51 protein-coding genes and 1 pseudogene (1 of these 52 running past the window's edge) are annotated in these 57,671 nt (G+C 53.4%); 34 read left to right on the top strand and 18 right to left on the bottom strand.

Annotated features, from left to right (window positions below):
* The 29 genes from VGC33_RS15610 to VGC33_RS15470 all read left to right on the top strand — a co-directional run.
* Window positions 1-138: the end of a winged helix-turn-helix domain-containing protein gene (locus tag VGC33_RS15610; protein WP_331121689.1), read on the top strand. It extends 1,611 nt beyond the left edge of the window; only the last 138 of its 1,749 coding nucleotides appear in the window; the start codon falls outside the window, past its left edge; its stop codon occupies window positions 136-138.
* 5 nt (window positions 139-143) lie between these two features.
* Entirely contained in the window at window positions 144-620 is a 477-nt protein-coding gene (gene iagB / locus VGC33_RS15605; RefSeq protein WP_331121688.1) for a type III secretion system invasion protein IagB, read from the top strand.
* A 373-nt stretch (window positions 621-993) separates the two neighbouring features.
* Window positions 994-1,584 (top strand): helix-turn-helix domain-containing protein, encoded by a 591-nt coding sequence (locus VGC33_RS15600; RefSeq protein WP_331121687.1) that lies wholly within the window; start codon window positions 994-996, stop codon window positions 1,582-1,584.
* Window positions 1,581-3,281 (top strand): type III secretion system outer membrane ring subunit SctC, encoded by a 1,701-nt coding sequence (gene sctC / locus VGC33_RS15595; protein ID WP_331121686.1) that lies wholly within the window; start codon window positions 1,581-1,583, stop codon window positions 3,279-3,281. Before VGC33_RS15600 ends, sctC begins: the two co-directional genes overlap by 4 nt.
* Window positions 3,272-4,372, top strand: a complete 1,101-nt coding sequence (sctW, locus tag VGC33_RS15590; protein WP_331121685.1) for a type III secretion system gatekeeper subunit SctW — start codon at window positions 3,272-3,274, stop codon at window positions 4,370-4,372. Before sctC ends, sctW begins: the two co-directional genes overlap by 10 nt.
* A gap of 39 nt (window positions 4,373-4,411) precedes the next feature.
* On the top strand, window positions 4,412-6,469 hold the full coding sequence (locus VGC33_RS15585; protein ID WP_331121684.1) for an EscV/YscV/HrcV family type III secretion system export apparatus protein: 2,058 nt from the start codon (window positions 4,412-4,414) through the stop codon (window positions 6,467-6,469).
* 18 nt (window positions 6,470-6,487) lie between these two features.
* Window positions 6,488-6,889, top strand: coding sequence for an InvB/SpaK family type III secretion system chaperone (locus tag VGC33_RS15580; protein WP_331121683.1), 402 nt, complete (start codon window positions 6,488-6,490; stop codon window positions 6,887-6,889).
* On the top strand, window positions 6,889-8,184 hold the full coding sequence (gene sctN / locus VGC33_RS15575; protein ID WP_331121682.1) for a type III secretion system ATPase SctN: 1,296 nt from the start codon (window positions 6,889-6,891) through the stop codon (window positions 8,182-8,184). Before VGC33_RS15580 ends, sctN begins: the two co-directional genes overlap by 1 nt.
* Complete coding sequence (locus tag VGC33_RS15570; protein ID WP_331121681.1) at window positions 8,168-8,620, top strand: SpaM family type III secretion system protein; 453 nt, start codon at window positions 8,168-8,170, stop codon at window positions 8,618-8,620. Before sctN ends, VGC33_RS15570 begins: the two co-directional genes overlap by 17 nt.
* Entirely contained in the window at window positions 8,608-9,573 is a 966-nt protein-coding gene (locus VGC33_RS15565; protein ID WP_331121680.1) for a SpaN/EivJ family type III secretion system needle length determinant, read from the top strand. Before VGC33_RS15570 ends, VGC33_RS15565 begins: the two co-directional genes overlap by 13 nt.
* Complete coding sequence (gene sctQ / locus VGC33_RS15560; protein ID WP_331121679.1) at window positions 9,570-10,538, top strand: type III secretion system cytoplasmic ring protein SctQ; 969 nt, start codon at window positions 9,570-9,572, stop codon at window positions 10,536-10,538. The genes VGC33_RS15565 and sctQ overlap by 4 nt, the downstream gene beginning before the upstream one ends.
* Window positions 10,531-11,187, top strand: a complete 657-nt coding sequence (locus tag VGC33_RS15555) for an EscR/YscR/HrcR family type III secretion system export apparatus protein (RefSeq protein ID WP_331121678.1) — start codon at window positions 10,531-10,533, stop codon at window positions 11,185-11,187. Before sctQ ends, VGC33_RS15555 begins: the two co-directional genes overlap by 8 nt.
* Before the next feature lie 23 nt (window positions 11,188-11,210).
* On the top strand, window positions 11,211-11,468 hold the full coding sequence (locus VGC33_RS15550) for an EscS/YscS/HrcS family type III secretion system export apparatus protein (RefSeq protein ID WP_331121677.1): 258 nt from the start codon (window positions 11,211-11,213) through the stop codon (window positions 11,466-11,468).
* A 3-nt stretch (window positions 11,469-11,471) separates the two neighbouring features.
* On the top strand, window positions 11,472-12,242 hold the full coding sequence (gene sctT / locus VGC33_RS15545; RefSeq protein WP_331121676.1) for a type III secretion system export apparatus subunit SctT: 771 nt from the start codon (window positions 11,472-11,474) through the stop codon (window positions 12,240-12,242).
* Window positions 12,243-12,244: 2 nt separating this feature from the next.
* Complete coding sequence (locus VGC33_RS15540) at window positions 12,245-13,399, top strand: EscU/YscU/HrcU family type III secretion system export apparatus switch protein (protein WP_331121675.1); 1,155 nt, start codon at window positions 12,245-12,247, stop codon at window positions 13,397-13,399.
* Between the two features lie 179 nt (window positions 13,400-13,578).
* The gene (sicA, locus tag VGC33_RS15535; RefSeq protein ID WP_331121674.1) at window positions 13,579-14,085 is read left to right on the top strand and encodes a type III secretion system translocator chaperone SicA; all 507 of its coding nucleotides are present in this window, start codon (window positions 13,579-13,581) and stop codon (window positions 14,083-14,085) included.
* A complete protein-coding gene (sctE, locus tag VGC33_RS15530; protein WP_331121673.1) occupies window positions 14,082-15,845 on the top strand; it encodes a type III secretion system translocon subunit SseC family protein in 1,764 nt (587 codons plus the stop codon). The genes sicA and sctE overlap by 4 nt, the downstream gene beginning before the upstream one ends.
* A gap of 16 nt (window positions 15,846-15,861) precedes the next feature.
* Window positions 15,862-16,971, top strand: a complete 1,110-nt coding sequence (locus VGC33_RS15525) for an IpaC/SipC family type III secretion system effector (protein WP_331121672.1) — start codon at window positions 15,862-15,864, stop codon at window positions 16,969-16,971.
* A 46-nt stretch (window positions 16,972-17,017) separates the two neighbouring features.
* Window positions 17,018-18,091, top strand: coding sequence for an IpaD/SipD/SspD family type III secretion system needle tip protein (locus tag VGC33_RS15520; protein WP_331121671.1), 1,074 nt, complete (start codon window positions 17,018-17,020; stop codon window positions 18,089-18,091).
* A gap of 26 nt (window positions 18,092-18,117) precedes the next feature.
* On the top strand, window positions 18,118-20,277 hold the full coding sequence (locus VGC33_RS15515; RefSeq protein ID WP_331121670.1) for a hypothetical protein: 2,160 nt from the start codon (window positions 18,118-18,120) through the stop codon (window positions 20,275-20,277).
* 40 nt (window positions 20,278-20,317) lie between these two features.
* Window positions 20,318-20,617: a phosphopantetheine-binding protein gene (locus VGC33_RS15510; RefSeq protein ID WP_331121669.1), complete on the top strand. Its 300-nt coding sequence runs from the start codon at window positions 20,318-20,320 to the stop codon at window positions 20,615-20,617.
* A 263-nt stretch (window positions 20,618-20,880) separates the two neighbouring features.
* Entirely contained in the window at window positions 20,881-22,071 is a 1,191-nt protein-coding gene (locus VGC33_RS15505) for a PrgH/EprH family type III secretion apparatus protein (RefSeq protein ID WP_331121668.1), read from the top strand.
* A gap of 8 nt (window positions 22,072-22,079) precedes the next feature.
* The gene (locus VGC33_RS15500; RefSeq protein WP_331121667.1) at window positions 22,080-22,322 is read left to right on the top strand and encodes a hypothetical protein; all 243 of its coding nucleotides are present in this window, start codon (window positions 22,080-22,082) and stop codon (window positions 22,320-22,322) included.
* Between the two features lie 152 nt (window positions 22,323-22,474).
* On the top strand, window positions 22,475-22,750 hold the full coding sequence (locus VGC33_RS15495) for a hypothetical protein (protein WP_331121666.1): 276 nt from the start codon (window positions 22,475-22,477) through the stop codon (window positions 22,748-22,750).
* Window positions 22,750-23,502 (top strand): EscJ/YscJ/HrcJ family type III secretion inner membrane ring protein, encoded by a 753-nt coding sequence (locus VGC33_RS15490; protein WP_331121665.1) that lies wholly within the window; start codon window positions 22,750-22,752, stop codon window positions 23,500-23,502. The genes VGC33_RS15495 and VGC33_RS15490 overlap by 1 nt, the downstream gene beginning before the upstream one ends.
* The gene (locus VGC33_RS15485) at window positions 23,480-24,106 is read left to right on the top strand and encodes a type III secretion apparatus protein OrgA/MxiK (protein WP_331121664.1); all 627 of its coding nucleotides are present in this window, start codon (window positions 23,480-23,482) and stop codon (window positions 24,104-24,106) included. The genes VGC33_RS15490 and VGC33_RS15485 overlap by 23 nt, the downstream gene beginning before the upstream one ends.
* The gene (locus tag VGC33_RS15480) at window positions 24,012-24,710 is read left to right on the top strand and encodes a hypothetical protein (RefSeq protein WP_331121663.1); all 699 of its coding nucleotides are present in this window, start codon (window positions 24,012-24,014) and stop codon (window positions 24,708-24,710) included. Before VGC33_RS15485 ends, VGC33_RS15480 begins: the two co-directional genes overlap by 95 nt.
* Before the next feature lie 81 nt (window positions 24,711-24,791).
* Window positions 24,792-25,373, top strand: a complete 582-nt coding sequence (locus VGC33_RS15475; protein ID WP_331121662.1) for a hypothetical protein — start codon at window positions 24,792-24,794, stop codon at window positions 25,371-25,373.
* 92 nt (window positions 25,374-25,465) lie between these two features.
* Window positions 25,466-26,152: a GntR family transcriptional regulator gene (locus VGC33_RS15470; protein ID WP_331121661.1), complete on the top strand. Its 687-nt coding sequence runs from the start codon at window positions 25,466-25,468 to the stop codon at window positions 26,150-26,152.
* Between the two features lie 10 nt (window positions 26,153-26,162).
* Here VGC33_RS15470 and yajD read toward each other — a convergent pair whose 3' ends face one another.
* Window positions 26,163-26,504 (bottom strand): HNH nuclease YajD, encoded by a 342-nt coding sequence (gene yajD, locus VGC33_RS15465; protein WP_331121660.1) that lies wholly within the window; start codon window positions 26,502-26,504, stop codon window positions 26,163-26,165.
* A 214-nt stretch (window positions 26,505-26,718) separates the two neighbouring features.
* On the opposite strand from yajD, the gene VGC33_RS15460 reads away from it, so the two are divergent.
* The 3 genes from VGC33_RS15460 (at window position 26,719) to VGC33_RS15450 (ending at window position 34,613) form a co-directional block, all read left to right on the top strand.
* Window positions 26,719-27,294: a DedA family protein gene (locus tag VGC33_RS15460; RefSeq protein WP_331121659.1), complete on the top strand. Its 576-nt coding sequence runs from the start codon at window positions 26,719-26,721 to the stop codon at window positions 27,292-27,294.
* A gap of 172 nt (window positions 27,295-27,466) precedes the next feature.
* Window positions 27,467-28,561: a lactonase family protein gene (locus VGC33_RS15455; protein ID WP_331121658.1), complete on the top strand. Its 1,095-nt coding sequence runs from the start codon at window positions 27,467-27,469 to the stop codon at window positions 28,559-28,561.
* A gap of 223 nt (window positions 28,562-28,784) precedes the next feature.
* Window positions 28,785-34,613 (top strand): hypothetical protein, encoded by a 5,829-nt coding sequence (locus VGC33_RS15450; protein WP_331121657.1) that lies wholly within the window; start codon window positions 28,785-28,787, stop codon window positions 34,611-34,613.
* 66 nt (window positions 34,614-34,679) lie between these two features.
* Here the strand turns inward: VGC33_RS15450 and traF are convergent, their stop codons facing one another.
* Window positions 34,680-35,888, bottom strand: coding sequence for a conjugal transfer protein TraF (traF, locus tag VGC33_RS15445; protein WP_331121656.1), 1,209 nt, complete (start codon window positions 35,886-35,888; stop codon window positions 34,680-34,682).
* Window positions 35,889-36,150: 262 nt separating this feature from the next.
* Between traF and alkB the strand changes: the two genes are divergently transcribed.
* Window positions 36,151-36,798: a DNA oxidative demethylase AlkB gene (alkB, locus tag VGC33_RS15440; RefSeq protein WP_331121655.1), complete on the top strand. Its 648-nt coding sequence runs from the start codon at window positions 36,151-36,153 to the stop codon at window positions 36,796-36,798.
* A 158-nt stretch (window positions 36,799-36,956) separates the two neighbouring features.
* Here the strand turns inward: alkB and VGC33_RS15435 are convergent, their stop codons facing one another.
* A complete protein-coding gene (locus VGC33_RS15435; RefSeq protein WP_331121654.1) occupies window positions 36,957-37,703 on the bottom strand; it encodes an SDR family oxidoreductase in 747 nt (248 codons plus the stop codon).
* Window positions 37,704-38,302: 599 nt separating this feature from the next.
* Here VGC33_RS15435 and VGC33_RS15430 point away from each other — a divergent pair.
* A complete protein-coding gene (locus VGC33_RS15430) occupies window positions 38,303-39,325 on the top strand; it encodes a hypothetical protein (protein WP_331121653.1) in 1,023 nt (340 codons plus the stop codon).
* Between the two features lie 90 nt (window positions 39,326-39,415).
* On the opposite strand, the gene VGC33_RS15425 is transcribed toward VGC33_RS15430, so the two are convergent.
* The 15 genes and pseudogenes from VGC33_RS15425 to VGC33_RS15355 form a co-directional block, all read right to left on the bottom strand.
* Window positions 39,416-41,089, bottom strand: a complete 1,674-nt coding sequence (locus VGC33_RS15425; protein ID WP_331121652.1) for a glucosyltransferase domain-containing protein — start codon at window positions 41,087-41,089, stop codon at window positions 39,416-39,418.
* Window positions 41,090-41,179: 90 nt separating this feature from the next.
* Entirely contained in the window at window positions 41,180-41,626 is a 447-nt protein-coding gene (locus VGC33_RS15420) for a GtrA family protein (protein WP_331121651.1), read from the bottom strand.
* Window positions 41,602-42,561, bottom strand: coding sequence for a WxcM-like domain-containing protein (locus tag VGC33_RS15415; RefSeq protein ID WP_331121650.1), 960 nt, complete (start codon window positions 42,559-42,561; stop codon window positions 41,602-41,604). Before VGC33_RS15415 ends, VGC33_RS15420 begins: the two co-directional genes overlap by 25 nt.
* On the bottom strand, window positions 42,554-43,492 hold the full coding sequence (locus tag VGC33_RS15410) for a glycosyltransferase family 2 protein (RefSeq protein WP_331121649.1): 939 nt from the start codon (window positions 43,490-43,492) through the stop codon (window positions 42,554-42,556). Before VGC33_RS15410 ends, VGC33_RS15415 begins: the two co-directional genes overlap by 8 nt.
* A gap of 2 nt (window positions 43,493-43,494) precedes the next feature.
* The gene (locus VGC33_RS15405) at window positions 43,495-44,601 is read right to left on the bottom strand and encodes a DegT/DnrJ/EryC1/StrS family aminotransferase (RefSeq protein WP_331121648.1); all 1,107 of its coding nucleotides are present in this window, start codon (window positions 44,599-44,601) and stop codon (window positions 43,495-43,497) included.
* A 221-nt stretch (window positions 44,602-44,822) separates the two neighbouring features.
* Window positions 44,823-46,184, bottom strand: a complete 1,362-nt coding sequence (locus VGC33_RS15400) for a VasL domain-containing protein (RefSeq protein WP_331121647.1) — start codon at window positions 46,182-46,184, stop codon at window positions 44,823-44,825.
* Window positions 46,185-46,210: 26 nt separating this feature from the next.
* Window positions 46,211-46,645 (bottom strand): type VI secretion system baseplate subunit TssE, encoded by a 435-nt coding sequence (gene tssE, locus VGC33_RS15395; RefSeq protein ID WP_331121646.1) that lies wholly within the window; start codon window positions 46,643-46,645, stop codon window positions 46,211-46,213.
* Window positions 46,645-47,184 carry a type VI secretion system lipoprotein TssJ gene (gene tssJ / locus VGC33_RS15390; RefSeq protein WP_331121645.1) on the bottom strand — a complete coding sequence of 180 codons (540 nt, stop codon included), beginning with the start codon at window positions 47,182-47,184 and terminating at the stop codon, window positions 46,645-46,647. The genes tssE and tssJ overlap by 1 nt, the downstream gene beginning before the upstream one ends.
* Entirely contained in the window at window positions 47,156-48,244 is a 1,089-nt protein-coding gene (tssG, locus tag VGC33_RS15385; protein ID WP_331121644.1) for a type VI secretion system baseplate subunit TssG, read from the bottom strand. The genes tssJ and tssG overlap by 29 nt, the downstream gene beginning before the upstream one ends.
* The gene (gene tssF, locus VGC33_RS15380) at window positions 48,208-49,971 is read right to left on the bottom strand and encodes a type VI secretion system baseplate subunit TssF (RefSeq protein ID WP_331121643.1); all 1,764 of its coding nucleotides are present in this window, start codon (window positions 49,969-49,971) and stop codon (window positions 48,208-48,210) included. The genes tssG and tssF overlap by 37 nt, the downstream gene beginning before the upstream one ends.
* 591 nt (window positions 49,972-50,562) lie before the next feature.
* The gene (locus tag VGC33_RS23350; protein WP_331121642.1) at window positions 50,563-51,042 is read right to left on the bottom strand and encodes a hypothetical protein; all 480 of its coding nucleotides are present in this window, start codon (window positions 51,040-51,042) and stop codon (window positions 50,563-50,565) included.
* Between the two features lie 68 nt (window positions 51,043-51,110).
* A pseudogene (locus VGC33_RS23345) lies at window positions 51,111-51,383 on the bottom strand (PAAR domain-containing protein); the annotation flags it as partial.
* A 22-nt stretch (window positions 51,384-51,405) separates the two neighbouring features.
* Complete coding sequence (gene tssA / locus VGC33_RS15365) at window positions 51,406-52,998, bottom strand: type VI secretion system protein TssA (RefSeq protein WP_331121641.1); 1,593 nt, start codon at window positions 52,996-52,998, stop codon at window positions 51,406-51,408.
* A gap of 35 nt (window positions 52,999-53,033) precedes the next feature.
* Complete coding sequence (locus tag VGC33_RS15360; protein ID WP_331121640.1) at window positions 53,034-56,432, bottom strand: ImcF-related family protein; 3,399 nt, start codon at window positions 56,430-56,432, stop codon at window positions 53,034-53,036.
* A partial coding sequence (locus tag VGC33_RS15355; RefSeq protein WP_331121639.1) for a KPHS_23130 family T6SS system protein occupies window positions 56,429-57,671 on the bottom strand: 1,243 nt, incomplete at its 5' end. The genes VGC33_RS15355 and VGC33_RS15360, both read right to left, overlap by 4 nt.

The following is a 57,671-nucleotide window of genomic DNA, read 5'->3' as shown; positions in this document are numbered from 1 at the left end:
GTTATCCTGCAATGCCAGGGATACCGGGCGGCGAAAACATGGTATGACCAGCTTTCCCGCGCCTCTTCGCCCTGCCTGCTGCTATGGCGCAACGATCCACGGCTCAAACCCCTGCATGCCGATATTGCGGAGTCTTGATACCCATGCCCACAGGTAAATACCTCATCGCGTTCGGTTTAATGTGGTTCACCGCCCACGCGTCGGCGGACTGCTGGTCGCAGGCCGAACAGCATTTCGCCATTGAATCCAGGCTGCTGCAGGCCATCGCGTTGACGGAATCGAATATGAATCCGCGCGCCACGGGAAAGAACGCCAACGGCACCAGGGATATCGGCCTGATGCAAATCAACAGCGTTCATTTGCCGCGGTTAAAAACCCTGGGCGTCGATGAGCGCCGGCTGTATGAGGATAGCTGCGTTTCGGTGATGGTGGGCGCCTCGGTGCTCTCGGATATGATGAAACGCTACGGCTATTCCTGGGAGGCGGTGGGCGCCTACAACGCGGGAACGGGCGCGGGCCGCAAACACCTGCGCATGCGTTATGCCAAACGCGTTTGGGAACATTATAAAAAACTGGACGCGGGAAATGCGGCGGAGATGGCGCCGCCGGCGATTTCATAAGCAGGCTAATTAATATCTATATGCAATTGCATCTTATTCCATGATGTCGTGTTTTATTTGCCTGTTTTGCAACTTGTCGTTTTATTAATCATTAAATTTTAACTCGACGAATCAGATTCCCGTCATGATTTCTTGAAAACATAAAGGCATTATCATGAGTATAAAGGTCAATCAAAAACGCGGGGGGTTAATAATGAACAAAGAGAGTATCATATTGCCCCACCATCCGCTTGTGCAAAATTATAAACAGGATATAACCGAACCAACCTGCTGGCTGATGCAAACCCATGGCAATGCTTGCCGAATCCATTTTCAGTCGGGTGATGAATCATCCACCTTGAATTTATCGCAGGGGTGGGTCGGTATTTTAGTCATGAATAAAATTACCATGGAAATTATATCCGGTGCGCCAAGTCAGCAGGAGCTGCCCTTATTTGCGCTGGTGAAATTACAGGTGTTTATTGATGAATCGCGCCGGGTTTCATTAAAGTACGACCCGTTGCAGCATTGGGACAGCATCGAGCTTAACCGCGATCCGCTCATTGCCAACTGCGGCGACGTCGAGCGGTGGCTGTTGACTCAAAACCATGAGCTGCCCGCGGAAATGGGCATGCTGGCGTCTTTTTTACGCCGCACGGAATGGTATTGGCTGATCAGGTTTTTATTAAATGAATCGGTCAACAATGGAAAAATAACCGAGCTGGGCGCGCGCTATGGTTTGTCTTATTCGCATTTCCGTCGGCTGTGCCGTAACGCCCTGGGCAATTCAGCAAAAAACGAGCTGCGCGGCTGGCGCATCGCCAGAGCACTGCTCGATGTGGTCGAGGAGGGGCAAAGCCTGACGGAGGTGGCGATGCGGTACGGCTACGCGTCTTCCTCTCATTTATCCAATGATATCAGGGATGCCTTTGGCGTTTCCCCCCGGGGATTGTGGAACATCATCAACAAGAAACTGGAAAAATGAAATCGCAAAAATTTATGCAGCAAAGCCTGATTTTCTGGTGTCTGCTCGGCGGGATGGTCCCTCTGCTGGCGCAGGCCAATCCCCTCACCGGCGCTAATACCGCCGCCGAAGGTTACGTTGCCAACAAAGACGGCTTAAAGATGTTTTTCGACGCGCTGTCGTCGCGTCTGGGCAAACCGGTCATCGTCAGCAAGCTGGCGGCGCGCAAACAAATCAGCGGCGAATTCGACTTCAGCAATCCGCAGGATCTGCTGGAGAAAATCTCGCAACAGCTCGGCCTGATTTGGTATCACGACGGCCAGGCGATCTACGTCTACGACGCCGGCGAAATGCGCAACTCAATGATGTCGCTCAACAATACCTCTTTTACCGCGCTGGATAATTTCCTGCGCAAATCCAAGCTGCTCGATAGCCGCTATCCGCTGCGCGGCGATGACAACAGCGGCACGTTTTACATTTCCGGACCGCCTTTTTATGTCGATCTGGTGATGAATACCGCCAAAAACATGGATGAGCAGTCCGCTACCGGCATCGGGTCCGGCGATGAAAAAACGGCGGTCATCCACTTAAGCAACACCTTCGTCACCGACCGGGTCTATGAACAGCGGGGGGAAAAAATCACCATCCCCGGCGTGGCCACGGTCATAAACGCGCTGCTCAAGGGCGGCACCAAAACATCAAACCCAGCGGTACACTCCCTTATGCCGGACGCCATGCCGGCGCCGAAGATGCCCGAGTTCAATCTTGAGGCGCTCGGGGCGGGAGCCTCGGTGTACCAGCCCCGGGCGAGCCTGGCGCAAGCGCTGCGCGCCGAATCGGTATCAAGCCCGATTAACGTGATCGCCAACCCCAATACCAACAGCCTGCTGGTGAAGGGCACCGCCAAGCAGGTCCAGCTGATCACCAATCTGGTGTCGGCGCTGGATACGACAAAGCGGCATGTCGAACTTTCCCTCTGGATTGTCGATATCCATCGGGACGACCTGGATCAACTGGGGGTCAACTGGCAGGGGAGCGTCAATATCGGCAGCCAATTAGGCGTTTCGTTTAACGGCGGCTCCTATTCCACCCTGGACGGCGCGCGTTTTGTCGCGTCCATCCAGGCGTTATCGCAGAAAAACCGCGCCAATATCGTCTCGCGCCCGGTGGTGCTGACCCAGGAAAATATTCCGGCTATCTTTGACAATAACCGCACCTTTTACACCCAGCTTATCGGCGAGCGCAACGTCGAGCTGCAGCACGTCACCTACGGCACCATGGTCAACGTCCTGCCGCGCTTTACCGCCGACGGCCAAATTGAAATGGTGCTGAATATCGAGGACGGCAACGAACTCAATGAAAGCACGGTGTCCGGGGAAAATATCCTGCCCAAGGTCGGACGCACCAATATCAGCACCGTGGCCCGGGTTCCCCAGGGCAAAAGCCTGCTGATAGGCGGTTATACGCGCGACGAAGTCTCAGGCCGGGAGGGCAGGATACCGGTGTTGGGCAGCATCCCCCTTATCGGCGGCCTGTTCAGTTTCAAACAGAATACCCAGTCGAATCTGGTGCGTATATTCCTGATAGAGCCGCGGGAAATCACCGAGCCCCTGCAAACCGATGCCAGCAATGTGGCGGACAGCCTGATTGCGGGGCGCCGGTCCGAACCGTTGCCCGACTGGTCGCGCAACCTGCTGGACAGCCAAAAATGGCGATAAACGCCACCGGCGGCATCGGTAACGCCACCCTGTTCAGCCTGCCGGACGCCAAGGTGTCCGGCAGGCAGCCCGGGCAGGATGCGTCCGCCAAGGTCAAGATAAAACGCAGCGCCGCCAGCCTGGTCAAGCTTGCTGAGCAATCGGGCAAGAGCGCGTCGTCCGCGGCCGCCCAGTTTGCCAGCCGGCGTCAGTACGAAAAATACGAGCGGGATACGGAGATGAATTTTGCCCGCATCCTCGACGACGATGTGGTCCCCAAGGTGGATCAGCTGCTGCGCATGCTTAAAGACGGCAATCTGTTCCAGAAAAATCTGTTTTTGCAGTATGCGCGCTCCCTGTTCCCCGATGACAGTGATTTGGTGATGGTGCTGCGCGAGCTGTTGCGCCGCCGCAGGCTTGATGAAACGGTGGGAAAGGCGCTTTCCGAGCTGCTGGCCGACGTCGAGGCGCAGGCCGACTCGCGGCTGCTCAACGCCGGCATAAACTGCGCGCTTAAGGCCAGGCTGTTCGGGCAGGCCCATCTGGAATTGAATCCGGCGATGCTGCGCGGCAGCTACCGGCTGTTTTTACAGCAGGATCGCCGGGCGCTTGAGGATTATCAGGAGTGGATCGCCTGTTATGGCCATCGGTATCGCAGCGTGATAACGGCGTTTATCGAGGCCGCCCTGATGGCCGACGTCTATGCGGTTACCCCAAGCTCGCCATCGGTATATGGTGATTTCATCGGCAAATTGTGCCAGCTCAGGCTAATTCGCTCGGGGGACGATCTGTTTATGAAAAAACTATTATCAAATAAATTGATTGTTGGTTTAAATAAAAGCGAGCAGGATTGGCTGATATTTTTATTCTTGCTGCTGCAATTCCCTGAAGATATAGATGAACACCTTCACCATCTAATGGGATCGTCATTTTTATTGCTGGATCACCACGAGCGATCGGCTATTCTTCAACAGCTGTTTCGCCTATGCAAAGAGTTGCCTCTTGAATTATTTTTTTGTGCGGATTCGGCCCGGCGCATGTTTAGAGAATTGGAATGCCTCGCCGGCCTGGCTTATAAACGTGAAGTGATTGCAAGCCGAATGAATCGATAATGACGGTATAATTTAACCGTCTATGTATGGGATAACGACGTGTTTACAAAATTTCTGAATAATATACATTCCCGTCCGGAGCTGCTTATCCTGGCGCTGGTGATCATGATCATCAGTATGTTGATTATTCCTTTACCGACATATTTACTGGATTTTCTTATCGGCTTGAATATCGTTATCGCCGTGCTGGTGTTTATGGGCGCGTTCTACATCGACCGCATCCTGAGTTTTTCCACCTTCCCCTCGGTGCTGCTGATAACCACGCTATTCCGCCTGGCGCTGACCATCAGTACCGCCAGGCTTATCCTGACAGACGCCGACGCCGGCGAAATCATCGCCTCCTTCGGCCAGTTTGTCATCGGCGACAACCTGGTGGTGGGATTTGTTATCTTCGCCATCGTCACCGTGGTGCAGTTTATCGTCATCACCAAAGGGTCGGAACGCGTGGCGGAAGTGGCCGCCCGTTTCTCCCTTGACGGCATGCCCGGCAAGCAGATGAGCATCGACGGCGACCTGAAGGCCGGCATGATCGATGCCGACGGCGCGCGCCAGCGGCGCAGCGTCCTGGAACGGGAAAGCCAGCTGTACGGCTCGTTCGACGGCGCGATGAAGTTTATCAAGGGCGACGCCATCGCCAGTATCCTGGTGACGTTCGTCAACCTGATCGGCGGCATGGCGGTAGGCATGAGCCAGCATAAAATGGATATGTCCACGGCGCTGGATACCTACACCATGCTGACCATCGGCGACGGATTGGTCGGCCAAATCCCCGCCTTGCTTATCTCCATCAGCGCCGGGCTTATCGTCACGCGAGTCAATGGCGATGGCGACAATATGGGCCGCACCATTATAGAACAGATGATGGGCAACCCGTTTGCGCTGATGATTACCGCGTTTCTGGCGCTGTCAATCGGTCTGCTGCCCGGTTTCCCCTTGCCGGTGTTCGTACTGCTGGCCGGCGCGCTGGCCAGCGTGTTTTATTTCCGCCATCGCAAACAGCGCAGGGCGGAAACCGCGGCCGCCGGTTCCCGCGGCGCGGAGTTTAATCCTGAGGAATCCGCGCCGGAGAACGGGCTGGACAGCCGGTTAAGCATTATCGAGGACATCGATCGCGTGGCATCCGAAACCGTGGCGTTGATCCTGGTGATGTCGCGTTCCAATCACGATTTATTAGAAAAAGAACGGGTCGCCGAGCGCCTGCGCAGTCAGTTTTTTGTCGATTATGGCGTCAAGCTGCCGGAGCTGATACTCCGCGCCACGGAAAATGTCGACGAGCAAACCGTAATGGTATTGGTCAACGAGATCCGCGCCGAGGCTTTCACCCTTCACTTTGATTATCTACGGGTGGTCAATGCGAACGATGAAATCCATCAGCTCGATATCGACATGCGCGTGGAGAAGGACTGTCTCTGGGTGCATCGCGAGGCGCGGGAATCGATGCTGCAATTAGGCTATCAGCTGCGCTCCGCGGTGGATGAACTCTATCACTGTTTTTCGGTGCTGATGACCCACCATGTGAACGAATTCCTCGGCGTCCAGGAAACCAAGCATATGCTGGACCTGATGGAGAATAAATATCCCGACCTGCTGAAGGAAGTTTTGCGCCACGCCACGGTGCAGCGTATTGCCGAAGTATTGCAGCGCCTGCTAACGGAGCGTATCTCCACCCGCAACATGAAGCTCATCATGGAGTCGCTGGCGCTATGGGCGCCCAGGGAAAAAGACGTGATTACCCTGGTTGAGCATATCAGGGGATCGCTGGCGCGCTATATCTGCCATAAATTTTCTATTAATAATGAGCTAAGAGTAATCATTCTCTCCGCGGAGGTTGAGGAAACGATTCGCGGCGGTGTCAGGAATACCTCATCCGGTGCGTTTCTCCATCTGGAACCGGCAGTATCGGATGAATTAATGGATTTGTTTACCGTAGGTTTAGAAAGCATATTGATTGCCCAAAAAGATATGGTTTTATTAACCTCGGTGGATATAAGACGCTTCGTCAAAAAACTCATCGAATCGCGTTTTCGCGATTTAGAGGTCATGTCCTTTGGGGAATTGACTGAAGCTGTGAATGTAAATGTTATCAAAACTATCTAATTAACTGGAGTATGAAGCATGTATGTTGATATCGCCGCTTTAGTGCGTGAAGCCTTATTGGAAAGTGGCTGTGATCCAAATCTGTTGGATAATTTTGATAGCCATTCTACAATTGCGCTTGATTTTAATGATTTGCCAAGCATTTATATCAGCTGCCAGGAAGAGGATATCTGGTTATGGTCGCGCGTCGCCGAATACAATGAGACGGCCTTGCGGCAATGCGCGTTTTCACTGTTGAAAGAACACATGGACGGCGCCGCTTTTATCCGCGGCCAGCAATTTTCATTTAATGAAAACGAGGGCCATCTTGAGTTTAAAGCATTATTACATCCGGACTGCCTGCAAAGCGCGCAAAAATTCGCCGAGGCCCTGAGCGGCTATTTTGAGCGCCTGGAGCGAATCATCGAGGTTATGCATTAATGACCGTCCGGATGAGGCTGCTGCGGCGCCAGGCCCGGCCTCTGCGCTTGGCGGGGCCGATTATCGAGGCCGAGTTGCCGGGTGTGGCGGTGGGCGAGATGTGCGAAGTGCGCCGCGACTGGCGCACGGCCGAGGTGGTGGCCCGTGCCCAGGTACTGGGCTTCCAGGGGGATCGCACGGTGCTAAGCCTGATAGGCCACGGCCGCGGTTTGTGCCGGGATGTGGTGTTGCATCCCACCGGCGCCCAGTTGGGCATCACCGTCGGCATGCATCTTCTGGGCGCGGTCATCGATCCCATGGGGAATGTTGTCGAACGGCTGCATGCCCCGGCGCCCGGCCCCCAGCCGGAAAACCGGCCCATCGATATCGACGCGCCGCCTTATCTGGACCGCGCCGTTATCGACGCGCCCTTTGTTTCCGGCATCCGGGCCATCGACGGCCTGCTGACCTGCGGCACCGGGCAGCGGGTCGGCATATTCGCCTCGGCGGGGTGCGGCAAAACGGTGCTGATGCATATGCTGATCGACCGGTCGGAGGCGGATGTGTTTGTTATCGGGCTGATTGGGGAGCGCGGGCGTGAAGTCACGGAATTCACCGAGTCCCTGCGCCGCTCCGGCCGGCAGGATAAATGCGTGCTGGTATACGCCACCTCGGATTTCTCCTCGCTCGATCGCTGCAATGCGGCCCGGGCGGCCACCACGGTGGCGGAATATTTTCGCGATCGCGGCAAAAAAGTGGTGCTGTTTTTAGACTCCATCACCCGCTATGCGCGCGCCTTGCGGGATGTGGCCCTGGCCTCCGGGGAACCGCCGGCCAGGCGCGGCTACCCGGCCTCGGTATTCGACGCCATGCCGCGCATTCTTGAACGGCCGGGGAATACCCGTCATGGCAGCATAACCGCGTTTTATACCATATTGCTGGAAAGCGACGACGAGCCGGATCCGATTGCCGATGAAATCCGCTCCATCCTGGACGGCCATTTTTACCTGAGCCGCAAGCTGGCGGCGCAAAATCATTATCCCGCCATCGATATATTGCGCAGCATCAGCCGGGTCGCCGGCCAGGTTACCGATGAGCGGCACCAGACCCTTGCCGGCGAGGTGCGACGCCTGATGGCCCGGCTTGAGGAACTGCAGATATTTCTCGATATGGGCGAATACCGGCCCGGCGAGAACGCTGAAAACGACCGCGCCATGAGTAAACGCCAGGCGCTGATGGCATTGCTGCGCCAGTCCACGCGGGAAAGCACCGATTACGCCACCACCCTGCGGATGATGCATGACGTCGTTGCGTAATATCAAGACATTGATCGGCCGCTGCGACGCCAGCCTGCGGCGTTGTGATATGCGGCGCATCACCACCGAGCGCCAACTGGCGGAAAACGAGGCCCGGTCCAGCGCGCTGGACCGGCAAAAAACCGGCCTGCGGCAGATGATTGAACAGGAACGCCCCAGCGGCATGCTGGACAAAGCGCGGATTTATGTATGCCAGCACCGTATCGCGGTTTTCCGGCAGAAAATAAAAGAACTGGAAGTACAGCAGCATAAGCTGCTGCAGGAACGTGGGGAATTCTCGCGGCAGATAGCCGCCCTCAAGGCGGAAAAGCTGCATTGGCAGCGTAAACACGAAAAGTACCAGACATGGGCCGAAAAGCAGAAAAAAGCGCTCAGGCTTGCCGGTTTACGTCAGGATGAAAATGAAACGCAGGAGATAATAACATGGTCGCCATAACTAACCTGGGCAGTCGCCATCATTACCCGGCGGGCAGCCAAGTGGAAAGTATCCGGGACATTGCCCGCAAGCAGCAAATATCCCTGGATGAATCCGTGGATAAGAAACTGCGCCGTAAGCAACGGCCAATATCCGCCGAGCATCCGCCGGGCGCCGTCTTCCCGGGCACGATTGCGCACACTGAGCATGCCTTGGCCGACAAGGGTTTTTTGTCGGCGGCGAAAACCACGGCGCGCACGCCGATGGGGCGGGGAGCGGATGCACATAGCCTTAAACCCGCCGCGTTCAATACGCGCCAGGTGCTTGCCCCTATGCTGCTCTCACCAGCAACGCTGCTTGTGCCGCCATCACCCCTTCCCGCCGGCGAAAGCCAAATACTGTCGGATCTGGACCAGGATCCGTTTGCCGCGTTCGCTGGGGAAAATAAACACGGCGCCCAGCGCGGCGAGGGAATGCGCGCCATGGCCACACCGATGCCGGCGGCCCTGGAGGACGGGAATACATCACCCGCGTCCGACGGCGGATCCGCCGCCCACGGCACCGAAATCGAGGGAACATCGGGTACGGCCGCCGATGCGCGCATCTTGACCGAACTGGCTTCCGGCGTCGCCCCGGGCATGGCCGCCCAGGCGGATTATCAGGCCAATGAGGCGCGGGCCGGGCAGCAGGCATTCAATCGGCAGGCAAATCCCGGCCATGAGGCCCCCCCGGCGCAGCAGCAACCGGGCGCAAACACCGGCCGCACCTTGACCTACGCCTTTAATTCGGTGCCGGGCAATCATCGTGTCCAGGTTGCGGCCGGACAAAGCGTGACGTTGCTGCCCTCGAGCCAGGAAGTGCTCAGGCAAATGACCAACCATCACATGCCGGAAGGCTACCGGTTATTGCCCGCCGGCGATGAGCAACGCGGACAACAGCCAAATCAGGATCCCCCGCAGGAGGATGAAGAGTGAGCAAATTTGCGCTGCGCAGGCTGCCAAAGGCGCAAGCGGCCTGGCACCCGGTGCTGGCGGGGTGGCGCGCCCGCGGCGTCGCCGCCGGGCTGGGCTTCCCCCCGTCGCTGGGGCCGCTGATAAGGGTAAACGCCGATGACGGCGAGTGGCAGGCGCTGCTGGATCCGCGTGAATGGCTGGCGCAGACCGCGCCGGAGCTGGCCGCCATGGCGGCGTCGGCCTGCGATGACCGGCAAATCATGGCGTTGTTTAACGCCATGCCCCGGCCCCTGACCTTTGCCGACGGCGCGCTGGACTACAGGCGTTTACAGGCGCAGGAATCCGTGGCGCCGATCGAAGGCCGCGACGCGCCTATGCCAAGGGTCAGCGCCCGGGAGTGTGCGCTCTGGATCAAGGCAATCGCTCCCCGCCGGGCTATGCCGCCGATGCAAGGCGGTCATCGCCTGCGGGGCGTGCCGCTTACCCTGGCGTTTATCCTGGGCGTCAGCCGGCTGCCGGCGGCGATAGCGGGCGAGGTGGCCGTTGGCGATATCGTGCTGATTACCACACGCACGCGCCGTGTGACATGCCAGGGTAAACGGATGGGACATTTTTGCCAACAAGAGGAAATGATAATGATTGATGAAAACCATGAAGAAGTCCAGGACGAAGGCCATGAAGGAGGTTATGACGAATACCGTCAGCCCATGGACGACCATCAGCCCTCAATGGACAGCGCGCCCCTGCCGGAGGCCATGGCCGCGCTGCCGTTAAACGTTGAGTTTATTTTACAGCGCCGCTTCCTGTCGATCGGCGAGGTACAGGCATTCTTCGCCGGCAAGGTTCTGGGGCTGGACCCTGCCTGCGAGCAAAATATTGAGCTGAGAAGCAACGGCCATCTGCTGGCGCGCGGCGAATTAGTGCAATTGGAAGATCGCCTGGGGGTCGAAATAATGGAACTTTATCCGGATGATTCCCATGCCTAATGAAATTGGGATCATCGCCACACTATCGTTCCTGTCGTTATTGCCGTTTTTAATTGCCGCAGGCACCTGTTACGTTAAATTTTCCATAGTATTCGTCATCGTGCGTAATGCCTTGGGGCTGCAACAGGTGCCTTCGAATATGACCCTGAACGGGGTGGCCCTGATATTGGCCATGTTTGTTATGGCACCGGTGGCGCGGGACGCCCATAACGCCTTCACCGAGGATAACGTTCAGTTCACAAGCGTGGAAACCGTGGTTGATTTTGTTGAAAACGGCATGAGCGGCTATAAAGCGTATTTGCAAAAGTACGCCGATCCCGACCTGGCGGCGTTTTTCGAAAAAGCGCAGTCCCGGCAGAGCAACGATCATGCGTATGAGCAAGAACAGGCAACGCCATCCATGTTGGCCCTGCTGCCGGCCTACGCGTTAAGTGAAATCAAAAATGCCTTTAAAATCGGTTTTTATCTGTATTTGCCATTTGTGGTGGTGGACCTGCTGATTTCCAGTATTTTGCTCTCATTAGGTATGATGATGATGAGCCCCATAACCATATCCGTACCTATTAAGCTCATTCTTTTTGTGGTGCTTGATGGCTGGACATTACTTTCCAAGGGACTGATTTTGCAATATATCGATCTTGCCACCTGAAAAAGTATTAATAGGGCATAAAAATGAATGACGTAGTATTTGCGGGTAATAAAGCCTTGTACCTGGTACTCATTCTCTCCGCGGGGCCGGTACTGGTGGCAACGGTGGTAGGGTTAATGGTCGGGTTATTACAAACCGTTTTACAATTACAGGAACAGACATTGCCATTCGGCATCAAGCTGATGTCGGTTACATTATGTCTTTTTATTTTGTCAGGCTGGTATGGCGAAACACTGCTTGGTTTTGGCCAGGAAGTGATCAGAATGGCGTTGAGCCGGTAGCCTATGACGGATTTTTCCACATGGCTTGATTTCCAGCATTGGCTCCAGGTGATGATTTTAACCTCCGCCAGGATTATGCCGGTCTTTCTATTACTGCCTTTTTTGAGCAGCAATATCGTCAGCGCCAATATCCGCCTGCCGGTGGCGATTTTTATCGGCGCCTCACTATGGCCTTATTCCCTCGAACGGTTGCCGGTGGCGGACATCAATTTCTGGGGCGTGCTGGGCCAGGAACTGATGATTGGCTTGGTCTTGGGCATCCTGTTTGCCCTGCCGTTCTGGATTATGCACGGCATCGGCTGTGTTATCGACCATCAACGCGGGGCCACCGTTAGCAGCACCTTTGATCCCATGAGCGGGGTGGATACCTCGGAACTGGCCAATCTCTTTAACTTATTTGCCGGCGCCCTGTTTCTGGCCGGTGGCGGAATGCTGCTGATGATGGAGACATTCCAACAAAGCTACCAGCTTTGCGATCCGCTGCAAACCTGCTCGCCGGCGCTTAAGCCGTTGCTGGGCGTCGTGGGCCAAATGATGGCCCGGATCATGGTATTGGCAAGCCCGGTACTGGTCTGTCTGCTGTTATCGGAAGTGATTTTGGGTCTGCTGTCGCGCTTTGCGCCGCAAATGAACGCCTTTTCCATTTCATTGACGATAAAAAGCCTGATCGCGTTTGTGGTGCTGATTCTTTATTTCTCACCCTATTTACCCGACGCCTTCAAAGCGCTGGCGCCCCAGCCCGGCGCGCTGGATATAGGGTTGAAGCCTGATTAAACATGTCAAACAAAACGGAAAAACCAACGCCGAAAAAGCTAAAAGACGCGGCGAAAAAAGGCCAGACCTTCAAATGTCGCGAGTTGATTATCGCCTGCCTGCTGCTGTGCGGAATCATCATGCTCACCAAGTCCAGTACGCTGGCGCCGCTGCTTGAGGCCTACCGCAATATCATTGCCGGCAACTTCCAGATGGATATCAAGGCCTACAGCACCGCCATCCTGCTGCTGGGGCTGAAAATATCCTTGCCCATCGTGCTGGTTTGCCTGCTGGCGTCCGCGTTGCCCACCCTGCTGCAAACCGGGTTTATGCTGGCCACCGGGGCGCTGAAAATCAATTTCGGCGCGTTAAACCCCGCCAAAGGGTTTAAAAAAATCTTCAGCATCAGGACTATCAAGGACGGCATAAAAGCCGTGCTGCATCTCGGCTGTTTTATCGTGGCGGCCATTATCTTCTGGCAAAACAATAAGCTGCTGATCTTTGCCCAGTTGCACGGCAACGTGGGCAACATGATTAATATCTGGCGGGAACTGCTGCTGTCGCTGGTTATCACCTGCCTGCTGTGCATCATCCTGGTGTCGATACTGGATGCGCTTGCGGACTATTTCTTGCATATCAAAGAATTAAAAATGGAAAAGCACGAGGTCAAACGCGAGTACAAGGAGCAGGAGGGGAATCCGGAAATGAAGCATCGCCGCCGGCAATTGCACCGGGAAATCCTTTCGGAGCAAGCCAAAGCCAATATCAAGGACTCCCAGTTTATCCTGGTTAACCCGACGCATATCGCCATCGGCGTGTATTACGATCCGGATGTAGTGCCGGCGCCATTTATTTCGATCAAGGAGTCCAATCAGCGGGCATTGGCGGTGCGCGCCTATGCGGAGAAAATCGGCGTACCGGTGGTGACGGACATCAAGCTTGCAAGGAAGATTTATAAGAGTAATAAGTTGTATTCATATGTTCACCCCGAAGATTTCGAGAAATTTATCGATATTCTTATTTGGCTAAAAGAAGTTGAGAATGCTTGGCGAGATGAGGTGATCACCGCAAGTCAGGGACAGGAAAATGTTGCTTCCGAGCATCTTGACCCCGTTCCCGTGCGGGAAGAACCGGAAAAAGAAAACGGCATAACGACACTTTGGCGTGACCGTAAGTAAAAAAGGCATTGGAGACAGAGGGTTAACGCATTCTTGAGGTAGTGGATTAGAGGCCTTTAGCGCTAAATTCCCCTCTGTTCCCTGTCATAATTTATTAAGCGAAAAATGAAAGTTTTTCCATCCCCTTAATGTTTCAATCAAGTCACCATCATTGCCGGTGACATATTCAGGAGTAATATATGAGTATTGTTAATGACGTAAGTGAAGATAAAATCGCAGAACTTCTTTGGAATGCGGTAAATAGCGGCATGACCTTAAAAGATATACATGATATTCCGTCTGACCTTATGGAAGGGGTATATGCCCATGCGTATAATTTTTACAATAAGGGGCAGTTAGATGAAGCGGCTACATTTTTTAGGTTCCTCTGCATCTATGATTTTTATAACCCGGATTATTATTTGGGGCTAGGCGCAGTATATCAGTTAAAAAAAGAATATCAGAAGGCGGCGGATATCTATGCAGTGGCTTTCTCCTTGGCAAAAAATGATTACCGACCGGTTTTTTTTAGCGGACAATGTCAACTTTTGCTAAAGAAAGCCAATAAAGCCAGGCAATGTTTTGAATTGGTGGTAGAGCAGAGCAAAGATGAAAATTTAAAAAATCGTGCCGGAGTATATTTAGATACGTTAAAAACACCGGTGGATGAGCAAGCGACTGCTACAAAAAAAGAGGAAACGACATGACGCAATCTTTCGATAGCATTAGTATGACGAATCCTGGAAGTAATAATATTTATGAAAACCCTCAAAATCAACAGTCTGTCACACCAACTAATATGAGTGCCTCTTTTTCAAAAGATAGCAGTTTATTATTAAGCAAGCAGGCGGCGCAGGCAACCGCGGAACTGGTATCAATTATCAAGGCTGGCGCTGATGAATCGAATGCAGCCCCCGGACAATTACACCAGGCAAATAGTGTAATGCCCAACATTCTGGGTGCTGAGCAAAAACAATTTACCGGCCTGATTGCATTGCAAGAATTATTGCACCGCGCCTTGGATTTAATGACGGGGCTATCTTTAGGTAAGTTGCAGCAACGCCTGGAGCTGGCGCTGGCGAAACATACGGCTTCAACACAATTCAGTACGTCCTTGGAGGCCGAATACCGGCAGGCGCTGGAGGCCAGTCAGACCGCGATGGCGATCGCCGAAGCGGATATAGAAGCGCTGCAACACGCGGAAAATGATTTGACGGAAAAACAGCGCGCCCTGAACCAGGCAAAAGCGGCATTGACGCTATTAGCACCGGATGATGAGGGTTACGCCGCGGCGCTGCAGGCCGTTGCCGACGCTGAGGGTGAGGTGAACCAGGCGCAGGGGAAATTTGAGCAAGCGCAAAATAAGGCGAATGCCTCTTATAACGCCGCCTGGGATAGCATCGAAAAGCTCGATGAGATCTATTCGAAAAGCAGTAAGCCCAACGCGCCTTCGTTGACGCCCGAACCTTTAAAAAACATCATGGTTCGATTGCTGGAATTGACATTGGCCTTTCTTAAACTAGGAGATGCCAATACCCTGCAAAAATTCAAGGATCAAAGCAAAAAAGTCCAAAGCATGCAGAAACAACAGCAGGCTTTGATGGAAAAGAAAGCAGATGAGCACGCCGCGGAATTGCAAAAGGCCGCGGCCCTCAATAAAGCTATGGGCTGCGTGGGCAAAATACTGGGCGGGCTTCTAACGCTTCTCAGCGTGGTTGGCGCTGTTTTCACCGGTGGCGCCAGCCTGGCGCTTGCCGCGGTGGGGATGGCGCTTATGGCGGCAGATATGATAGGCAAGGCCATTACCGGTGTCTCATTTATGGAAAAGGCAATGCGCCCCTTGATGGATAATGTGATCGGCCCGCTTATCAATGCGCTAAGCAAGGCCATAAGCAAAGTCCTGGAGGGTTTGGGCGTTGATGCTAAAACCGCCGCCACCGTAGGGGCAATTGTCGGCGCCTTGGTTGCCGCGGCGTTAATTATCGCCGCGGTACTGGTGGGCAAATCCGCCGCCGCCTCCGTTGGCAAAATGATGAGTAATGCCATTCAAAAACTGGTTCCTGAGGTGCTAAAAAAACTGGTTGGCCAATCAGTCGCCCTGGTCAGCAAAAATTTTAACCGGCTAATGGAAAAATTCTCCATATCCATGGACAGGGCGCAGGTGTTAAATCGTGTCAATAACCTTAATCGGGCCAGTAATGTTTTAGAGGTAACCAACGGAACCTTTCAGGCCGTTGGAACGGGAGTGCAGGGCAATGTGCAACGCTCAATCAAAACATTAGAGTCGGACTTGTATGTAGCCTTACAGGAAAGTCGGCAAATTAACATAATGGCTGCGCAGGTAGCTGAAGTATTCAATCAATGGCAGTCATTAAATGAAATGCTTATAACCAATGTTAGTAGAATAATGGATTCTTACCAACAAACACGCATTGATTTATTCAGTTTCTCTAGAACGTCCGCCTAATTAATAGGAGTGTCCCATGACTATAACAAACAATATCCCAAGTTTTTCAAATGAAGCAATAAAATCAGGTTTACCGGCTATCTTCAATGAAGATCAAAAAATAACGGCAGAGGCTATTCCCATTGCCAATGCGATGGACAAGCTGGGTATTGTCCATGTTAATGCAAACGAACCGCAGACTATCGTGTTACGTAAGCCCAACCCGTTGCTCGCGCCAGTCACCAGCGAGACCATGGAGAAATTAAGCAAAGCGGGTGTGAATCTCACCCCGCTGTTGGCGCCATCAAATACGGCCGACAGTGTTGATACCCGCAACGCACAAAATGTTGGCAATGTCTCTAATGGCGAATCGAGATCGACCATATTCGCTGATTTTATGACCGCGATGATTATATTGTTAGGCGATATTAAACAGGCGAAACGCCAGGACGTAGCCACGATGGCCAGGTTGCAGGATCAGGCGGTAAAAAGCGGCGCGGATGCTATGATCAAAGCCGGCCAGAGTATGTTTGCGGGTAATACCGCTGCGGCCGTATTCCAGTTTGCCGGGACGGCGAGCGCGTTTAAGATGCAAAATAAAGCCAGCAAGCTTGATAATGCGACCTTGAAGAAGGATGAATTTAACCTTACTAAGCAACAGGACGCCCTTAACATCGCCACCGCGAAAACAAACCAGTTCGGCCCTGCTTCATCACAGCGGCCTGACAATAATGTCATGCAAGCGCCTCACACACCTCAAACCAACCCGGGCGCCCAGACCCAGCAGGCCCATCAGGCGCATTTGGAAGAGGCTGCCTTGAACATGAAAACCGATATCGCAGCGGCTAAACAAGATATTGAGGTTAAGCGTAACCAAGCCAATGACATGCGCAACAAGGCCAATCTTATTAGCGGGTTGGGGCATTCCGTATCTCCTGTTGTCGGCGGCATGGGCCAATTGGAACGCGCCAACAATGAAGCGCAACAACGCGTGGATGAAAGTAGCGCGCAGTCTTTCGCCTCCATATCCGATGGTAAAAAATCCGACGTGTCGGATGTAGAAGCCTTGATCCAGTCGTTGATTCAACGTATGACGGACGCGGCGGCAGGTCATCAACAGACTATCAGTAAAATTATCAGCGGCTAATTTTTAACGCCGCGCGGACTTATCGCGTGGCGAAAGGATCACACTCATGACTGAATCAATTACGACTTCACGCACTTTATTTGCGCCGCTCTTGGCTACGCCCACTAAGGCGGAAGTTAAATCAACCGACATGCCCTCAACAGATATGCAATATATTTTTACTTCTGAAGGGGCGGAAAATGATATTGACGGAAACAACGATCGGCGCGCTCAGCATCAAACCCTCGAACATGTGCGGCGCGCGCTCGATAGGTTAGATGGATATCAACGTCTAACCCTAACGCATAATACCGAGGTGCGCGACGAGCTTGAAAGATTTATCAAGCAGAACGATAAGGTCATTGAGCATAACCGCGCGGTTTTAAAAAACCAAAAAGGAGATATATTGTTGGATTCACCAACGTTGAAACTGCCGCCAGCCCATTCTACGGAAGAAGCAGAAGTGCTTAAGCATGGTTTCAAATCAGAGATCAACGGTGCTTTGTCTTGGAAGGTGTTATCCGCGCCAACGTTCAATTTTTTTCCCGACCTGAGCGTGGTCCAGCAATCTTTTATAGATAATTACAATACTTATAACAACGGGGTTCAGGCTTATTTCAATTTTTACAGTGCCTTTAGCAACTTTATGAATGAAATGTCCAAATATCTCCATACGGGGGAGGATAAGAACGGCAATCAAACATTATATTATGAGCAGGCCGTCATAGATGAGCTTAATAAGATGATAAGCCACTACGCAACAGGGTCGAACGGGGTTTTATTCCCTATCTCAGGTACCGCCACCAAGGCGCAGGCGCAAAGGTGGGCCCAGGAATGGGGGATGAGCGCTGATTGCGTTCAGCAATTAGCGGGCGGTGGATGGGGGGTCAGGGTGGACCTCACGCCTTTAACCGAGATGGCAAAGGGTCTGAAGTCGGCGCTTAATGATATGAATTCATTCCAATTTCAGGCTTGGCAGAGTGGTTTTGATGCTCAGGCTGACAAATTAAAAAATACCGTACAGATATTGATGACCAAGCTGACCTCAGAGATGGGTAAGCAGGACAATAGGTTAAAAGAGCTAGATGCTTTCTTAACGTCGATTAAGAATATGTTATTGAACATACTTCGCTCTTCATAATAACTTAACCTGGATAAGGCAATATTATGACTATTTCCCCAAGTCAACCTATCATCAATGCAGTACCCATTTCGGGCACGGCAAATTGCTTAATCAAAAATAATAATCATATACCGGTTAGGGTTAGCAACATCCCCGCCGGGATCAGGCGCGCGAGCCTGGGTAATAAGACTGTGCCTTCCGCTGCGCGCGGCGGCAGGCGATATAGTTGGCATGGGGAAAATGTCCTGAATGAGGACGGGGGGCCGGAGACGCGCCACATCCAGGATAGCGCGCCGAGTCAAACTCACTTCAAGCCCGGTGATTTTAGTTTGATGTACCGGCAGAACAGGCTGAACGCGCTTTATGCCTGTGCCGGAAATCATAAAGAAAAATTGGCATATTTAAGTAAAAACGCGGGAAATCTTCTGGTTGCAAGCCACCTCGAGCATATTGCCAATGCCCATTACCTTGCCAGGGAGTTTGGACCTAACGAACAACAACGCGCCGAGCTTGATAACATCATGCATCAATTAACTAAATTGATGATAAAGGATGGATTAGGCGATAATTCGGTTTTTGGCAGCTATCAAATTGATAAAAAGGGCATGTGTGAAAAACGCGAAAAATGGGAGACTGAACTTGTCCGCAAACTTAATGAAATCATAGGTGAAAGTGGTGAGAAACCGGGCGACCGGTTAATCAAAGAAAAAATCAGACCCTTTATTGATAACTTAATTATACAACAGACGGGACGCGACAGAAACGAGGTGGCGGCAAAAACAACCCAACAGTTAATCAATGAACACGCCTATCGTGGCATGCAGAATATTCGCAGCGGGATCGAGGATTATAAAGTATCCGATCTGCAGAAGATCTTCCATGATGTTGAAATGGTGTTGAAATTACCGCATTTGCTTGATAATGAGTATGTTAAACAATATCCGGTCTTGCCACCACGACCTCGGATCGATGATGAACAGAAATCGGATGCGACGGGGGATAGCGATCCTCTCCACAATAAAAAAACCGGCCCCGAAAACGATCGCCGAAATTCGGCGAATCAGCCCAAAGCCCCGGTCAGTTTTACCTATGCGCCGGTAACCACCTACGCGCCGGTATATACCTATGCGCCAAACATTCATTTCCCCCCCGCCGCCGCAACGGGGAGTGACAAGGGTGGAAACGTAAACAATGATACTCATCAGACAAATGTCGCCGCTGGTGGCCCGCATCAAGCCCGTGTTCATGGGCCGGTTTCGCCCAATACCGCCAATAGCGTAGGCTCATCGATGACAAGAGTGTCTCAAGTGCATAATTCTGAGCCGTTGGGCAAGGGAGATGCCAAAACCACCCAAGCCGACATCACCACAGGCTTGATCGGTCATCGCGCGCCAGTGCAGGGTAATCTTGCTCAAATCACGCCTTCCTGGAAAACGCACCATCACACTTCATCACCGAGCGAACCTGATATGGTTAAGGTGCTGCTCGACGCGAAGGCAAAACTAAAAAAGATCACGCCGAATACCGGCCATCCTACCGCGGTCACTTCTTTAAATGCCACCCTGGTCGAGGCGCGCAGAAAATTGAGACCCGTTTATCAGGTACAGCCAGGGTTGCCATCAGCGGATAAACTTGTCCGGGAGACGGCCCGGTTGATAGAGAACAATATAGCAAATAGCCCGGCGCCAACGTTAACCCAACCCGTGCGACCGGCGCGCCCCTCGATTGTTTCTCCCGTCCCGGGAGATCGGATCGCCGAGCAAACCCATCCATTGATTTCCGGGGCCCGCTCATTGGCCAACACGATGATGGAATTTCTTAACGCCATCCCGGAGCCGGCATTGAATGCCCGGAAAGTTCAAGCTCACGAGCTTATTTCCTCCATCCCTGATGAGACGTCGGCCCATAATTTAGCAAACCGTGATGCCGCGCGGGAACAGGTAGAGATCGAGCTGAACCGGTTGCTGGAATCCTTATCACCGCCGGCAGGCCCAATGTCGCAAGTTAAAGCTGGAATACCTAACACCGACAGGGTGGATAAAGCGCCGGATGAAAAAACGACGAAGTTCACTTCCGCCGTAAGAGCAGTGGCCGACGCGACGTTGAGGCTATTGGAAACTGTCCCGGCCTCAACCTCAACCATGACGAAGGATGGCTCAAGAGTACGTATTCCGGAAGCATCTTGGCGCCGCCAGGCGGACTAAGCCGAAGTGCTGAACGTTAATCAGGAGGGAGAAACCACCGATGACAAGTAAAACCATTTGCAACATCACCGATTACGATAATAGTGAACTGATTCAGCGTGAGTTGTACAGCATGCTGGCTTACCGCCTGGGTCGCGAAGAGGCCGAGATTAACGGCCATCTTAATCTGGCGGAAGAGCTTTACGTTGATTCCCTTGATCTTATGGAAATTGAGATTGGCCTGGCGGAAACCTTCGGCGTGGAACTTAAAAAAAATGCGATGCTATCGATGCAAACGGTTGACGATCTGTTCTGCCTCGTCGTCGAGGCGCTTAACGCGCAACAGGTCAGCAAAATTTAATAGATTGACAATTAAACGTGGCCATAAAAAATAGGCTATTTTCGCGGATATTGATGCCATACATCATTACGATGTGATGGCCAAGCCAAAAAGCCTATGCTTGAAATGCGTCGAGGGAAATAAGTAAATTGTTTTGTTCGTTAGCTAATGATTGATTATTTCATATTCGATGGATAATTAATCATGTTTCCATCATGAAGTGACCGGCCCCCGAGCGATATACTCTTAAATATTACTATCACTAAGCACGAAGAATATTTACCATGCAAACAGAACAAGGCAAAACCGACCGCCCGGATAGGGTAGCCATTGTCAGACTGCTCAATGGTATTTTGAAAGGCTGTGAATATCCGTTATCGGTTGGAAAAACGCTATTTATCTCGGCTGATTGCGACCAACTGGAAAGCGAGGGCGCATTCCCCTCCTTTCCCGCCGACTGCGTGTTGATTCCCGCCGAAGGGGGAGGGGTCAATTTTGAACTCATCTGCGCCGCCACTCCGGACCACGGCGTCCTGTTGCGCAGGCTGGATGACAGTGGCGCCGAAGATGTGCCACTGGTGTCCAACCAGCCGATAATCCTCGGCGCGCTGGCGCTGGTGGTAAGGTCCGCGGATGAAAACTGGACGCATGAGGTGTTGAACTATCAGCAGGTCACGCCCGCCGCCCCGGTAAAGCCGAAGGCCGCCGGGCGCGCGAAGTGGGTTTTTGCCGCCGTGGCCGCTATTGTGTGTGCCGCCTTGATGATGTCATTATTAAATTCCACGGATGCGCGGCAGCGTGAAATTGTTGCCTTGACGCAACAACTCGGTGACGAACCGGGGAAATACCGCATGTTCCCCGGCCGCGATGGCGTGCTTTATGTTTTGGCGGATAACGAACGCGATGCCGCCTGGGGCCGCCAATCCCTGGTACGGTTGAAATCATCGCAATCGATAAAGATTAATAGCCATCAGGACGAAAAACAGCGCATCGAACACTGGCTGTCGCACAATTATCCCAAGCTGAATCTCCATAAGCTCCAGTTCGAGCATCCCACCGAACCGTTGTTGATGGTCAGCCGGCAGCGCGGCCAACTTAACGAAGCACAGCGCGAAGACATCAGGCGGGGGCTTATGCAACAGTTGCCCTATGCCGAAGATATTCGTTTTAGCGAGGTCGACGATGATATCGTCGCCGCGCAAGCAGAAGAGGGCATAAAGAAACTCGCGGTAAATTATACCAGAATTGATAACCAGGATAGCGTCACGTTTGTTATTAATGGGACCATCAATGATGGCGAGCGTCAAAGAATCCGTTTTTTTGTCGAAGAATACGATCGGCAATGGAATGGAAATTATGTTCAATTTGCCATTGAGTTAAAAGACGAGTGGCTTAAGGGGAAATCATTTAAATATGGCCATGATGGTTATGTCAAAATGACCCCCGGACATTGGTATTTTCCGAGTATAAATTAGGAGATAGTATGACTACGGTAAATTTTTATAGTAAAATCATAAATGATGAATCAAAAACTCGCGTTACAGACCAAGCGGCGTTGGTTGATAGTGCCAGGGTCGCTATGTATGCAGATGGCGCGGGTGAAAGAGAACTTTTGCTTTTCAAGGAGGCGCTGGGTAATAAAGAATTATTAATCGGCACCATAACGAGCGATATGGATTCGACCAAATCTACCAATACCAAGATAATTGATTCGATCAGGTCATGATTTTGTAATTGATTGCTCAATAATAAGTTATGCGTGAATGGGGGCAATGCGATCAAGGGTGCTTCATGACGATGCCATTTTCACGACATAATGATTTTGTTGGCATTATTATAATCGCTAATCTACTGATCTCAATTTTTATGAGGAAGAATATGTCTGAAATTAGCAAGGTGGTCGGATCATCCGCCTCTCTTTTAAATAGGGCTGATGATAAGGCGTTATCTATCAAAGACGCGCTGGCGGGTGCGGTAGTGAATATGACAGAGCTTGAACAACTGAAGGAGAAGAGTTTCAAAAATATCCACAGTGAAATCACTTTATTGAATTACAAACAAATTGCGGCCGAGACTGAGCTTACCACCGCCTTTGCGTCGAAAGTGACCGCCATGGCCCTGAATACCGTTCGCTCCCTGTTAAGCGGACAATGATGTTGCGGTCGATTTTATGCGCCGCCCTGCTGGCGCTTTCCCTGACCGCCTGCAATGACGAGCCGTTGCTCAAAGGGCTGGACCAGCAGCAGGCCAATGAGGTGATCGCCACCTTGCAGCGCAATAATATCCAGGCGACCAAAGCCGATAAAGGCAAGACCGGCTATAGCGTCGGCGTGCGCAAAGTCGATATTCCGGCGGCGGTGGAGCTGCTGAGGGTGCATGATCTGCCGTCGCAGCCGCGTATGGAAATATCCCGGCTATTCCCCAGCGATTCGCTGGTGTCGTCGCCGCGGGCGGAAAAGGCGCGCCTGTATTCGGCTATTGAACAACGCCTGGAACAGTCTCTGCAAACCATGGACGGCGTGCTGTCGGCCCGGGTGCATGTCAGCTATGACATCGACTCCGGCGATACCGGCAGGGCGCCGTCGCCGATGCACATATCAACGCTTGTGACCTACCAAAGCGACGTGGACTCCACCCTGATGATAAGCGATATCAAGCGGTTTCTGAAAAACAGCTTCAACCAGGTCGATTATGACAACATTTCCGTGGTGCTTTCCAAGCAGACGCCGCTGCAGCATTACGGGCCGGTGCAGATCCAGGAAGGCGGCTCCCGCCACCTCTTTAATCTGATTCCAGCCGCCGTGGCGCTGATGACCGCCGTCGCCGGCCTGGCATGGTACCGGCGCAGGAAAAAACCGACGTTGACGCAAGGGGCAGCCGGTCATGCAGACGATCGCGCCGCTTGATGGCATCCTTTACGATCCGCTGTCATGGCTGCATCCGCGTCGCCTGTCGCTGCCGCCGGCGTTGAGCGGCGCCAGGGCGCGCTCGATAGTCAACGGCATGATTATCCAGGCGCATGATTGGTCGGTGGATTGTCCGCCTTGCGCCGTTGACGGCCCCACGGCGTTGTTTATCCGCCATTGGCGTCGGTTGCCGCAGGCGGCATTGCTGATAGCCGCCCAACGACACCGGGCATCCCTCGCCCGGCAGGGGCGGTTATTGCTGCTGCCGCCCTGGGTGCGGCAATTTGCCGGGTTGGCGATTGTCGATTCTTTAGCCGTCGGCGACGCGCCGGTCATGCCGGCAACCTTGATTGCGTGGGGAAGGGGCGAACTGCTGGCGTTCGGCGAACAATTGCCGTTAGCCATCCGGCAGCGCATTTCCCTGTTATTTTCACCCGAGCTGGACCGGGAAAGCGGCGGTGAACCCAAGCCTGTCCCAAGCCGGCTCCTGATAAAACTGGCTTTACAACATGCCGAAAAACATTCCGCTACGCCGGATGCCGCCGATTTTGGGCGGCGTATTGATCAAACGCCGGCAGTTGGCGCGACAGCGCGAGGCGCTTGATATCATCAGCGAAGCGCGCCGTCAGACGCGCAACATGGTTAAACAGGCGCAGGCCGAAGCCGAACAGTTCCGCCAGCGGGGATTCCGGGAAGGATACCAGGACGGCATGGCGACCTCGGCCGCCGCGGTGGCCGATTATTTATCGCAGGCGCAACGTCTCGAGGCCGAATTGCAACGTCAGGTTAATGAGCGCGCGCGCCTGTTATTGTCGATGGCCCTGGACCATCCCGACACCATACTGGCGTTGGTGGACGAATGGCTGGCGTCATTGCCGCAGGCGGCCCCGGCCGAATCGATGATATTGCTGTTGCCGGAAACGGCGCGGAGCGCCCATGCCCGGCTTAAACAGCATATTGATGAGGCATGCCCGGGAACCGGCCAGATTGAATATCATCAGGATGATCGTGTGGTGATGAAATATGGCCATCAGGTGGCCGAGTTCGCCCCCGAGGCTTTTTTAACCGAGGGCGTGCGGCGGCTGGGCGGCGTGACCGCGATGCCGGATAAGTGCCGCCGCCTTACCGAAGGCGGCCTGCGGCGCCTGCATGAGGTGTTTTTGCAACATCATGACCCGGGACGCGCGCGCGCCGAAGAAAGTGATTGAACTGTGATCGGCGCGCCGATGGTATTTGGTCATTAAGATACAATTTACCTTATTTCGCTATCATCAAAGAATGGACATAAGATGAGACTAACAATAATGATAACGATGGCGCTGGCGCTGCTGGTCACCGGCTGCGCTAATTCACCCCGCTCCGGCGCGCCGGGCAAGCCGGGGCACAGCGCATATCTGGCGCAGGTAGTCAGTCCGGGTTGCCTGGGCATGTCCGCCGTCAATCCCACGCTTACGCCGCCGGTGTTGTATCAGGGGATGGTCAGCTGTATTAAAACGGGAAGGCAGGCCGACGCGGTATTTTTATTCGCCCTGGCCGGCACCTACTCTTATTTTGACGCATTGCGTCTTGACACGGACGCCGCCAGGCAGGCGCATTCCTCAATGCTGGGCGAGGCGTTGAAAATGATCAATACCCACCAGCAGCAGATGTTCTGGCAGTCCGCCAACGGCGCGTTGGGCAACCGGCAGCAGCTTGCCGCACTGTGCAAACAGGTCGATGCCATCGGCAAGCCGGTATATTTCCCCCAGTATGTCATGCAGCCCACCGGCGCGGGACCGGGAGCGGCCATGCCGGCCAATACCGACCCATTATGGAAAACCGCCATGAACGGTTATCTGCATTGCGCGACGGATGTGATGAGTATCCGTTAAAGGAGGGCGCCGCGAGGCGGCGCCTATGGCTATTGTCACGGCGGAGCATGTACTATATCCGCCATGATAATTAAACAGGCTAAACTCCCCGCATGGATACACCGTTGCCCTTTAATAACAACGAGCCGGTAAATCAACAGATATACCGGCTGCTGCGCAAGGATATCGTTGAATGCGTCATTGAGCCGGGCAAGCTGTTGTCGGAAAAGGACATCGCGGCCCGTTTCGCCGTGTCGCGCCAGCCGGTAAGGGAAGCCTTTATCAAACTGGCCGAAGCGGGGCTGGTGCAAATCCTGCCCCAGCGCGGCACCTTTGTGATGCGGATATCCGCCAAACGGGTAGCGGACGCGCGTTTTCTCCGCCAGGCCATGGAATGCGCCATCGTCCGTCGCGCCGCGCTCAATATTTCCGAACGACACATCATGCTGCTTGAGCATAATTTGCACCGTCAGGAGCTGGCGGCGCAAAACCGGCAAATGCGCGAATTTTTCGGCCTGGACGATGAGTTCCACCGGTTGCTCACGGAAATCGCCGATTGCCCGCTGGCCTGGGATATTATCGAGTCCATCAAGGCCGCCATGGATCGGGTGCGTTTTCTCAGCCTGGGCCAGGTCTCGCCGCCGCAGGGGTTAATCAGCCAGCATTACAACATATTCAATAGCGTCAAGGCGCGCGATGCCGATGCCGCGGAGCAGGCCATGCGCGATCATCTCCAGGCGCTGATCTTTTCCATTACGCCGATTTCCCGGCAGAACCGCGACTGGTTCGAAGAAAAATAACCCGCGGCGATCACTTTTTCATTAAGGATTTTAAATTGGCAAAAGGATTGTGGGTCGCCACGCCCATGTCTTTTTGCGCATCCTCGCCCGCGATCACCGTCGTGCCGTACAGATCCGCCTCGGTATATTTGGAATGCTCATGATCGTGGCAATACAGGCAGAGCATTTCCCAATTGCTGCCGTCCTCCGGGTTATTGCTATGATCGTGATCGATATGATGTACCGTCAGCTCACGCAGGTTGGAGTAGACAAACTCCCGCGAGCAGCGGCCACAGACCCAGGGAAACAGCTTAAGCGCTTTTTCGCGATAGCCGGTTTCAAGCCTGGCGTAGTTTTTTGGAATAAAAGCCATAGGGGACCTGTTTTATCGAGGATAAGATACGTGGGGATATTTTAAACCAAAACCAGCCTTCCGGGCTATGTATTACCCAGGGGCGCGTCAAGTAGGGCCCAGGAAGCTCTTTTATCCGTCTCGTGGCAGGGGACGATCGGGTCTATGCTTAAGGGTCATTAATCGATTCGACGTATTCTCCTGACCTTTTTAAACTCTAGGGATGCCGGCGCCAATGGATATCACGCATTTTATTTCTATCTACGGTTATTGGGCGCTGTTCATCGGCTGCCTGGCCGAGGGCGAAACGGTCACGTTGCTGGGCGGCGTGGCGGCGCATGAGGGCCTGTTGCATTATCCCGCGGCGGTGGCGGTGGCCGCCTTGGGCGGCATCACGGGCGATATGGCGCTGTATTTTATCGGTCGCCGGTTCGGTACGCGCGTTTTGCGCCGGTTTAAAAAAGCCCAGCCGAATATCGCGCGCGCCAATCAGCTGATTTTAAAGTATCCCCTCGGGTTTGTGGTGGGCGTGCGTTTTATGTATGGCTTTCGCCTGATCGGACCGCTGATGATAGGGGCAAGCAGGCTTGATCCGAAAAAATTCATCCCCCTTAATATCCTCGGTTCTATTCTCTGGGCGCTGATTTTCGTCAGCCTCGGTTTTGTCGGCGGCAGAATCATCGCGCCATGGCTGCAAAAAATGGATCACCACCTGAAATACCTGTTTCTTCTGGCGGCGCTGCTGGCGCTGTGCTGGCTGCTGCCGAGGACGATCCGTTATCTGCTGCGCCGCCGGCGCCGGGGATCTTAGTCCCGGGCCGGCGGCGCGACAATATGTGATTCATTTCTCATCGGCTTATTCACCTGCCCAAAAAATGCCGTCCCGCCGTTGGCAAATCCTGTGCGGCCGACAGCTGCCGGGGGGGAAATGATTATTTATACTTATTTTCCATAATTAAAATAATCATCGGATAAATAGAATAATGATAATAACCCGTAACCGAAGTACTCCACACAACCTGCTGCTGTTAACCACCCTGGCATTCACCATTGCCGGCACCGCCCACGCCGCGACCTATGCCTATGTCTCCAACGCGGATAGCGCCGATATCTCGGTGTTCAGTGTAAACGAAGCCAACGGCGCGCTCACGCCGGTGCAAACGCTGGCGGTGGGCGGCACCGTGATGCCGCTGGCGTTGTCCCCCGATAAGCATCATCTCTATGCCGGGCTGCGCTCCAAGCCTTATCAGGTATTAAGCTTAGCCATCAACCCTGCCGACGGCCGCCTGACCCAACGCCAGGCGGCGCCGCTGGCGGAAAGCATGGCCTATATTTCCACCGATAATACCGGCCGCTGGCTGTTTTCCGCGTCCTATGGCGGCAACCTGCTCGCGGTCAACGCCATAAACCCGCAGGGCCTGGCGGGGGATGTGCGCCAGACGATCAAGACCGGCCCCATGGCGCACGCCATCAGGAGCGCGCCGGACAACCGGTATGTCTTTGCCTCGGTACTGGGGGCCGACGCCTGGCTACGCCTGAAACTGGATGCTAAAAGCGGGCAGCTTACCCAGGATAAGGATGCCGCCTACGCATTACCGGAAAAATCCGGTCCCCGGCATTTTGTGTTTTCACCGGACAAGCGTTTTGTGTACCTGATCGACGAGCTGGACGGCAAACTGCATGTCTTAGCCTTCAACCAAGGCAAGGACAGTGCGCGTCCGATTCAGGCGGTATCGATCCTGCCGGCGGATTTTACCGGCGATAAACCTTGGGGCGCGGACCTGCATCTGACCCCCGATGGACGCTTCCTGTTTGCCAGCGAACGGACTTCAAGCACCCTGGCGGCTTATCGGGTTGACAAAAAATCAGGCCTTCTCACCCGCATAGGGACCTGGCCTACCGAAAAGCAGCCGCGTGGTTTTAATATCGACCCCTCCGGCAGGTATTTGCTGGCGGTGGGACAGTTGTCGCCGCAGATGAGTGTATACCGCATTGATAAAGCGAACGGCGCGCTGAAAAATCTTGGCCAATACCCCGTTGGCAAAGGCGCCAACTGGATTGAAATGGTGAAATACTGATTGCGTGCGGTTACCCTGCGAACCAGGCTGGGCAAGGCGTAGACCTTGCCGGCCAATAAAAAGCCGCTCTTTTCGGTTGAAGAAAAGGCGGTAATTGGGTTAATGACAATTGAAAATTAATAATATATAAAAAATCATCCCCGCGTTATAACATTTTTCCCATCGTCCCATCTTCATTACAAGCATGCCGTCTGCCAAAATCACTTCATAGGATATTAATTTTATGGATGAAAATATCAAATGTAATGCAAGGGTTAATAATAATTCTATTTCCCAGGTTATGGATGACGGCACTCCGCCAATAAACAGTATAAAATCGATGAAATCGAGTGGGAATAGTCATCTTGCGCATTTTCATGATGCTGGTTCTCGAAGTAATGTAAATATAAATCAATGCGTTAGGTTTAGTCGTCGAGAAAATATGGTTTATGGCAAGCTTAACACCTATATGCAAAAGTTAAAAAAAAGTCTTCCCGGGTTAAATCAAGGACGCGACGGAAAAAATATAACAATCATTATTGATGGGGAAGCGCATCATAATACCTATTTTAAGCAGATTCTATTGATAGAAGGCGAGATAAGTTATGCCGCGTATGTTGCTAAACGGTGGGTAGTCTCCGATGGTGACGCTTATTATATCGAAGATCTGATGTCACCACCGGCTAAATCATCGGTGGCGGTGTGCCTGGAATTGATTGCACAACTTGTGGCGGTGACCGGATTTGCCTGGCACGATTTGAAATACGGCAAGGATAAAGGCCGCGCCCAAGCGCCCGTTTCCACGGAGCAATCATCCAAGTCGGCCTGTGATAAGGATATCCCCAGGCCTGAAACCGTCTTCAGACCATTCGGTTTTTACCGGGTCTATGATCACGGTGCCGCTTTCCTACAGGGCTTTTTGACTATCCCAAGCGCTTGGGCCGAGGAGATGCCGGCATCGTTAGAGACGAAAAAAACGCAATATGCCGGACGCATATCAAAAAGGTCGCCCGCGCCAGGGCTATCCGCCAACGATTTTATATCCCACCCGTTACCACAAATCAAAAAGGAGACGCATAAAAATATACTTCCATTTTCGGAGCATATAGCGTGCAACACGGAAATAAACCTGCCCAATGACGAAGCCATGAAAACTCACACACGGTTAGTGAGGGAATATAACAATCAGACCTCCATCCCCAGTCAAACCCTGAAATGGCTCGATGGCTACGATCGCTTTCTGGCGATAAAGGTAAAAAATATCTTTGATCAAGCATTGTATTTAAAACGAAAAGAGGAATCCCTGGATATTATTATTCTGAAAAGATATTGCGAAAAAATATTCGAAAGCTGTCGAAATATAAATCCATCCCTATTTATTCATAATGACGTCCTTGTCATTGATTTAGAAGAAAGGGTCATGTTGGACGATTTTTTTACCGATATGAATGAATCATACAGATATGCCTTTAAAAATATCAATTTACGTATTTTACGGGAAATAGTGGCTTTGAAAAATGGCATGACATTTGAGGAGACAAAAGATCACCTCAAAGAACGGCACGATAGTCAAATTGAAACAGCCGATCGAGAACTTTATAAAAGTTATTTTAAATATCTGTCTTTAATGGAACGATCTCATTCTTTATATTCCGACCACCTTGAATTTGATGATAAATTCACACCCTTGGAAAGATCTTTATATCATAACAATAAAAATCTTTATATGTCATTGATTGATGACGATATTTTTGAAATGGAGAACCTATTGATTGTACGCTTCTTTTTATATATTTTTGAATATAATAGAAACAATGGAGTAAGCATTCAAGGTAATAATTTATTCATGCCAGGAGAATTTACTGATTTATGGTATCTTTTTTCTAAGTTGCCTGACTTTACAGATATAGACAAACTGAGTCGACTTTTTATACGACAAATTTTGGATTTTAATAATCGTGAGGAGGATGAGAGTGCCCATTTGCAACGGGTCATGAAGTTGATCGAATTTGTTCATATGCATTTTCGTATTGGTAATCAAGAGGACATTTGGCAACAGGATAATATAAAAACCATAGATAAATGTATAGAGCTGTTAGAAGACCAAATCGTCAATACCATGAATCTTGCGGATGATGCCATGGGCTCGATTAATCATCAATGGAAAGGAAATGAGATAGCACAAATTATCTATGATAAAGAATGCGTTATATTTCTGAGTTTTTTAAAAGATTTACAGCAGAAATTTGATCTCTTTATGACCTTTTATTATAAAAATAATATAAATTTATCAGCCAAGACTCATGCCCAGCGCTTGGTGTCGGCAAAAATTGAAGCGGTAAAATTAATTATGGCGAGCGAAAAGCCTTATGAGGAGGAAGACCAATTATTAATAGGATATCAGACTTCCTTAAAAAATGGCGATATCAATCTGCTCATCGGTGCCGCAACCTTTTGGTTTCTTGATTATTATCACAACAATGACATGTCCCTTAGGACACCAGAGGCATTAACCATTGTGAGGGAATTCCAGCAAAAAGAGATTCTCAATTTTATCGATCTCAAATCCAGGGAACAAGAAAATTTTACCAGCATTTTCGATCTCTCGTCATCTAAAAATTTCGCTGACCCCAACGATTATTTTGATCAATTTTTAGAATATCGTCTACATGATGCTTTTTTTGAGGCAAAAAACATCACATTCAATATAATTAAAAATTCTGAATTATCATATGTGGATTTGATTTTCCCGCCAAAGTATATTTATTCTTTTCAAATCTATTCCAGGAAATATTTGCAAAACACGTTAGTACCCTTTACCTGGGTTTCTACACCTGAAAAAAACCTGGGCTATATTTTAATTGTAAAAACCAGAAATAATAAACGGGCTTTAATTTCAACATTGCTCTGCGCGCCCTTCACCCGCATGATTGGCGAGGATGAAGACGAGAATTTCATTATACGCATCATACATGAGTGGAGCAAAACTCTTTTTAATCTTGAAATGAGGAGCAGACATAAAATATCAGCTAACATAACGGAATTATATTCACTTTTATATTTCCCCTTGCATAATGACACTGAAAGTATAGGCCAATTAAATCAAATACTGATCGCCCCTGAGGAAAATGAAATTGGCAACCCCATGCCTGAGTTTATATTAGTAGCGGATAAATCCGATAAGCCGGATGAATCACTGTTGAGCGCTATTGATTATTGGAATGAGAAAACCTTGATTGATACCGCAACGGTATTCAAGGAGGAGTTGCGGGATAAAACGTGGGTTGACTATTTGACATCGCAAATTCCTTTTTATGAGGTGTTATGGAATAATTGGTATGATCCGGATTTTGAATTTTCCTTTAAAGACATCATCTTTGATGTATTTGATATTGTCACAATCATGGTGCCCGTCGGTTCATCCATTAAAAAAATCACCAAAGAGAGCCTTGCCCAGATCCTGGTTAATGCCAATAAACTCAAGATCCCCACGCATACGCTTAGGCGATATATAATCAACAGCCTGATAAAAGCCAGTCCGGGAATTGTTTTCCGTAGCGCAAGAGAAATATCTGTTGAACTTCTTTCCTTTTTTAATCCAGTACCCTTTTCAGGTGTTATAGAATCCGAATTGACGCATTTTTTATCAAAAAATTATTTGTCTAGAATATCCTGGATCAATGATTTTTTATTTGATAGCATCACAAGCCGTAAATTTAAGCTCAAATCCTGGAGTGCTGAAATAGACCGAGGTTTACTGGCATTAGACGAAGATGGACTTTTTTCGATGACGCTGGAAAATGAATATAAGCAACGATACATTGAAATTGACCGCAGCCTTTATCAAGTATTCTGGGACTCGGTGATAAATAATTGGCGTGTTGTAGAAGCAAATAGCTCAGTACCTCGTAATAATGCAATACCGATAGAGAAAACCCAGTATGGTCACTGGTCCGCCTCATTATTTCATGACAAAGACCCCGTATCTCCCCTGCAATACGTACAGTATGATGTACAAATGTCTTTTTCGTGGTTAAATAAAATAAAGTTTGAGCCATTTATAAAACTCGATGGCATGGATTTTTTTCACGTCATAAATAGACATACGGGTTTTGCAAAAATTTTTGCGGTTTATATTGAAAATTTTCTAAAATGCTTTAAACAAAGACAGATGTTCCCGCATGAAAAGATTGCCATTATCAAGATCCTGACAAGCTGCATGCAGGGTGATACCGTTATCGATCCCGATCTTACTCATGCGCTTGAATCAGGGGTGAAGGATAAACTACATGAATTCGCCGATAATTTTGTACTCTTCGACCGCGTGTCGGTCAAGTATAGGTCAGTTATGTTTTGGTCTGGCGGCTACGATTATAATCCATTAAGTAATATTGTTATCGAAGTTATTATCAATAAAGTTCTTTATATAATAGATCTATCGGCTTTTTGGTCCCCGGTTGCCGATCGTTTGAAAACATTCTATGTGTTCCAGGAAAAAGAATGGTATCTCTCCTTATTGCAATCCCATACCGATAAATTGACATTAATTAAAAATAAAACTTTCCGCAACGTCAATGAGGCCCATGAACACATCTTGAAAAATTCCTCACCAGGCCAATTTTCAAAAGGCGTATCTCTTATCCAGGAACCGGTCTGGTATAAGGCGGCGGTTATACGTCAAAATTTAAATCTGTTCCGGCGTTCAACCTCCACCGGTTTGCCGGGCATGATCTCCGCTTTATCCGCCACCCGGATGGTGATGGATAATGACTTTATCCCTCACCCGTCAATATCGCCGCATCCTCCCGATGCGGTCTTCCCCCTGCTGGTATTAACCGTGGCGGAGTGGTTTGACCAAAAACAATTTTCGCAATTCAGTGATATCCTGTCATGGGCGGTGAAAACCGCCATGCCGCTGGAGAACTATATGTCGTCGGATCTCAGGTTGAAAACCATGGAGGATCTTTTGCGGGTCAAAGAGGGCAAGTTTCTGGCGGCGTTGTCTCAAGACGGTATCCTGAAGCATTTTTCGATAAGTGTAGGCAATGGAAGATTTGCCGGTAAAGGCAATAATTTTTTTAATTATCGTTTATCGCCTAATGCTTCAATTGTCGTTGCTGAAGAGATGGGGACTTTTTCCGAGGGTTATTTTTATCCCAGGGCCGACCATCAGCCTTTAAGACTGGTCGCCGGCAATCCATTAGGCAGGATATCAACGGAAACGGTGTTGCTGGATTCATTGCCTTATATCATCGCGCCAAAGTCTGAATTTGGTTTGATCGGTCCACAATTCGAACGGCGCCTGCTCAGCAGGGAGCGAGTTTTGTTAGGCCAGTATTTATCCGTGTTTAATTCCGGCAGGGCGCGCAATCGGCTTAAGGTGATTATTCATACGTCTGATTTCAAAACTAATTTTATGAGTTCTCAAGAGTTGGTGCATATTATCCGTGCCATGATTTATATAGATGCTGACCTGCCGGATCTTAACGCTTTGCAATCGATTGAAATGCTTTCCTGTTTCGATGGCTATGACGGGTTCACTCACACCGGCCAGGTTATCGCCGATGAATTCCAGGTCCAGGTTGATACGTATCCCTATTGGATCACCGATGCGGTTATGGCGCGTCATCCGCAGTGGTTCACCACGTTTAACGCCACGCAGCCCGTCCCGCTACCGGACTTGACCTCATTTAATGACCTGCGGCTGATGAAACGGAAACGACGTGTCAACCTGAAGAAGGAAAGACTGCATGATTTAGTGGGAATAATATTACATTTACGGAAAATAGTTAAACATAGCGTTACGAAACGTTCTTTTAGATATTTACCCTCGGTATATATTAACATCGCCCGTTATTTAATAAATGATCTTTCTTGCCGGGACTTATCCGTCTATCATCATCTTTCCGACGATTCCCGGGCGCTGCTGGAAAACATAAAAACCGAATACGATGCCATGACTCCTTATACTGATGACATCTATATTCAGTGTTATTTTGATATCCTGTATGCCATTGCTGAATTCAAGCATTTGATCAAATGGATCACGCCGTCAAGACCGCAGCGGCATTGAGCCGATCGCGCGGGATACGACGGCCTAGCCGAGGCCCGCGACGGCGCTGATTCTTCCCATGGGCGCCTAAAAGGTGTAACTCAGCTGCGCCACGGCGCCATAGTTGCGGTTGGCGCCAACCATGCCCGTCATGTCGAGGTGAACCACATTCAGGGGGGACAGGCCAAACCCGGTGGTAAAGACATTGTTATCGCCATGGCGCATATCGACGCGATAGCCTGCGCGCAGTTGCACCCAGGTCCAGGCGCTGATTTCGGCGCCGGCGCCGGCGTATTGGTTTTTTTCCTGCGACGAGAAACCGCTGGAGGGCGTCAGGTCAATATCGACGGCACCGGTGAAAAAATCCCTGTTCCAGGACGTGCCGGCGGTAACCTGCGGACGTAGGTTAAAGCTGTCGCGCACGCCGTTTACCTCTTTGGTCTCTACGCTACGGGCCACCAGGTTCTGCGCGGCCAGTCCCGCAATCCAATCCGGGGTGAGGTGGGTGGACAACCCCAGGTCGAGATTGGCTCCGTTCTCCTCGCGGCGGAACTCATCATTGCGAAAATCCGACTTATCGTAGTGGTTAATGGCGACATTGTAATTGTACGTGGCGACGCGTTGCAGTTTCGGCGTAATACCCACCGAAAAAGCGCGATCGTCCAGCTTGAATGGCAGGGCCATGGCCACACCGTATTCGGTTACCAGCGCGCCCAGCCCTTCGGCCCGTGATGCAAGCTGGTTCAGATCCGCGGGGACCGGCCTTATCAAACCCGCTTGTACGGCGCCAAGATACGCCAGGTCGCGATCGCTGACATTGGCTTTAACGCTGGCTGTCGCCCAATCCCTGGCGACCAGGGCAAAGGGCAGAACCGGGTTGGGAAGGGCTATTACCCCGTTCAAGGCGGCTTCGGCGCGGCCTTTATCGCCGGAGACGGCCCGCAGGGCGCCCTCAAATCTTTTTATCGAGCCCAGGGCGCCTGTGCCGCTGTTCGCTTCGTCTTTTAACCTATCCCAGGCGGTTTGCACCTTATCAAAGCCATTTTGCAGATTATCGGGATCGGATACCCTGACGCCAACGGCCGGAAGTATAATACTGACGTTATCGTTCTCATCGTGTTCGGCCAGCAGCGCCGGATTTACCAGCGGCGCCGCGCCGTAGTGGGAGGAGGCCACGCCGGTTCCCCCCATGGCGTCATTGCGCGCCTCGCTCCAGGTGCCGGCGGCATGCGCCGGAGAAACAGACGCCAGCAGGCCGGCGGAGATTAATATTCCAGTAATACGATTGAGATTCATCTGGATATGCCTTTATTTATCAGAAAAACAAACTGCGGGTAAAGCTATCAATTCATTTCTCCCTTAAATAAATTTCAAGCCGAATGCTCTTTTATCGGCAACGGATGGGAATTCATGAATTGTCCAAGGTGGGGGCCGGTCTGTGAGCGAAAATCAGGCCGGCGCTATGCCGAAAATGCCTGCCCGGGCAGTTGGCCACGGCATTGGACAATCGGGGTTAATTCGCTAGAATTAATACTGGGTATACATACAGGCCAAGCTGATGACAATCGATCTGTTTGAAGATGCGTTGCCGCCGCCGTGGCGCGAGGAGATAGCTCCCGGCGCGGTGGTGTTGCATGGTTTTGTCCGTGACCACGGCCCGGCGCTGCTGGCTGCGGTTAACGCCGTGGTGGCGCGGGTGCCATGGCGGCATATGACCACGCCGGGCGGTCACGTGATGTCGGTGGCGATGAGCTGGTGCGGCAACGGCTGGACCAGCGACAGGCGCGGCTACCGCTACTCGGAGCGGGATTCCCGTACCGGTAGGCCCTGGCCGCCGATCCCGGATATCCTGATGGCGCTGGCGGATGAAGCCGCCATGGAGGCGGGTTTCGGCCATTATGTGCCGGACTCCTGCCTGATGAATCGCTACGATCCCGGAAGTAAGCTGTCACTGCACCAGGATAAGGACGAACATGACTTTGGCGCGCCCATAGTGTCGGTTTCGCTCGGCCTGCCCGCCGTCTTCCAGTTTGGCGGACTGCAGCGCGGCGACCGCGCCCAGCGCATCCCGCTGGCCCATGGCGACGTGGTGGTCTGGGGCGGCCCCTCCCGGCTGAACTTCCACGGCATTCTGCCGGTGAAAGAAGGGTATCATTCCCTGGTGGGATCGCACCGCATCAATATCACCCTGCGCAAGGCGATGTAGCCGGTGACGACGAGCTTGGAAGCAGCAGGCGGCATCCCCCGGACTCTCGATCACGCATATATAACCATGGGAATCCGCCTGCCTATGCTTTGCTTTTTACCCATCCGGCAATATCCGTGGAAAATCCTGCGCTGCGGGAATCGGCGCCGCCGGGCGCTTTATTGCTGTTCGGCGGCCCACAGCTCGGCGTCCGCGCCGGCCGGGATACGCATTGGGCTGGACGGGTCGGTCGCCGCGCGCCATACCGCCTGGGCCACATCCTGTGAGTAAGTGACCGGACCCGCCTCGCTGAAAGAGGCGAACAGGGCTGTTACCAGCTCGGCATAGGCCGCGTGATCGAGGCCCGCCGTATGTGACTGGGCATTATCGGCGAAGCGGGTTTCAGGCGATCGCCCGGGCAGTACCAGGTGTGCGCGCACGCCGAATTGTTTAACCTCCTCAGCCAGCGACTCGGTGAACGCGTTCACCGCCGCCTTGCTCGCCCGGTAAGCGCTGAGCAGCGGCAGCGCCTTATAGGTCACGCTCGAGGTGATGTTTATCACTACGCCGCTCCTGCGCTGCCTGAACTGCGGCAGCACCGCTTGGGTCAATGCCATGGTGCCGAAAGTATTGGTGTCGAAGATTTCACGCACCGTCGCCACTGGCATGGCTTCGAAAGGCGCCGCCGCGCCAAAGCCCGCATTGTTGACCAGCACGTCAATCGGCCCGGCGGTCTCCACGGCCCGGCGAATGCTTTGCGGATCGGTTACATCCAGGGCGAGCACGCGCAGGCGTTCAGACGGCGGCAGGAGATCTGCGCGCGGCGCGCGCATCGTGGCGATGACCTGCCAGCCCTGTTCGAGGAAATGGCGGGCAATTTCGAGGCCGAAGCCGGATGAGCAACCTGTTATCAAGACAGTCTTCATGAAAACTCCTTACAGTGGGGAAGGCATGTCCAGATGATAGAGGCTGCAAGTCGTACTCGCTACCATCATACGTCCAAATTTCATGTGCGGGAGTCCGGAACGGCCGATCCGCGCCGAGGGGCCAACGCGGTTGCCTTGATAACCGGCTGTCGGTTGTGATTGGGATAATAAACTTATGTATCCTCCACTTGGCTGTCCTTATATGACCCATTCTATCGAGTGATTACCTGGCCCGCAGGCGTGAAAATCAGGCTGGCGGGAAACATCCTCGCGTTCCCGGTCGCGATAATCCGGTTCGCCCTCGGAGTCCGGGTTTAACAGTTATTTATTTAATTTATTGATTTAATTAATTTAATTTTAACGCTAAAGGCTGGTGCGGTCCCAGCAATGAGAATTGCCATTGTCGTTTATTCTCATTAGTGAGACCACGGTAGAGTAATGTAAAGATTTCTTGGTGCATTTCACAATATGTGACTAACATTAACAAAGCTAATGTGAGGTTGCGATTAAACACAACCTTGGCGGACCAACGCAGAATTCTGCTTAACCTGAACTGCGACTTAACCAAGCAAAGTCTGGCGATAAATGGAGATTTAAACATGAGCGAAACCCCCATCACCGCATCTGAACGTTACCATGAGACATGGGTTGAACCCGTAGCGGGTGTCCCTCTGAAGCGTATTTCGTGGAGTGCAATTTTCGCTGGTGTCATTATATCTATGGTGGTCTATTTACTGCTGGCCATACTGGGTACCGCCGTCGGCGCCAGCACTATTGATCCCTTGAAAGAAAATAATCCTTTTGATGGCCTAGGGACCGGCGCGGCCATCTGGACCGGGGCCAGCATGCTGATTTCCATTGCCGCGGGCGCCTACGCCAGTGGACGCCTGGCGCAGCGCGAAGGGGCGCTGCACGGATTGCTGATGTTCGGCGTTAACACCTTGATTTGCGCCTGGTTCCTGCTGGTGGTGGTAAATCATGCCATGAGCGGCGCCATGAGTATCGCGGGTAGCGGACTGCAAACGCTTGGCAGCGGCATTACCGCCGCCGCGCCGCCGGTCACGCAAATGGTGAAAGACAAACTGGCGCAGAATAATATTAATCTCGATAGCTTGCAAAATGAGCTGGAAACGACCTTGCGTCAAACCGGCAAGCCGGAACTCCAGCCGGAAAACCTGCAAAACAAAGCCGCGGCAGAAGCCGATAATGCGCAAAACCAGGCGGCCGATACAGCCAATCATCCGCAAACGGCCGACGCTGATGTCGCCGGCTTTGTTCAAGGCCTGATCCAGAGAAATGAAGATACCTTTCAGGCCGCCGATCGTGATGCCTTGAAAAATATCATCAAAGCGCGAACCGGTAAAAGCGATCAGGAAGCGGAACAGATTGTCGCCCAAACGGAGAAAAGCTATCAGCAGGCCCGCGCCAAATATCAGGAGCTGAAGCAACAGGCGGAGCAAAAGGCCCGTGAAGCCGGCGACAAGGCGGCCGCGGCTACCGCTAAAGCCAGCTGGTTCACCTTTTTTATGTTGATTGTCGAGGCGGTTCTGGCCGGCGTCATGGGCATGGTGGGGCGCCGCACGCAGCCCCTGCCGGTAGTCAATCGCCAGCATCCGCTGTAATGGGATAGCAGGCTAACGGCGGATCAATCCCGGTCCGCCGTTGCTTTTAGGCAGTAGCCGTCGCTTTAGGATGCATACGCGAGCATTGGCTTAAAAAGCATGGGTTGGATCCGGTTCTTTACTGAGCTTTATCAGATAAATATCCCCGACTTTTTTAACCGATCCCGCCGCGGGCCAGACAGGCATGTTATCAAAAACAGGGTTAAGCGCCTTCCTTTGCGCGTCGTCGGGCACGACGATATTCGGGTAACCCATTACCGTCATAAAATGAGTAATACGGCCGATATTATCCAAATCCCACGAAAAAAACGAACCGTTCATGGTCCCCTGCCAGGCATTTGCATAAATTGTGCTAAATTTCTTGCGACCATAGAAATCCATTTTCAATGGCGCGCTGGGATCAAAATCCGCGCTTGATTCACCAATCCTGCTATAGATATCCGCGGCCAATAGCCGATCGTGTGATTGTACTATCGCGCACGCCGCTATGTATTGGGAGGTTACGCCCATCATTTTAACCTGTAACAGCCCAACCAAAATGATACTGGCAAAAATAGCAACGGTCCGCTTGGCGGATAGCAGGATGAGGGATGCCAGCCAACTGACATAGGCAATGGGAATGAGCGTGCGCATCGGTAATGGTTCGCCTCCCGTGACCAAATGCAGGGCGAAGGGTGAAAATAATACCCCAAGCCATAACATTGAAATGACGGGGGCCTTGAACAAGGTCGTGCGGAAAATAACCAGGGTGGCCAGGCAAACGACTATGCCGCTTATCAAAAACCTGGCGCCATATCTCTGGGCGGATCCGCCATAGACGGCCAGTTGCTCTCTGAATATGGCATACAGCACGCGAAAAGGATGGCCTAGCGTTTTATCGTAATTAAAAAAGGCTTTGGCGATATAACCGCTATCATTGGCGATAAACCGTTGAGCCAGTTTGTTGATAATTTCATAAAACAGTATTGCCAGCACGACCAGAAGCGTTAATTTACCCAAGGTGATGGCCAACGTTTTAACGGGTGGCCGGCATAAGGCGTCCCGACGCAAACACCTGGTTAACAGGATGCCGCAGGCGTAACAGATAAACATCAGGATCAGCGATTGATACGCGGCAATGGCGCAGGCCAGCAGGATAATAGTTAACCCGGTTCTGGCGCGGGACTGATGAATGGCAAGCGTGCCGGTAAAACCCGCGCCGAAATAAAGATAAGCGCTTAAACTGATCAACACCAGGCCTATGGCCAAGGCGGGCGTATTGGCGTAAAACGTTGCGATGGTCCACCAGGTGGGAAACGCGCAAAAAACCGGATAGGCTAAATACGTCTTCCAGCTCGCGTGGTAACCATGTGTCCTGAGCAGCGCAATGTAAGAAGCGGCAAAGGCGGTGATTAATATAATATAGGGCGCAAAGGGAACCGAGGGCTGCTGCAAGAGAAACTTTTCGACAAGGTAGGTAAACCATCTCCCTTGACTAACCCATACCCCGGGGTCTTGACGCAGCGCCGCATTTTCGTTATCGATGGATAATGAAAAGGTAAACAAAAAATAACCATAAAATACCGCGCCTATAAAAATCAAAACGCCCATTTCACGGAATCTGAAACCATCAATACGTGCTTGCGCGGCGAAAGCGGCCAACGCGCGGTCGGCTTTTTCCAAAGCAACGCACAACGTATTTCTGCGCATAAACAGGACAAGAATAATAAAGGCAATCAACAGGCCCGCCATCCCGCACAGTGTCACTTTATATATATCTTCCATAATCTTTTATCATTAACGGTGATTCGTTATGCTCCAATGTTGCCCGCGCCGGTAAAAACAGAGAGCGGGAAAGCGGCGGCGCGGCAGGCATCATTTAACCGGCATACCCGGTCGCCGCTCGCGGGAAAGGCCAACCGGTTGGAAGAGTCGCCTGGAAAAAAAATAAGTTACCGGCAGAGTGGCGACTATTGACGCCAGCGGCGCTAATCGGACGGCGAGACCCCATTTTTCCACCCAGCACCATAAAAACATCATGTTTAATATATACTGTAATAAATAAACGCAAGGCAGCCAGATAAGTGATTTCAGTCCTCGATGCTGGTTAAATACAAAAAAGCGATTGAGCAGATAAGCCAATAAAATACCCGCCACATAGGCGATGGTGAAGCTGGCCGCATAGCTGTAAACCATCAGCAGCAGTAAAAAAATGCCGTAGGTCAAGGCCGTATTAAGCCCGCCTGACACCAGAAAACGGACAAGGCTCCGCTTATGCAATGTGAATGGATTTACCGTCATGGCCGCCAGTCGCCTGAGCATTCGCTGAGCATCCTGAATTCGTCATAATCCCGTATATAGTCCGCCGCATCGTAATGATGCGAGGCAAATACCAGCAAAATGGCATCTGGGGAATAGCGGGACTGAATGCCCCAGGTCATGGCCGGCAGATAAACGCCCCGGGTGGGCTTGTCGAGGATAAATTCCTGGCGGTTTATGCCGTCGTCAGCCACCACATGCACCCGTCCTTTTACCGCGATGAGGAATTGATGGCAAACCCGGTGCGCGTGTTCGCCGCGGATTTGCTGTGTGGGCACATTGTAAATCAGAAAATAGCGAACCGGTTTGAACGGCACCGTTTGACCAAAATCGCTCACCGACAAGCTGCCGCGAATGTCGGTGAATTTGTCCATGGCATGCAGGCTCACGCCTTTCACCCTGGTTTGCAGGCGCATCGGCGCCTTTTCCGCAACGGCTATCTGTTCAGCGCCGACCGGCCTGGCGTCAGCATAGCCCACGATGGTGGCGGGATTGCCGACCACAATGGCGTTGGCGGGTATTGAGCGCGTCACGACGGCCCCCGCGCCAATCATAGCGTTCGGACCTATGGTCAGGCCCGGCAGGATAGTACTGTTTGCGCCCAAAGACGCGCCTTTACCGATCACCGTGCGCGCAAATTTTTGCGGGTAGACTTTGCTGCGGGGAAAGGGATCGTTGGTAAAGGTGACATTGGGGCCGATAAACACATCGTCTTCTATGATAATGCCGTCCCATATCTGGACACCGCATTTCAACGTTACCCGATGCCCAATCTGGACATCATTTTCAATAAAGACATGGTCACAAACATTGCAATCACGGCCCAGGCGCGCCCCCGGCAAAATATGGGTAAACGCCCAGATGCGCGTATTCTCGCCAATGTCCTCCGATTCACATAATGCCTGGCCATGGACAAAGAAACTTTTACCGTTATTCATCTCCGCCTCCAAAAGCTTCAACGCGCATCGGGATGGCTAGAGGCCGATGCTTGGTATTTTCGTAAGTGCGCCATGCATAAGAACCGACGGTGCCGATGCCTAAAAGAATCAGGCAGCCCAAGAATGTGATGGTAAGCATAATCATGGCATAGCCGGGTATTTCGCTTGCGCCGGAAAATTTGACCACCAGGGTCAGTACTCCCAGCAGCACGGCCATGCAGGAACCCAACGCGCCCACGCGTATCAGTAATTTGATGGGCAGGTCGGTGTAGGAAAATATGCTGTCCATCATGTAACTGATTTTCTTGTCCAGGGTCCATGCAGACCGCCCATGAAGCCTTTTGCGGCGGGAGTAGGCCACCACCCGGCGGCGGTAACCGAGCCAGAATATCTGTGCTATCAGTGAGCTGTGGCGCTCTTCCAGGGTGAGTAGCCGGTCACGGAATGTTTTGTTGCAGGCAAAGACATCTACGCCGCCCGCGGGCATGTCCTCAATGACGTAACGGCGATACAGGCCCCAGAATATTTTTGCGGCCATGCGGCTCATCCAGGGGTCGTGCCGGCCTTCGCGCGCGCCCACCACAACGTCGATCTGCTGATGCAGCAGGACCTGATTCATCACCAGGACCAGCTCCGGCGGCTCTTGCAAATCCGCCGCCATGACGGCGAAACGCTGGCCTTTGCCATACTGCAAGCCGGTCCTGATGGCCATAAACGAACCGAAATTTCGCGACAGCAGCACCAGCGTTGACCGGAATGGCTGCAATGGCAATTGCTTGTGCAGCAGTTCGTAACAGCGATCGGGGCTGCCGTCGACCACGAAAACCGCTTCCAACGCGTGTTCCAACTGGTTATCCAAGCCGGCGACGGCGGCCAGCAGGTCGGGAAGATTATTTTCGTTAAGATAAACGGGTATGATCAGCGTCAACACCTTCATCCCTCCTGCTTGAAATAGGCCGACACCGCCGCGATGACGCGATCGACCTCATCAGCGGCCAGGCCAGGGTAGCAGGGCAGGGAAACCACGGTGTCGCAGGCGAGGCCGGTAACGGTGAGCGGAAGGGGAGGTCTGGCAATATAGGCTGCCTGGCGGTGATCGGGCGTGGGATAATGGATATCGGCGGTTATCGCTTTACGTTTCAGCGCGCTGATGAACCGTTGCCGGTCCGCGAGCCGGACAACGTAAAGATGAGCCACGTAGTCGGACGCGGTGGAACAGGGCAATCGCGCGTCAAAACCGGCAAACGCCGCGTTATAGCGTTGGGCGATGGATCGGCGCTGTTCATTCCATCCATCAAGGTAAGGCAGCTTGATGCGCAAAATAGCCGCCTGCATCTCATCCATACGGCTGTTGCGCCCGCCGGGGATGGCGACCTGATATTTTTGCGCCCAGCCATATTGGCGCAATTGACGCAGGCGCGTCGCGATGTCGTGGTCATTGGTCACCACCGCGCCGCCATCACCCAACGCGCCGAGATTCTTGGTCGGATAGAAACTAAAACAGGCGACGGCGCCAAAGCTGCCCGCCAGCTTGCCGTTGCGCCGGGCGCCATGCGCCTGGGCGCAGTCTTCAACCACCGGTATGCCCGCCGCCGACGCCAGGCGGATAATGTCCTCAATAGCGGCAAGCTGACCGTAGAGATGGGTGACGATGATGGCGGCTATGGAGGCGTCAAGCACCGCCGCCAAGGCGCTGGGGCAAAGGTTGAGGGTAGCTGAATCAACGTCGAGATAAACCGGTTCGGCGCCAATGGCATAGATTGCGCTGCTGGCGTAAAACCCGGCGTTGGCAACCGTAACGACGCGCCCGCCGGACGGCACGTCAAGGCTGCGAAGGGCGAGTTCCAGCGCATCGGAACCGTTGGCAACGCTAATGCAATGGTTCACGCCAAGATAGCCGGCGAACTCATTTTCAAATGATCGCGTCTCGTTGCCCATCACATATCGTTGACTGGCTAAGACCTTGTGCAGCGGCGTAATAAAATCGAGGCCCGCGTTCGCCTTGGCGGCGCAGAAAAGTTCAAGCTCGTGCATGTCCATATACGGGCCTTCCTTCGCATAAATTTATAACTGATATGGTTGTCGGCATTCATAGGTTGTAGTTAAGCCGTATAATCACGTAAGCCATAATCGTTTTAGTTAACCGTTTAGCGAAGATTGACGAAAAGAGTTTTTTCCCCCATTCCGGCTGATGCTATTTACCCGAGAAAATTCAGTCCCGGGCAGGCTGTGCCGGCCGCACTTTTAGCGGCCGTCATCCATCAACCCACGGGTTCCCTTGGCGAAGCCAGTAATGCGTAGCGGTTCAGCAACTGCACGAACTGGCTATCAAGTTGCATCAGCAACCGGGGTGATATGGCGTTTTCCCGCTGCCGCGCTTCGGCTAATTTACGCAGGGACTCCTCGAGCGGCGGCGAACGGTCCAGCGCCTGCTGAATAGCAAAGACCGAGGATTTCAGCTGTGAGACGGTCATGTATTTGCCGCGTTTTTCATCCAGTCCATTAAGCTTATCCGCCAGTTGCTGTAGCTGAGTATTGGCGCAATGCCAACCGTCGAGTTTTTCCAACGGCGTGGCGTTGGCGGTAAACTGTTCAGCCCACTCTTGCGTCAGCCGTTTCGCCGCCGGATTATCCGGCCAGAGTATCCGGGTTTGATGCGCCAGTTGCGTACCGGTGTCCTGTGCCCAACGCGGCGACAGTTTTGCCAGGCGATGGATTTGCTGGCGCGTAGCGGCGATAAGCTGCGTTGCTTCGCGATTGAGCATTCCGGGCTCATGGTTTTTCAGGGTTTCGAGTGCCGGTGCGCTTAATGGCTTGGGAAGGACCCGCAGCGTTGCCATCAGTTGCTCTCGGGCCGGTGGATGATAAAACGCGTTCACGCCCACCAGCATGCCGCCGCCGGCCAGTACCGTCACGAGCATACCCGCTGCAAAACCTATCCACTGGATCGGGCGTTTCGCCCGGGGTGCCGGGGAGATAATCACCCGCGGCGCCACCGGCTCTCCCCGCGGAGCATAGACCCAGGTTTCGCGGGCGCCGGCCGGCCATTCCCCCGCCGGATGGGTCGCCGGAGCGGGCAGCACGAGGGTGGTGTCCGTGGCGGCATACCTGTTCTCCAGCCGTACCGCCGCGCCGTGCATAAAGAGACTCAGCGCGCTCAACTGACTGATATGCTTGAGTTCAAGGCGCCGCAGCGCCGCACACAGCGCCTCGATACATTTTTCCGCCTGATGGATTTGCGGCAGATCGCGATATTCCAGCGCCATTACCCGCAGTTGATGCTGAAGGCGCTGGCTCAGACCGGTGAGGATTTCTATGCGCGCATGCACCGGCTCTGGCCACATCCCCACCCATTGGCGGGAGATCAGCGCCTCGACGATCGCCAATCCTTCTTTCAGTCCCGACAGACCGACGAGTTGCGCCCGGGCCTGGGTGTACCATGCCGCGGTTTGCAGGTCGATGCCGTTTTGCTGGAACAGGCTCAGACACAGCTGTTCCACCTTGCTCCAGTTCACATCCGGACGCGCCGGATGGTTTAGCTTGTTCACTTCTTCATGTAAAACGGCATAATCAGCCAGCGCACGGGGGTCGCCCCCGGTGCGCAGCCGGCGTTCAATAGGCATAATCGATTCCTTCCGGACGTGTTGGGTCAGAGGCAGTTCTGTTGTTTCAAATAGCGGATCAGCACACGGCCTTCCGGCATGAACAGGGTGCCAAAGCGCACCAGACCGAAGTCTTTCAGTTCGCAGTCGATGTCGTACTCAAGATGTCCAGGCCTGGACTGCGGCAGCGGCACCGCGCTCACGCTTTTGAGGCGGGGCTCATATTTCAGCAGCGTGGCGGTAAGGGTGGTCAACAGGGAATGCGCCATGCCGGGCATTCCCTGCAATATTACACTCATGTCCGGCAGGCCATAATCCGGCAAGTGGCTCAGCGTGCCGGCGCGGCAGTTGAGGATGCGCTGCATATTGTCGAGCACGGAAAGGATGACCTGCTCCTCTTCACCGATCTGGTGGAGGGCGAGGCCGCCGGCGAAGTTGCCGAGCAGCATTTCATAGATCGAGGGGGCGTGGGATCCCGGCATCATTGTTTCTCCGCCCGGAGCGTCAGGCCATTATTACCAAGCTCTATGGTGCGTGGTTTATCGGGATGCAGATCGCCTCGGGCCAGAACGAGGCGCCAACGATTTTTTTCCCTTTCCGGTTGGCGGAACAGGCCGACGATTGCGACAAATCGCGCGTCTTTCTCCATCGGCATATTCAGCGACGCCGCCGTGCCGGGTTTCACTACCAGGCTGCGGCCGGCAAGCACATCCTCTTTAAGCGCGTTATCACCATTATCCGCCAACTGTTGATACACCCTATTCCTGAAGTTTTTATCATCACGTAACTGATAGATGCGAACCATCACCGGCAGCGAGGCAGAATTCTCCTCGCCGGCGTCGGTGTTCAGCGCTTCGCGCGCGGTGAAATCCAGCCGCAGGATTTTCACCTGTTTGTAAAACAGCGATCGGGTCACGGATGCGCCGCCGTCCGCCACGGTTTGATTCAACCCGCAGCCGCTCAGTAAAACAGCCAGCGCCGGTAAAACGATTCTATTGTTCCAGGCGAAATTTGATAACACGACGTTCTCCTTTTTTCTGCGTATCGGGAGCCATGCCGCCGTAGCGGCCCAGGTCCAGGGTAAAAAATTCAGCCATATCCTCTGCCGGCGTTTCGGCATCCAGGCCCAGCACGACGGTCAGCCCCAGTCTCATCATGGATTCGCCCAGCACCGGCGCCGGTAGCAGATGGGTCGGCACCCTAAGCTGGAGACATGCCTTATAACGCCAGCCCAGATAGACCCTCAGCAACACCAGGAAATCGGCATAAATCCGGCCCTCCGGCAGCCATTCCCTGGCTTCGTCACCGTCGGATGTGCGCAGGGAAATCAGCAACTGGCTGTTGGCATCGACAGCCTCATCGCCCATGATGGCGTTGCCGTCCAGCCAGTTGGCCCGGTCGTCGTCAAACGCCATCGGCGACGTGATACGCACCCGGCGCAGGCAGTGGGGCGCGATATCGGCCTGGGTAAAGGGTGCCAGCAGCCGCACCAGTGCCTGCACCCCTTCAGCCGTTCTCCCCGGCTGGCGCATAACCCCCAGCAACGCCAGGAAGCGCGAGGCCGGCGTGGCAAAATGCTGCTGCGAGCCGGGTATTCCCATGCCAATCAGTCCCAGCAAACGCTGCGAGGTATCATCCTGGCCGCCGGCCTCAAACGTGGCCGGATAAGAGTATTTTCGCCAGATACGGTAAAACTGCGTCATGATGCGATGATTAAAAATATCGAGGAAGCCTTCCAGCGTCTCATGCCCGTCGCGCTGCCGGGTAATATCGTCGGTATAGGACGACGGCAGCGGCGAATCCACGCCATACAGCCCCAAAAAAGTGGTACGTATGGTCGGCGGCGCATCCGGATGGCCCGCATCCCTTTCCACCGCTTTCAGTTCACTGACCGGAAAACCCATACCGGGATGTGGGCGGAACCGCACCGGATCGTCCGCCGGATTGGCGGTACTGCCCAGCGGCGGCGTGCCGGGAGGTTGTTCCAGTAACTGGCAGAAGCGGTAGAAGTTGATTTTGCCGATATCCCGCTCTAGCCTGGCGATTAGCCGGGAATGCGCGGTGTGTGATTCTCTTCCCATTCCAGGCGTTCTCCTGTCGGTTGCAATAGCAGGGTCAGGCGGTTAAACAAATGGATATCGGTATACAGCGCGAAGAAGCGGCTGAGCATTTCTCCAAACAGGCAGATATCACCGGCCCCGGCAAACCCATGGCTGTCGAGCGTGATTTCAACGTGAACGCCGCGCAGCAAATAACCGCCGTCAAAGCGCTCGATCTCGCTGTGTTTTACCTCGACGATGGCGTCCAGCCGTCGGCGGTTGATCTCGCTTTCCGTCCAGTCATATAGCGCCAGCGTACCGCGCAGCACGTCGGCGTTATCCATCATCCACAGGAAACTACTGCCCAGATGGCTTAACACCCGCCAATGAAAACGATCGCGGTTGGGGGGATAACAGGGCATTGATGGCACCGACAGATTGCGCACCCGCACGTTCGCGCCGGTCGATTTCACCACCGTATCAAGCACCGTGCTTTGCAGGGCTTTGCGTGGCAACTGCCCGTTGGTGCCGGTCAGGCTCAGGGACAGGTTTTCGTTATCCGGCACCCGATGGTTATCAAACGCCTCACCGCCGAGGATCACCCAGGTATCGTGCAGACCCGAAGGCCCGCGTTTTACGCGGGTATGATAGTAATACTCCGGCGCGTCATGACGCAGCATCCCCCCTTTGTGGCGAAAACTGGTGAAGGGGACATACCTTTGATGGCCTGAATGCCGGGAGGAGATAACCGAGTCCACCGAGTAGATCTCGGTATGGCCGTCCTGCACGCGCATCGGGCGCAACAGATACTCCGTCTGAAGCGACGAGAGTGAAAGCGGGTCGGATTCCAGAGCAAACAGGTTGATCACCGGCACGCAGTGCAATCGCAGGTGTTTTTCCGAGAACGAGAAATCGTGCTCCCAGCGTTTATTCAGCACCAGGTCAATGTCAAACCAGGCAAGCCCGGGCGGCAAGGCAAACGAGTCCAGCCCCTTAAGGGCCACGAACATAAACTTCTCGCGAAAGGTGAAGTACTCCAGTAGCAACTGATAGCCGCTGAACGCGCTATCGCCTTTCGGCCATAGCCTGTCCTGGTCGCTAAAACCCTGCGGGGCAAAGAACGCGTCCAACCGCCGGCGGTCAGCCTGGCCCGGCAGGCGCAGCCACAGTGTGCCGGGAGTGAGCGTGAAGGCTTCATATAAAGCGCAGGCCAGCGGCGCGTCGGCATTAAAATAGAGCGGCAGATGGCCCAGATTGATTTGGCTCCAGTCCGCCAGTTCCCCACAGCGAAAGCGCAGGCGGATCACCGACCGGCCGTCCGGCTCGGTATCCAGCACGGCGCGATGCAGCGAGAGCGGGAGCAGTTCAATTTCCCGCGTGGTGGTATAGCGGCAACGCGTCGCCCGTTCACCGATAGGCCTTGAGAGCACTTCAAATCCTTTAGTCACCATCATGCGCTCTTTCATCCCCTGCCATTGCGGCGTGAATTCCACAATGGAGAGGGAAGGAATGGTGCGCAGGTAGTGTGGCCAAAGCAGGCTGACGAGCCCTTCGGTCAGTTCGGGTAAGTCGTCATCGAGCTTTTCCCGCAGGCGGCCCATCAGGAAGGCAAAGCCTTCGAACAGGCGTTCCGCGTACGGATCACGGGAACCGGCTTTATCCAGGTTGAGTCCGGCGGCACGGTCAGGATGCGCGCGGGCAAACTCTTCGCCCGCCTCGCGCAGGTAACGCATCTCGGCGTCAAAATAACGCAATGTCAAGTCGTCCATGGTGTTCTCAGTAAAGCAGGGAGGATAATGAATAGGGATATAATTTATAATTCAACAGGCTGAAGGAACGGGTTTTTTATTTTACACAATGAGAATAGGTTATACTGTGTTGCATTTTTAACTGTCAATGGCATATTTGGTGGCCATGCCGGGCATCCAGCCAGAAGGAACGCCTAAGCACTGGACATATCCTTTAGAATTAAGGCTATTTGTATATAAAATATATGGCTAAACAGTCAGTAGGCAAGCCATGAAATAGCTAACGAGTACAAAAAAATTGTTTTTTGCACCTTAAAGGGTGCTTTTTACCATAAATAACTTTATAGGCGCCTAGAATAGACAAATGGATAAATAAACGGGTTTAAAATAAGTGCAATGTCAAATATACTCTACACCACTACATTATTTAACCAAAAATAACTCTAATATTCATGTGGTTTAAAGTATGATCATGTCGGCGGTATGAGGGAAGATACCAGCACCATGAGTAATACGGTTACTCTTTTATTTATATTATCGATTAACATCAATAGATTCTCGGGGTAATGTCATCAATATTGTTTCGTAAATATTCCATTAATTGTGACTCTATCACTTCCTTTCCTTTGTCCAAAAACCGTCTCTATACATTGATCCCAAATCCCAGGTCTTGCTTTGAATTTCATGAGCTTTACCCATCATTTCTTGTTGCGCAGATTCAATATAAGAAACTAGTGTGTCAGTAACACCCAACTTATCATCTGGTTTATCAAGAATAACCGCAGTAATCAAACCCGCGACTATTACAGCAATGATTGGCCCTGCCACAAAGGACATCATAGTTGCGACTCCGGCACCGGCCGCCCATGACATGCAAGACGATATGCTGCGGAGAAATAAAAAGTTAGCCTTCCCCCTGCTATAATAGTGTTTTTGCGGCCATATCTTTCTTATCCCAGGATAGCCAGATAATTCAATAAGCTCAGTACCCTTTTCATTTACAAAAGTCGTGGCCCTGATGCCAAAACCACCCAGCTTCGCGATTAAAATTGACGTGTCGATCGCATCTCGTCCCCTCACGCCATAGTTCACTACGATTTGCCCTGGGCCAGACTGAGTAATGTCTATCCATCCTTTCCTGGAGGCCTGCCGTCCTCTGATTCATACGAATCGTTATTCATCGATAATGTAAACCGCGCCTGGCACGGACAACTGCTTTTGCTGTGCAGCGTGCCGGCAAATTTACGGCCATTTATGGAATCCCCCGGCACGTGGCCGATGATGGCATACATTCCCGGGAATTTGCCGCAGGTGACGCGATCCTGTTCCCGGGCAATAGCTTTGCCAAACAAGGTGTGGGTGGGGTCGCCTTCGGTTATCATTCCTCCGCAGGTGGTGGCGTCTTTTATTACCAGGTAATATCCTTTTGCCATAAAAATTCCTCTTTTTAATGATTTAACCGCATAACACGGCGGCTCGGGCAGGGTCTAGCGTAATTAGCCCGCTGAGCAGGTTTTCCATTGCCGCCTGCAAACGATTTTTGTCGCCGTCCGCGCGCGGGATCTTCATGCGCAGAAGCTTCAGGCGACGGGCCTTGACTTCAAAAACCAGCTCCGGTTCCCACTGCGTCAGACTCAGGGAGGAACTGCCGTCATCCAGATCGCCCAGCAGATGCAAGGCCATGTCGACTTTGCCGTACTGTTCGGCAACACGGGCCATCACTAAACGTAAAAGCCACTGATGGCGCGGCGTGGCGACCCCGGGCCGGGATTGCAGCCAATACAGCGCCTGCTCAACGCCGTCGCTGTCGGCTTGCGCCAGTGCTTCGGGTTCAAGTTGCAGAATATCGTCTTCGGCGAAGGTGGCGTCGACAGGCTCGCCGTGCCAACCGGCGGCGGATGCCAGCACCTGCCGGTTTATCCAGCCCTGGGTTATGTCATCGGCGAACGGCGTACCGTCGCTCCAGGATAGGCTTTGAAGCCCGGGCAGGCGGGTCAGCAGCAGGTTCAAATCCTGCGTAATGCAGCTTGCCCAGCCGTCAAAGGGCGCGCCGGATTGCGTGAGCGCCTGATGCAGATACCACTGCGTGTCCAGCCAGAAGTGGTTTACGCCTTCAGCAAACATCGAATCCGCCTGTTTGAGCAACTCCGGCCAGCTTTGCTGCCGGTAGAGGCGTTTAAGCCGGGCGCAATACTCAGGGCGCGGCGGCGGCAGGCGGGTACGCCCGGAGACATCCAGCGTCGGCAACTCATGCACGGTGTCCCAACGCACACTCTTGATCAAGTGATGCCCGGAGAGCCACCCCTGCGGCTGGTCGCGCAAATATTTGGCCAGCGTCTTGGCCTGATCGAGCAGGTCGCGTCCTGACTGCACCGGACGCAATGATGGCGAGGCGCTGTTATTAACCGGTGTCGATGATGAAGTACCGCTGTTTTGCGGTACCACCGCATTCAGGCCGCCGGATTGTACCAGCCGGTTTTCCAGCGCGGCGCATAACGCGCCGAGCTGCGGCCGAGAGGCGTCATCCCAACGGTTAACCCCTTGTTCTATCATGATAAGCGCGCCGACAATACGCGTAAAATCGCCTTTATCGACTTCCGGATACAACGACAGGCTGTCAAGTACCCGCGAACCCGATAGCCACTCCAGCGCCGTTTTGCGGCTGGCGCCGCGCCGCGGATGCAGCGTCTCGCCAAAGCGGGTAATCAGTCCGGCCAGCAGGGAAAGCCCATCGGCCAGGCCGGCTTCACCGTCACGATGCAGACGTGCCCAGATGTAATACGTGGCGACGCGCACGTCTTTGCACTGCGCGGTGAGCAGTTTCTCAGCCAGCTTACAGGTCAGCGCGGTATCGATACCGGAAAGTTTATTGACCTCTTCGCGCATCCGCTGAAAATCATCGTCGTAGCCGGGATCCCTGCCTGCCGGTAAATCCGGCGTCACCGGTTGCAGCCAGTTATCCCACCTTGCTGCCTGTTGCCGCGCCTGCTGTAAAAGTGATTCGGCCTCTGCGCCGCAGGCGTTGAGTAGTGATGCGGGTGTCGCCATTGCTGCTCCTGTGCAATCGTGTTCTGGTGAGCGGTTTAATGTGCGTGCGCCGAAGCGCCCCGCATCAGGAAAATCTGTCCCGGCAGCGTGAAATCGCGCAGTTGTAACAGCCCCAGCGGGCCTTCACCCAGTTCGGTGCGCAATATCCATTGCAGCGGCCGTTGGTCAGCGGTGGTGAAGGTCAACTGATAGCGTCCTTCATCCAGCTTTTGCCGCTGCGCCTGCTCAAGCCAGCGTATAAGCCCCCAGGTTCCCTGGTAATCCCCGTACAAACGGGCGCCGGCGTTGACTTCCGTCCAGGTCAGCATGGCGCCCGGTTTATAGGTATCGCCCGGCCAGCGGAAGCGTTGCCAGCTTGCCATCTGGTTAAAGTAGATCAGTTTTTGTCCATCAATGGAGAGATGGGTTTCCACCACATTGGGAACCGGGCGGGCCAGCAGCTCAAAACTCATACCCTGACTGCCGTCGGTGAACAGAATGTCGGAGATAAGCCTTAGCTGATTGATGGCGGCAAGAAACGCCGGATTAAACGTCAGCCCCTGACTGTTCACCCGGTCCGGTACCCATTGAGTCCCTTCTTTATGCAAAACGCCGTGCAGTTCGCGGGTCAGGAAGCTGTCGATATGGCCGCTGTCCTTACGGATAAATTCCGCCAGCATCGGCAGCGAAGCGTCGCTGTTACCGATCGCAAACGGATAGCGCCCGTCAAAAGCGGATTTCCAGTGGGCGACGACGGTGTTGTTCCACTGATCGTTCAGGCTGGCGGACGAGGGATGTAATACCGTTTCCCAGGCCTGCGCCAGCGGCTGGACAAACAGGCTGTGCCCGAAGCTGTTCCATTCTTCACCCAAACTCGCGGCAATCAGACTGCCGTACGCCTGCGTGTCGGTCAGATCCACGCTTTTGCCGCGGAAAACGGTCTGCGCCAGTATCTGGGCCATTTCCCGCGGATCCGAGGCATTGGCGATCTGCTGAAGTTTCAGACGCACGCGGGTGACGCGGGTCAACAGCGTTTGCAGGCTGAGCGAGCTGTCGGAGAAGGTCCTGCTTTGCGCGCCGCCTTTACCCATCAGCGCCAGCAGAGGACCGAAGATCTCATCCAGCGGACCGGCCGGAGCGTCGGCACGCTGATCAATGGCCGGCTGTGAATCGCTGTTTATCAGCGCCTTTGCGGATTTCACCAGCGAGTCTGTCAGCGCGCGGGCTTTCTGTCCTGTTTGCCCCTGCCATGCCAGCTGGTTCATCAGCGCAATCAGCGGCGACTGACGCACATCGCTCATCAGGGTCAACTGATCGATAACCTCAGACAGATTGCGTGCGTCGTTCCAGCTCAGGCTGTTGAGAAACTTGAGCCAACTGCCGGCAAAATCATTGAAGTAGCGCGCGGTCAGACGTTTTTTCAGCGCCTCGGGCGAGATATCGTCGCAGACCGAACGACGGTCGTCGCTCAAGACCCAGTCAATCTCTTCCCGGCGTGATGCGGCGGCGTTGTCGATCGCCTGCTGGATTTGTTCATCCCAGGCCTTGCGGGTGAATATGCCCGGCACCACCTCCTTGCTGTTGAACAGCCGCTGTGCGTCGGTACTGCCGGTCATGTCGGTTAAGGTCATATCGGCATAGTGGCGGCTCACCGACAGCAGCATGTTTTTATACAAGGTGCTTTCGGCGTTGCGCTGGCCGATTTCCCCCAGCAGCACCTGTCGGGCCTGGTATACCAGCGCCCTGTCCGGCGTTATTTTCCAGCCAGGCTGCGCGGGCAGGTTCAGCGCATAAAATCGCCATAAGTCCGGTGCCAGGCGTTGCCATAATCCGTGCGAGACACCGGGACGCACCGGCTCGGTGGTTATCATCACCTGGGCGTAGAATGCGGCGTCGGCTTTTTCCGGGCGCGCCATCATCAGGTAGGCTTTTAACTGATCATATCCCGCTCTCGCCAGCGCCGCCCGTTTCGGGCTATTGGCCGGCAGGTTGACCAGCACGCTGAGTTTTCGCCGCAAGCTGTCGGCGGCGGCATCCCTGATAAGACGGTGCCCGGCATGGCCATACCACGGCATCAGGGTATTGAGCAGCCGTTCGCTGTAATCCAAGCCAAAGCGCTGATACCAGGGGGCGCCGTTTGCCACCCATGTTTGCAGCCGGCCGATGTCGTTGCGCAGCGCCAGCAGGGCGATCAGCTGTTCATCCGCGACCTGCCGCGGTTGGGCCAACCGGTGCGCCAGCCCGGCGGCGGCAACCATCTGGTGACGGTTCACGGCAAACGACACCACGCCGCCCGCGCCCCACAGCACCACCAGCGTCAGCAGGGCGATGCACAGCGTTTGCTCCCAGGGCAAGCCGATGCGGCACCCGCGCGCGGTCCGGCAGTCATCTAGCACGCCTTGCCAACTGGCCGGCGCCGTCCAGGCATTCTTATGCGCATCCATCGGGGGGATTGACGGGTTGCAAACATCCGGCAGACTGAACATCAGCCCGCGCAGGGGGATGCGCCGGGCGGATTCGGTACACCACGGGGTCAATACCCTGCGCCAGCGTGCGGCGCCGTTCGCGGCCAGGGACTGGGCGAGGCGCAGCAGGAAGTCATGGCGGCCGGTGGCAAACACCTGCTGCATCCCCTGTTCACGCAGTTGAGGCGACAGTGACTGGATCTGCCGTTCAATGGTTTGCGGGTCGGCATTATCCGGGAACAGCGCGCCCACCGGCTGTTCGGCCCTGCCGCTTTGCGGCCAGGCGCTGTCGCAGATCTGCCACAGATACACCGGCGGCTGGTATCGCAACGCCTGGCCGGTTTTCTCCAGCGAGCGCAGGCCGTTATCCATCCACTGTGGCGTCTGGCGCTGTGACCCGGTGAGGGCCCAGACCACGCCGTCGAGCGGACGGGGGCGGCGCAGTGTTCGCCATTCGTCCAGACGTGGCCCATCACATGCCGCATGCAGGCTGCCGCCGTGCAGCAGCACCGTGCGCTGACCTTCAAGCCAGCCCTGAGCGGCCAGGCCGGGGACCAGCGCGGCGATTTCCGCTGGTTCGCCCACCACCATCAGCAGGCGGATTTTGCAACGCCAGAAGAAACCGTAGCGGCGGCGCAGGCGATTTTTTAGCTGCGACGATTCGCCATGGAACAGGGCATCTGCTTTTTCTGCTTTCTCCGGCGCAGGGATATCATCGCCCCGCGCCTGTTGGCGTATTTCATCAAACTGCTTTCTGCCGGACATACGGGTACCGACAAAGGAAATCAGGGCGCACAATGCCACGATCCCCGTCCCCACCATCAGACCGGTCAACCAATGTCCACGCTCCGCCGCACCGGCAATAAGACCCACCCGCTCCGGGTGTTGCCAGATAAGCCAGCACATCAGGATACCCGCGATTAAAAACAGCAGTGTTATCGTCCAGAACCAGACTTCGGGTTTTATCATGGGTAAGGCAATGCGCTTCACGCGTTATTCTCCTTGTGAGCAGCGTCAGGGGATACGACGGTAGTCCAGACAGCGTCGCCGCCCTGTTCGCCATTGATGATCATATGTGGTGCGGGGCATCTGCTTATGGCCTGTGCGGCGGCGGTAATGGCCAGCCAGGGGGCGGCGCGGCCGGGATCTCCCAGGAATTCGTTAAAATTGTGTATGCCGACGCCGGGATCGATAGCGGCGAGCGGGGGCTGGCCCAGAGCCACCACGGCGCATCGGTATCCTTCGCTGCTTCCGCTTAAACCCGCCAGCCACAGATGTTGCACAACGGCAGGGTGCAAGGGAACCCAGTCCATCGCCTGCACAATTTTTTGCTGTAATGTTTCCGGTTGGGGAGGAGAAGACTCAGGCCGATGGAGCAGCGCCATGGGTGTCAGCGTTTTTTGGGTCAGGCGGTTACCCAGCAGCATACCCACTACCGCCTCACCGGTCATTTCCGGTTGTTGCGGCGCGATTTGCAGCGCAATCACCAGTAATACCGCTTTATCTTTAATGCGGTGATCCAGCCAATGATCGATGACGGCCATCCCATGGCCCGTTATAAAAAAAAAGGGCTGAGGCCGTGCACTATCAAGCCAGGACTGTTGCCAAAGTTCCCTAACCCGCGCGTCTGAAACAGTGGAGGAGGACGCCAGAAAAATGGCGACGGGGTTATCCTCCGGGAGATGAGACAAAGGTTCAGCGAGGCGTTCCAGCAAATTGGCGAAAGCGGCGGAAATTTGCATAGCCGGCGAAAGGCCTTCGGCAATTGATAACCGGCTGTGCCGAATACCGCGTTCTCCCTGCCAGGATGCCTGAGCAATCAGCCGTTCTTCGTTACCCAGCAACGCCTCAGTAACATCAGCATCTGTGGATCGAGACGTTGTCGAATGCGCTATTTCGCATTCTGCGGCCAGAATGTGCAACGACCGCCGGCCGCGACGCACCTCCCGCAAAATCACCTGCTCGCGCCGTTTGTCCCAGGCGTTGGCCCGGATTTGCCACAACAGGTAGACAGCCAGACGACAGCCCAGGAGGATTGTCCAGCAAATGGCGGATGCGCCAATAGCAAGCCACCAAAAAGATGGCTCTTTCGCCTTATTTCCCATAACGCGCCAAAGTAATATTCCGAACCCAACAAAACAAACCAACGCGCAGAGCCAGCGTAAAGGTTTTGGCGGGGCAGGGCGTCGATATGGACCGGGGATTGTGTTTAAATTTACGGGCATGAGT

Source organism: Acerihabitans sp. (genome assembly GCF_036398755.1).
Classification (GTDB): domain Bacteria; phylum Pseudomonadota; class Gammaproteobacteria; order Enterobacterales; family Enterobacteriaceae; genus Acerihabitans.
The sequence above is the reverse complement of the archived record's forward strand: the minus strand, read 5'-3'. Positions and strand labels throughout refer to the sequence as shown.

Excerpts from the sequence above, each read along its gene's own strand:
- iagB (WP_331121688.1), top strand. The coding sequence starts at position 144 with ATGCCCACAGGTAAATACCTCATCGCGTTCGGTTTAATGTGGTTCACC.
- VGC33_RS15600 (WP_331121687.1), top strand. The coding sequence starts at position 994 with ATGAATAAAATTACCATGGAAATTATATCCGGTGCGCCAAGTCAGCAG.
- sctC (WP_331121686.1), top strand. The coding sequence starts at position 1,581 with ATGAAATCGCAAAAATTTATGCAGCAAAGCCTGATTTTCTGGTGTCTG.
- sctW (WP_331121685.1), top strand. The coding sequence starts at position 3,272 with ATGGCGATAAACGCCACCGGCGGCATCGGTAACGCCACCCTGTTCAGC.
- VGC33_RS15580 (WP_331121683.1), top strand. The coding sequence starts at position 6,488 with ATGTATGTTGATATCGCCGCTTTAGTGCGTGAAGCCTTATTGGAAAGT.
- sctN (WP_331121682.1), top strand. The coding sequence starts at position 6,889 with ATGACCGTCCGGATGAGGCTGCTGCGGCGCCAGGCCCGGCCTCTGCGC.
- VGC33_RS15570 (WP_331121681.1), top strand. The coding sequence starts at position 8,168 with ATGACGTCGTTGCGTAATATCAAGACATTGATCGGCCGCTGCGACGCC.
- VGC33_RS15565 (WP_331121680.1), top strand. The coding sequence starts at position 8,608 with ATGGTCGCCATAACTAACCTGGGCAGTCGCCATCATTACCCGGCGGGC.
- VGC33_RS15555 (WP_331121678.1), top strand. The coding sequence starts at position 10,531 with ATGCCTAATGAAATTGGGATCATCGCCACACTATCGTTCCTGTCGTTA.
- VGC33_RS15550 (WP_331121677.1), top strand. The coding sequence starts at position 11,211 with ATGAATGACGTAGTATTTGCGGGTAATAAAGCCTTGTACCTGGTACTC.
- sctT (WP_331121676.1), top strand. The coding sequence starts at position 11,472 with ATGACGGATTTTTCCACATGGCTTGATTTCCAGCATTGGCTCCAGGTG.
- VGC33_RS15540 (WP_331121675.1), top strand. The coding sequence starts at position 12,245 with ATGTCAAACAAAACGGAAAAACCAACGCCGAAAAAGCTAAAAGACGCG.
- sicA (WP_331121674.1), top strand. The coding sequence starts at position 13,579 with ATGAGTATTGTTAATGACGTAAGTGAAGATAAAATCGCAGAACTTCTT.
- sctE (WP_331121673.1), top strand. The coding sequence starts at position 14,082 with ATGACGCAATCTTTCGATAGCATTAGTATGACGAATCCTGGAAGTAAT.
- VGC33_RS15525 (WP_331121672.1), top strand. The coding sequence starts at position 15,862 with ATGACTATAACAAACAATATCCCAAGTTTTTCAAATGAAGCAATAAAA.
- VGC33_RS15520 (WP_331121671.1), top strand. The coding sequence starts at position 17,018 with ATGACTGAATCAATTACGACTTCACGCACTTTATTTGCGCCGCTCTTG.
- VGC33_RS15515 (WP_331121670.1), top strand. The coding sequence starts at position 18,118 with ATGACTATTTCCCCAAGTCAACCTATCATCAATGCAGTACCCATTTCG.
- VGC33_RS15510 (WP_331121669.1), top strand. The coding sequence starts at position 20,318 with ATGACAAGTAAAACCATTTGCAACATCACCGATTACGATAATAGTGAA.
- VGC33_RS15505 (WP_331121668.1), top strand. The coding sequence starts at position 20,881 with ATGCAAACAGAACAAGGCAAAACCGACCGCCCGGATAGGGTAGCCATT.
- VGC33_RS15500 (WP_331121667.1), top strand. The coding sequence starts at position 22,080 with ATGACTACGGTAAATTTTTATAGTAAAATCATAAATGATGAATCAAAA.
- VGC33_RS15495 (WP_331121666.1), top strand. The coding sequence starts at position 22,475 with ATGTCTGAAATTAGCAAGGTGGTCGGATCATCCGCCTCTCTTTTAAAT.
- VGC33_RS15490 (WP_331121665.1), top strand. The coding sequence starts at position 22,750 with ATGTTGCGGTCGATTTTATGCGCCGCCCTGCTGGCGCTTTCCCTGACC.
- VGC33_RS15485 (WP_331121664.1), top strand. The coding sequence starts at position 23,480 with ATGCAGACGATCGCGCCGCTTGATGGCATCCTTTACGATCCGCTGTCA.
- VGC33_RS15480 (WP_331121663.1), top strand. The coding sequence starts at position 24,012 with ATGCCGAAAAACATTCCGCTACGCCGGATGCCGCCGATTTTGGGCGGC.
- VGC33_RS15475 (WP_331121662.1), top strand. The coding sequence starts at position 24,792 with ATGAGACTAACAATAATGATAACGATGGCGCTGGCGCTGCTGGTCACC.
- VGC33_RS15470 (WP_331121661.1), top strand. The coding sequence starts at position 25,466 with ATGGATACACCGTTGCCCTTTAATAACAACGAGCCGGTAAATCAACAG.
- yajD (WP_331121660.1), bottom strand. The coding sequence starts at position 26,504 with ATGGCTTTTATTCCAAAAAACTACGCCAGGCTTGAAACCGGCTATCGC.
- VGC33_RS15460 (WP_331121659.1), top strand. The coding sequence starts at position 26,719 with ATGGATATCACGCATTTTATTTCTATCTACGGTTATTGGGCGCTGTTC.
- VGC33_RS15455 (WP_331121658.1), top strand. The coding sequence starts at position 27,467 with ATGATAATAACCCGTAACCGAAGTACTCCACACAACCTGCTGCTGTTA.
- VGC33_RS15450 (WP_331121657.1), top strand. The coding sequence starts at position 28,785 with ATGGATGAAAATATCAAATGTAATGCAAGGGTTAATAATAATTCTATT.
- traF (WP_331121656.1), bottom strand. The coding sequence starts at position 35,888 with ATGAATCTCAATCGTATTACTGGAATATTAATCTCCGCCGGCCTGCTG.
- alkB (WP_331121655.1), top strand. The coding sequence starts at position 36,151 with ATGACAATCGATCTGTTTGAAGATGCGTTGCCGCCGCCGTGGCGCGAG.
- VGC33_RS15435 (WP_331121654.1), bottom strand. The coding sequence starts at position 37,703 with ATGAAGACTGTCTTGATAACAGGTTGCTCATCCGGCTTCGGCCTCGAA.
- VGC33_RS15430 (WP_331121653.1), top strand. The coding sequence starts at position 38,303 with ATGAGCGAAACCCCCATCACCGCATCTGAACGTTACCATGAGACATGG.
- VGC33_RS15425 (WP_331121652.1), bottom strand. The coding sequence starts at position 41,089 with ATGGAAGATATATATAAAGTGACACTGTGCGGGATGGCGGGCCTGTTG.
- VGC33_RS15420 (WP_331121651.1), bottom strand. The coding sequence starts at position 41,626 with ATGCTCAGGCGACTGGCGGCCATGACGGTAAATCCATTCACATTGCAT.
- VGC33_RS15415 (WP_331121650.1), bottom strand. The coding sequence starts at position 42,561 with ATGAATAACGGTAAAAGTTTCTTTGTCCATGGCCAGGCATTATGTGAA.
- VGC33_RS15405 (WP_331121648.1), bottom strand. The coding sequence starts at position 44,601 with ATGGACATGCACGAGCTTGAACTTTTCTGCGCCGCCAAGGCGAACGCG.
- VGC33_RS15400 (WP_331121647.1), bottom strand. The coding sequence starts at position 46,184 with ATGCCTATTGAACGCCGGCTGCGCACCGGGGGCGACCCCCGTGCGCTG.
- tssE (WP_331121646.1), bottom strand. The coding sequence starts at position 46,645 with ATGCCGGGATCCCACGCCCCCTCGATCTATGAAATGCTGCTCGGCAAC.
- tssG (WP_331121644.1), bottom strand. The coding sequence starts at position 48,244 with ATGGGAAGAGAATCACACACCGCGCATTCCCGGCTAATCGCCAGGCTA.
- tssF (WP_331121643.1), bottom strand. The coding sequence starts at position 49,971 with ATGGACGACTTGACATTGCGTTATTTTGACGCCGAGATGCGTTACCTG.
- tssA (WP_331121641.1), bottom strand. The coding sequence starts at position 52,998 with ATGGCGACACCCGCATCACTACTCAACGCCTGCGGCGCAGAGGCCGAA.